The sequence below is a fragment of the Anabaena sp. PCC 7938 genome (assembly GCF_049315035.1).
Taxonomy (GTDB): Bacteria; Cyanobacteriota; Cyanobacteriia; order Cyanobacteriales; family Nostocaceae; genus Anabaena; species Anabaena cylindrica.
Genome location: NZ_CP186034.1, coordinates 172,795 through 229,791, shown reverse-complemented (window position 1 = coordinate 229,791; position 56,997 = coordinate 172,795). Strand labels below are relative to the sequence as shown.

The 56,997-nt window shown below is 39.6% G+C and carries 58 protein-coding genes, 1 tRNA gene, 5 pseudogenes and 1 riboswitch (1 of these 65 only partly in view); of the genes and pseudogenes, 38 read left to right on the top strand and 26 right to left on the bottom strand.

Annotated features, from left to right (window positions below; genetic code table 11):
* Window positions 1-151: 151 nt before the first annotated feature.
* A complete protein-coding gene (locus ACOWPH_RS01145) occupies window positions 152-571 on the bottom strand; it encodes a GxxExxY protein (protein WP_015213589.1) in 420 nt (139 codons plus the stop codon).
* 401 nt (window positions 572-972) lie between these two features.
* On the opposite strand from ACOWPH_RS01145, the gene ACOWPH_RS01140 reads away from it, so the two are divergent.
* The 4 genes from ACOWPH_RS01140 (at window position 973) to thiC (ending at window position 4,646) form a co-directional block, all read left to right on the top strand.
* Complete coding sequence (locus ACOWPH_RS01140) at window positions 973-1,227, top strand: DUF2726 domain-containing protein (protein WP_390845807.1); 255 nt, start codon at window positions 973-975, stop codon at window positions 1,225-1,227.
* 153 nt (window positions 1,228-1,380) lie between these two features.
* Entirely contained in the window at window positions 1,381-2,652 is a 1,272-nt protein-coding gene (locus ACOWPH_RS01135; protein WP_422665659.1) for an IS4 family transposase, read from the top strand.
* A 114-nt stretch (window positions 2,653-2,766) separates the two neighbouring features.
* Window positions 2,767-3,051, top strand: coding sequence for a DUF2726 domain-containing protein (locus ACOWPH_RS01130; RefSeq protein WP_244887740.1), 285 nt, complete (start codon window positions 2,767-2,769; stop codon window positions 3,049-3,051).
* Between the two features lie 116 nt (window positions 3,052-3,167).
* A riboswitch (TPP riboswitch) is annotated at window positions 3,168-3,264 on the top strand.
* 8 nt (window positions 3,265-3,272) lie between these two features.
* Window positions 3,273-4,646, top strand: a complete 1,374-nt coding sequence (thiC, locus tag ACOWPH_RS01125) for a phosphomethylpyrimidine synthase (RefSeq protein WP_015213588.1) — start codon at window positions 3,273-3,275, stop codon at window positions 4,644-4,646.
* Between the two features lie 89 nt (window positions 4,647-4,735).
* On the opposite strand, the gene ACOWPH_RS01120 is transcribed toward thiC, so the two are convergent.
* The 3 genes from ACOWPH_RS01120 to ACOWPH_RS01110 are packed head-to-tail and all read right to left on the bottom strand — an operon-like array spanning window position 4,736 to window position 5,391.
* On the bottom strand, window positions 4,736-4,894 hold the full coding sequence (locus ACOWPH_RS01120) for a putative toxin-antitoxin system toxin component, PIN family (RefSeq protein WP_242043120.1): 159 nt from the start codon (window positions 4,892-4,894) through the stop codon (window positions 4,736-4,738).
* Window positions 4,887-5,153: a putative toxin-antitoxin system toxin component, PIN family gene (locus ACOWPH_RS01115; RefSeq protein ID WP_242043121.1), complete on the bottom strand. Its 267-nt coding sequence runs from the start codon at window positions 5,151-5,153 to the stop codon at window positions 4,887-4,889. The genes ACOWPH_RS01120 and ACOWPH_RS01115 overlap by 8 nt, the downstream gene beginning before the upstream one ends.
* Entirely contained in the window at window positions 5,143-5,391 is a 249-nt protein-coding gene (locus ACOWPH_RS01110) for a hypothetical protein (RefSeq protein WP_015213587.1), read from the bottom strand. Before ACOWPH_RS01110 ends, ACOWPH_RS01115 begins: the two co-directional genes overlap by 11 nt.
* Before the next feature lie 178 nt (window positions 5,392-5,569).
* On the opposite strand from ACOWPH_RS01110, the gene ACOWPH_RS01105 reads away from it, so the two are divergent.
* From ACOWPH_RS01105 to ACOWPH_RS01055, 11 genes are all read left to right on the top strand, one after another.
* A complete protein-coding gene (locus ACOWPH_RS01105) occupies window positions 5,570-6,463 on the top strand; it encodes a hypothetical protein (protein ID WP_015213586.1) in 894 nt (297 codons plus the stop codon).
* A 209-nt stretch (window positions 6,464-6,672) separates the two neighbouring features.
* Window positions 6,673-7,743 carry a phosphoribosyltransferase-like protein gene (locus tag ACOWPH_RS01100; RefSeq protein ID WP_015213585.1) on the top strand — a complete coding sequence of 357 codons (1,071 nt, stop codon included), beginning with the start codon at window positions 6,673-6,675 and terminating at the stop codon, window positions 7,741-7,743.
* A gap of 16 nt (window positions 7,744-7,759) precedes the next feature.
* Complete coding sequence (locus ACOWPH_RS01095; RefSeq protein ID WP_015213584.1) at window positions 7,760-8,731, top strand: NADAR family protein; 972 nt, start codon at window positions 7,760-7,762, stop codon at window positions 8,729-8,731.
* 97 nt (window positions 8,732-8,828) lie between these two features.
* Window positions 8,829-9,020 (top strand): hypothetical protein, encoded by a 192-nt coding sequence (locus ACOWPH_RS01090; RefSeq protein ID WP_015213583.1) that lies wholly within the window; start codon window positions 8,829-8,831, stop codon window positions 9,018-9,020.
* Window positions 9,013-9,357 carry a type II toxin-antitoxin system PemK/MazF family toxin gene (locus ACOWPH_RS01085; protein ID WP_015213582.1) on the top strand — a complete coding sequence of 115 codons (345 nt, stop codon included), beginning with the start codon at window positions 9,013-9,015 and terminating at the stop codon, window positions 9,355-9,357. Before ACOWPH_RS01090 ends, ACOWPH_RS01085 begins: the two co-directional genes overlap by 8 nt.
* Before the next feature lie 334 nt (window positions 9,358-9,691).
* Window positions 9,692-10,675 (top strand): alpha-ketoacid dehydrogenase subunit beta, encoded by a 984-nt coding sequence (locus ACOWPH_RS01080; protein WP_015213581.1) that lies wholly within the window; start codon window positions 9,692-9,694, stop codon window positions 10,673-10,675.
* 183 nt (window positions 10,676-10,858) lie between these two features.
* Window positions 10,859-12,271 carry a protein translocase subunit SecD gene (gene secD / locus ACOWPH_RS01075; RefSeq protein WP_015213580.1) on the top strand — a complete coding sequence of 471 codons (1,413 nt, stop codon included), beginning with the start codon at window positions 10,859-10,861 and terminating at the stop codon, window positions 12,269-12,271.
* A complete protein-coding gene (gene secF, locus ACOWPH_RS01070) occupies window positions 12,268-13,245 on the top strand; it encodes a protein translocase subunit SecF (protein WP_015213579.1) in 978 nt (325 codons plus the stop codon). The genes secD and secF overlap by 4 nt, the downstream gene beginning before the upstream one ends.
* A gap of 76 nt (window positions 13,246-13,321) precedes the next feature.
* Window positions 13,322-13,735, top strand: coding sequence for a hypothetical protein (locus tag ACOWPH_RS01065; protein WP_015213578.1), 414 nt, complete (start codon window positions 13,322-13,324; stop codon window positions 13,733-13,735).
* A gap of 136 nt (window positions 13,736-13,871) precedes the next feature.
* Complete coding sequence (locus tag ACOWPH_RS01060; RefSeq protein WP_015213577.1) at window positions 13,872-14,435, top strand: Uma2 family endonuclease; 564 nt, start codon at window positions 13,872-13,874, stop codon at window positions 14,433-14,435.
* 363 nt (window positions 14,436-14,798) lie between these two features.
* Entirely contained in the window at window positions 14,799-15,266 is a 468-nt protein-coding gene (locus ACOWPH_RS01055; RefSeq protein WP_015213576.1) for a GNAT family N-acetyltransferase, read from the top strand.
* On the opposite strand, the gene ACOWPH_RS01050 is transcribed toward ACOWPH_RS01055, so the two are convergent.
* The 3 genes from ACOWPH_RS01050 to ACOWPH_RS01040 form a co-directional block, all read right to left on the bottom strand.
* The gene (locus tag ACOWPH_RS01050; RefSeq protein ID WP_015213575.1) at window positions 15,208-16,113 is read right to left on the bottom strand and encodes a sensor histidine kinase; all 906 of its coding nucleotides are present in this window, start codon (window positions 16,111-16,113) and stop codon (window positions 15,208-15,210) included. The two genes, ACOWPH_RS01055 and ACOWPH_RS01050, sit on opposite strands and share 59 nt — an antisense overlap.
* 26 nt (window positions 16,114-16,139) lie before the next feature.
* On the bottom strand, window positions 16,140-16,724 hold the full coding sequence (locus ACOWPH_RS01045; protein WP_015213574.1) for an L-threonylcarbamoyladenylate synthase: 585 nt from the start codon (window positions 16,722-16,724) through the stop codon (window positions 16,140-16,142).
* A 494-nt stretch (window positions 16,725-17,218) separates the two neighbouring features.
* Window positions 17,219-18,799: an iron uptake porin gene (locus tag ACOWPH_RS01040; RefSeq protein ID WP_015213573.1), complete on the bottom strand. Its 1,581-nt coding sequence runs from the start codon at window positions 18,797-18,799 to the stop codon at window positions 17,219-17,221.
* Window positions 18,800-19,205: 406 nt separating this feature from the next.
* Between ACOWPH_RS01040 and ACOWPH_RS01035 the strand changes: the two genes are divergently transcribed.
* Both ACOWPH_RS01035 and ACOWPH_RS01030 read left to right on the top strand, forming a co-directional pair.
* Window positions 19,206-20,198, top strand: a complete 993-nt coding sequence (locus ACOWPH_RS01035) for a metal ABC transporter solute-binding protein, Zn/Mn family (protein WP_015213572.1) — start codon at window positions 19,206-19,208, stop codon at window positions 20,196-20,198.
* A 120-nt stretch (window positions 20,199-20,318) separates the two neighbouring features.
* Complete coding sequence (locus ACOWPH_RS01030; protein WP_042465823.1) at window positions 20,319-21,080, top strand: metal ABC transporter ATP-binding protein; 762 nt, start codon at window positions 20,319-20,321, stop codon at window positions 21,078-21,080.
* 197 nt (window positions 21,081-21,277) lie between these two features.
* Here the strand turns inward: ACOWPH_RS01030 and ACOWPH_RS01025 are convergent, their stop codons facing one another.
* On the bottom strand, window positions 21,278-21,541 hold the full coding sequence (locus tag ACOWPH_RS01025) for an ArsR/SmtB family transcription factor (RefSeq protein WP_371834367.1): 264 nt from the start codon (window positions 21,539-21,541) through the stop codon (window positions 21,278-21,280).
* A gap of 235 nt (window positions 21,542-21,776) precedes the next feature.
* On the opposite strand from ACOWPH_RS01025, the gene ACOWPH_RS01020 reads away from it, so the two are divergent.
* The 10 genes from ACOWPH_RS01020 (at window position 21,777) to ACOWPH_RS00975 (ending at window position 28,914) form a co-directional block, all read left to right on the top strand.
* The gene (locus tag ACOWPH_RS01020; protein WP_015213569.1) at window positions 21,777-22,646 is read left to right on the top strand and encodes a metal ABC transporter permease; all 870 of its coding nucleotides are present in this window, start codon (window positions 21,777-21,779) and stop codon (window positions 22,644-22,646) included.
* Window positions 22,647-22,726: 80 nt separating this feature from the next.
* Window positions 22,727-22,799 (top strand) — tRNA-Phe (locus ACOWPH_RS01015).
* A 162-nt stretch (window positions 22,800-22,961) separates the two neighbouring features.
* The gene (locus ACOWPH_RS01010; RefSeq protein WP_015213568.1) at window positions 22,962-23,279 is read left to right on the top strand and encodes a hypothetical protein; all 318 of its coding nucleotides are present in this window, start codon (window positions 22,962-22,964) and stop codon (window positions 23,277-23,279) included.
* Window positions 23,279-23,830 (top strand): hypothetical protein, encoded by a 552-nt coding sequence (locus tag ACOWPH_RS01005; RefSeq protein ID WP_015213567.1) that lies wholly within the window; start codon window positions 23,279-23,281, stop codon window positions 23,828-23,830. The genes ACOWPH_RS01010 and ACOWPH_RS01005 overlap by 1 nt, the downstream gene beginning before the upstream one ends.
* A gap of 5 nt (window positions 23,831-23,835) precedes the next feature.
* Entirely contained in the window at window positions 23,836-24,732 is an 897-nt protein-coding gene (locus ACOWPH_RS01000; protein ID WP_015213566.1) for a collagen-like protein, read from the top strand.
* Between the two features lie 7 nt (window positions 24,733-24,739).
* The gene (locus ACOWPH_RS00995; protein ID WP_015213565.1) at window positions 24,740-26,722 is read left to right on the top strand and encodes a hypothetical protein; all 1,983 of its coding nucleotides are present in this window, start codon (window positions 24,740-24,742) and stop codon (window positions 26,720-26,722) included.
* 5 nt (window positions 26,723-26,727) lie between these two features.
* Window positions 26,728-27,549, top strand: coding sequence for a hypothetical protein (locus ACOWPH_RS00990; protein ID WP_015213564.1), 822 nt, complete (start codon window positions 26,728-26,730; stop codon window positions 27,547-27,549).
* An 88-nt stretch (window positions 27,550-27,637) separates the two neighbouring features.
* Window positions 27,638-28,216, top strand: coding sequence for a hypothetical protein (locus tag ACOWPH_RS00985; protein ID WP_015213563.1), 579 nt, complete (start codon window positions 27,638-27,640; stop codon window positions 28,214-28,216).
* Window positions 28,216-28,443 carry a hypothetical protein gene (locus ACOWPH_RS00980; protein WP_015213562.1) on the top strand — a complete coding sequence of 76 codons (228 nt, stop codon included), beginning with the start codon at window positions 28,216-28,218 and terminating at the stop codon, window positions 28,441-28,443. Before ACOWPH_RS00985 ends, ACOWPH_RS00980 begins: the two co-directional genes overlap by 1 nt.
* Window positions 28,444-28,446: 3 nt before the next feature.
* Entirely contained in the window at window positions 28,447-28,914 is a 468-nt protein-coding gene (locus ACOWPH_RS00975) for a hypothetical protein (protein ID WP_015213561.1), read from the top strand.
* Window positions 28,915-29,501: 587 nt separating this feature from the next.
* Here the strand turns inward: ACOWPH_RS00975 and ACOWPH_RS00970 are convergent.
* From ACOWPH_RS00970 to ACOWPH_RS00960, 3 genes are all read right to left on the bottom strand, one after another.
* Window positions 29,502-29,774 (bottom strand): hypothetical protein, encoded by a 273-nt coding sequence (locus tag ACOWPH_RS00970; protein ID WP_015213558.1) that lies wholly within the window; start codon window positions 29,772-29,774, stop codon window positions 29,502-29,504.
* Window positions 29,771-32,716: a DUF3854 domain-containing protein gene (locus ACOWPH_RS00965; RefSeq protein ID WP_015213557.1), complete on the bottom strand. Its 2,946-nt coding sequence runs from the start codon at window positions 32,714-32,716 to the stop codon at window positions 29,771-29,773. The genes ACOWPH_RS00970 and ACOWPH_RS00965 overlap by 4 nt, the downstream gene beginning before the upstream one ends.
* A 187-nt stretch (window positions 32,717-32,903) precedes the next feature.
* Complete coding sequence (locus ACOWPH_RS00960; protein ID WP_042464714.1) at window positions 32,904-33,206, bottom strand: hypothetical protein; 303 nt, start codon at window positions 33,204-33,206, stop codon at window positions 32,904-32,906.
* Window positions 33,207-33,285: 79 nt separating this feature from the next.
* On the opposite strand from ACOWPH_RS00960, the gene ACOWPH_RS00955 reads away from it, so the two are divergent.
* The gene (locus ACOWPH_RS00955; RefSeq protein ID WP_052334513.1) at window positions 33,286-33,636 is read left to right on the top strand and encodes a KGK domain-containing protein; all 351 of its coding nucleotides are present in this window, start codon (window positions 33,286-33,288) and stop codon (window positions 33,634-33,636) included.
* A gap of 74 nt (window positions 33,637-33,710) precedes the next feature.
* Here ACOWPH_RS00955 and ACOWPH_RS00950 read toward each other — a convergent pair whose 3' ends face one another.
* On the bottom strand, window positions 33,711-34,040 hold the full coding sequence (locus tag ACOWPH_RS00950; protein ID WP_150110994.1) for a hypothetical protein: 330 nt from the start codon (window positions 34,038-34,040) through the stop codon (window positions 33,711-33,713).
* Window positions 34,041-34,504: 464 nt separating this feature from the next.
* Between ACOWPH_RS00950 and ACOWPH_RS00945 the strand changes: the two genes are divergently transcribed.
* The 4 genes from ACOWPH_RS00945 to ACOWPH_RS00930 all read left to right on the top strand — a co-directional run bounded on the left by ACOWPH_RS00945 (window position 34,505) and on the right by ACOWPH_RS00930 (window position 36,721).
* Window positions 34,505-34,708, top strand: a complete 204-nt coding sequence (locus tag ACOWPH_RS00945; RefSeq protein ID WP_015213554.1) for a hypothetical protein — start codon at window positions 34,505-34,507, stop codon at window positions 34,706-34,708.
* A gap of 187 nt (window positions 34,709-34,895) precedes the next feature.
* Window positions 34,896-35,069, top strand: a complete 174-nt coding sequence (locus ACOWPH_RS00940) for a hypothetical protein (protein WP_015213552.1) — start codon at window positions 34,896-34,898, stop codon at window positions 35,067-35,069.
* Window positions 35,070-35,319: 250 nt separating this feature from the next.
* Entirely contained in the window at window positions 35,320-35,649 is a 330-nt protein-coding gene (locus ACOWPH_RS00935; RefSeq protein ID WP_015213550.1) for a hypothetical protein, read from the top strand.
* Window positions 35,642-36,721 (top strand): tyrosine-type recombinase/integrase, encoded by a 1,080-nt coding sequence (locus ACOWPH_RS00930; RefSeq protein ID WP_015213549.1) that lies wholly within the window; start codon window positions 35,642-35,644, stop codon window positions 36,719-36,721. The genes ACOWPH_RS00935 and ACOWPH_RS00930 overlap by 8 nt, the downstream gene beginning before the upstream one ends.
* 239 nt (window positions 36,722-36,960) lie before the next feature.
* On the opposite strand, the gene ACOWPH_RS00925 is transcribed toward ACOWPH_RS00930, so the two are convergent.
* On the bottom strand, window positions 36,961-38,166 hold the full coding sequence (locus tag ACOWPH_RS00925) for a glutathione S-transferase family protein (protein WP_042465815.1): 1,206 nt from the start codon (window positions 38,164-38,166) through the stop codon (window positions 36,961-36,963).
* 171 nt (window positions 38,167-38,337) lie between these two features.
* On the opposite strand from ACOWPH_RS00925, the gene ACOWPH_RS00920 reads away from it, so the two are divergent.
* Window positions 38,338-38,562, top strand: coding sequence for a DUF167 domain-containing protein (locus ACOWPH_RS00920; protein ID WP_015213547.1), 225 nt, complete (start codon window positions 38,338-38,340; stop codon window positions 38,560-38,562).
* A 72-nt stretch (window positions 38,563-38,634) separates the two neighbouring features.
* On the opposite strand, the gene ACOWPH_RS00915 is transcribed toward ACOWPH_RS00920, so the two are convergent.
* A complete protein-coding gene (locus ACOWPH_RS00915; protein WP_015213546.1) occupies window positions 38,635-40,125 on the bottom strand; it encodes a sensor histidine kinase in 1,491 nt (496 codons plus the stop codon).
* Between the two features lie 589 nt (window positions 40,126-40,714).
* Between ACOWPH_RS00915 and ACOWPH_RS00910 the strand changes: the two genes are divergently transcribed.
* Window positions 40,715-41,161 (top strand): BON domain-containing protein, encoded by a 447-nt coding sequence (locus ACOWPH_RS00910; protein ID WP_015213544.1) that lies wholly within the window; start codon window positions 40,715-40,717, stop codon window positions 41,159-41,161.
* Between the two features lie 401 nt (window positions 41,162-41,562).
* Here ACOWPH_RS00910 and ACOWPH_RS00905 read toward each other — a convergent pair whose 3' ends face one another.
* The 4 genes and pseudogenes from ACOWPH_RS00905 to ACOWPH_RS00890 all read right to left on the bottom strand — a co-directional run.
* Entirely contained in the window at window positions 41,563-41,706 is a 144-nt protein-coding gene (locus ACOWPH_RS00905; RefSeq protein WP_422665741.1) for a transposase, read from the bottom strand.
* Complete coding sequence (locus tag ACOWPH_RS00900) at window positions 41,703-42,314, bottom strand: ISL3 family transposase (protein WP_422665658.1); 612 nt, start codon at window positions 42,312-42,314, stop codon at window positions 41,703-41,705. Before ACOWPH_RS00900 ends, ACOWPH_RS00905 begins: the two co-directional genes overlap by 4 nt.
* A gap of 2 nt (window positions 42,315-42,316) precedes the next feature.
* Window positions 42,317-42,370 carry a KxYKxGKxW signal peptide domain-containing protein gene (locus ACOWPH_RS00895; RefSeq protein ID WP_422665740.1) on the bottom strand — a complete coding sequence of 18 codons (54 nt, stop codon included), beginning with the start codon at window positions 42,368-42,370 and terminating at the stop codon, window positions 42,317-42,319.
* Window positions 42,371-42,555: 185 nt separating this feature from the next.
* A pseudogene (locus tag ACOWPH_RS00890) lies at window positions 42,556-42,711 on the bottom strand (transposase family protein); the annotation flags it as partial.
* 651 nt (window positions 42,712-43,362) lie between these two features.
* Here ACOWPH_RS00890 and ACOWPH_RS00885 point away from each other — a divergent pair.
* The gene (locus tag ACOWPH_RS00885) at window positions 43,363-44,664 is read left to right on the top strand and encodes an EndoU domain-containing protein (RefSeq protein WP_015213542.1); all 1,302 of its coding nucleotides are present in this window, start codon (window positions 43,363-43,365) and stop codon (window positions 44,662-44,664) included.
* Between the two features lie 395 nt (window positions 44,665-45,059).
* Window positions 45,060-47,042: an ABC1 kinase family protein gene (locus tag ACOWPH_RS00880; protein ID WP_015213541.1), complete on the top strand. Its 1,983-nt coding sequence runs from the start codon at window positions 45,060-45,062 to the stop codon at window positions 47,040-47,042.
* 134 nt (window positions 47,043-47,176) lie between these two features.
* Here the strand turns inward: ACOWPH_RS00880 and ACOWPH_RS00875 are convergent.
* The 8 genes and pseudogenes from ACOWPH_RS00875 to ACOWPH_RS00840 form a co-directional block, all read right to left on the bottom strand.
* A pseudogene (locus tag ACOWPH_RS00875) lies at window positions 47,177-47,326 on the bottom strand (tyrosine-type recombinase/integrase); the annotation flags it as partial.
* 51 nt (window positions 47,327-47,377) lie between these two features.
* The gene (locus tag ACOWPH_RS00870; RefSeq protein ID WP_015213540.1) at window positions 47,378-47,920 is read right to left on the bottom strand and encodes a DUF2231 domain-containing protein; all 543 of its coding nucleotides are present in this window, start codon (window positions 47,918-47,920) and stop codon (window positions 47,378-47,380) included.
* A gap of 150 nt (window positions 47,921-48,070) precedes the next feature.
* Window positions 48,071-48,172, bottom strand: a pseudogene (locus ACOWPH_RS00865) (PEP-CTERM sorting domain-containing protein); the annotation flags it as partial.
* A gap of 1,050 nt (window positions 48,173-49,222) precedes the next feature.
* Entirely contained in the window at window positions 49,223-50,194 is a 972-nt protein-coding gene (locus ACOWPH_RS00860; protein WP_422665657.1) for an ExeA family protein, read from the bottom strand.
* Window positions 50,184-51,846: pseudogene (locus ACOWPH_RS00855) on the bottom strand (IS481 family transposase). Before ACOWPH_RS00855 ends, ACOWPH_RS00860 begins: the two are co-directional and overlap by 11 nt.
* Window positions 51,836-52,406: pseudogene (locus ACOWPH_RS00850) on the bottom strand (recombinase family protein). Before ACOWPH_RS00850 ends, ACOWPH_RS00855 begins: the two co-directional pseudogenes overlap by 11 nt.
* A 412-nt stretch (window positions 52,407-52,818) precedes the next feature.
* Window positions 52,819-53,268 carry an SRPBCC family protein gene (locus tag ACOWPH_RS00845; RefSeq protein WP_015213535.1) on the bottom strand — a complete coding sequence of 150 codons (450 nt, stop codon included), beginning with the start codon at window positions 53,266-53,268 and terminating at the stop codon, window positions 52,819-52,821.
* Window positions 53,269-53,425: 157 nt separating this feature from the next.
* Window positions 53,426-54,991, bottom strand: a complete 1,566-nt coding sequence (locus tag ACOWPH_RS00840; RefSeq protein ID WP_015213534.1) for a B12-binding domain-containing radical SAM protein — start codon at window positions 54,989-54,991, stop codon at window positions 53,426-53,428.
* Window positions 54,992-55,457: 466 nt separating this feature from the next.
* Between ACOWPH_RS00840 and trpS the strand changes: the two genes are divergently transcribed.
* Complete coding sequence (trpS, locus tag ACOWPH_RS00835; RefSeq protein WP_015213533.1) at window positions 55,458-56,465, top strand: tryptophan--tRNA ligase; 1,008 nt, start codon at window positions 55,458-55,460, stop codon at window positions 56,463-56,465.
* Window positions 56,466-56,524: 59 nt separating this feature from the next.
* Window positions 56,525-56,997, top strand: the 5' portion of a protein-coding gene (locus ACOWPH_RS00830; protein ID WP_015213532.1) for a methylenetetrahydrofolate reductase. 442 nt of this gene lie beyond the right edge of the window; 473 of the gene's 915 nt are visible here — the first part of the coding sequence; it begins with the start codon at window positions 56,525-56,527; its stop codon lies off the right edge, out of view.

Genomic DNA, 56,997 nt, shown 5'->3' with positions numbered 1-56,997 from the left:
TAATTCGTAATTCGTAATTCGTAATTCGTAATTCGTAATTCGTAATTCGTAATTAAAAAGAGCGATATCGCACTCCAGTACAATAATATTTATCTAGAATGTTAACCCCGATGAACAAACCACAGAGGCACGGAGGACACAGAGGGAAGAGTTAAAGGATGATGCGTTTGATGCCGTCTTTGAGAAGGGGAACGTTAAAGTTGATGAGAAGACCTAAAGAAAGGTTAGTGATTTTAAGGTAGGACAAAAGTTGAGCTTCATGAATGGGTGCTAGGTTTTGTACAGCTTTTAATTCCACAACTAAAAAGTCTGCAACTAAAAAATCCAATCTACCTCTACCTACATCATGTCCTTTATATGTCAAACTTATTGATTTTTCAATTTCATGATGTATACCCCGAATCATAAATTCAACAACCAGTGCCTCCTTATACACTTCCTCCAAAAAACCAGGACCCAAAACCCGGTGTACCTCAATTGCAGCCCCAATAACCTCCCCCGTAAGCTCATTCATATCCTGCCCCAAATCTCTTACCTCTGTGTCCTCTGTGCCTCTGTGGTTCGTATTCATCACATAATCCTTGCTTGTTTTCAGGATATTGGTATTCTCGTAACACATTTCATATTTTTTTACAAAAGTCAATAGTTTAATCCATAGATTTTTCGCGTAAAGTCATTCTTTCGGCACAATTTATTCTTATGGATTTGTTTCAATCCCTTATTCCTAATTGCTTTCAGGCGTTGGTAGTTTTTACATGGTTTTTATAAAAACAACGAAATTACGTGGTTTTTTATTGATTTCTGTCACTGGCACGATTTAATTTAATATTGCCTTCAATTAATTATTTTGCTATTTTTTAGTTGTTGATATTAAAAGGAATTTAGAACGAATATTATTTGATGCTTATTTATTCCTCCAAAATACCAAACTTCCGCTAACCATTGTGCAAAAATTATAATGAAGAAAAACTAATGTCTGTAAAACCTAAAAGACTCGTTAACCCTTACGAAGAAAGAATGCTAGAGTTTCTGCAAACCTGTTTAGATGATAATTATAAAATTCATACACAGGTAAGCTTATGCCAATTTTGTGAATTAGGTAGCAGCCTTGATAGTAAGCTCAGAAACTTCTTCTTTAGCTCCAGCGTAGACGCTCTCATCACAAACAAAGACTATAAACCGAATGGCACTAAGAAAAGAGATCAAAAATCTCGAATCACGCTCTAGCAATAGATTTGAAAGAATCAAATAGAGAAGTGCTATTCAGTATATTGAAGAGATAGGTAAAAAGAGATACTAAAAAAATACTGTAGAAAACGTCTCTTAGAGTCTGAGAAACTAAACCAGACCATAAGAGACAACAAAAAGATTAGCTACAGTATGCCAAATCGAGTGAAAATTCTCAAGGAAAAATTTAGTCAAAGTGTGGGATTACCCTTTGCAGAATTACTACCGGAATCGGTAATTAATGAGAGTATTCAAGAATTAAATCTAAAATATCACCAAAGAATATTTTCACCAGTAGTAAGGATATGGGCATTTTTATCGCAAGTGCTGGATGTAGATAAAAGTTGCCAAAATATAGTGAGTAGAGTAATAGCATGGTTGAGTACGACAGGAGCAGAATTGCCATCAACAAATACAAGTGCATATTGTCAAGCCAGAGAAAGATTACCAGAGAAATTATTGTCAAAATTATTTTCTAAAATAGGAATGGGGTTAGAGGAAAAAGTATCGCAGCAACAGTTGTGGTGTGGTAGGTCAGTGAAAATAATTGATGGTTCCACTGTGTCAATGCCAGATACAAAAAGTTTGCAGGAAGAGTATCCACAGCAGAAAAGCCAGAAACAGGGGTGCGGTTTTCCGGTAGCGAAAATATGCGTGTTATTTTCACTGGCTACAGGTGCAGCATGGGAAGTAGTAATAGATAAATTAAATGTACACGATATCAAACTAGGAAGAAATTTATATAAATTTTTGAATCCAGGAGATGTGCTGTTAGGAGATAGAGCCTTTTGCGCTTATGGGGATATCTTTTGTTTAAAAAATCAAGGATGCGATGTAGTTTGTCGGAAGAATCAAAAGCGTAAAAGTCACCCGGTGGAAGGAGAGATTACCAATGCATCAGACAGACAAGTAATTTGGTACAAACCGAAAACTAGACCTGCGGGAATGAGTCTAGAAGACTACAGGAGTTTACCAAAAAGTTTAGTTGTCAGAGAAGTGACATATTCGATAAATATCCCTGGTTTTCGCACAGAAAATGTGACGCTAATTACGACTTTATTAGATACAAATACATATTCTCTAGAAAAACTGGCGGAACTCTATGGTTTACGCTGGCAAGTTGAGTTGGATTTAAGGCATCTTAAAACCACTCTAAATATGGATATTTTGAGATGTAAATCTCCAGCAATGATTCGCAAAGAAATCTATGTATTTTTGTTAGCATACAACCTATTGCGAAGTTTGATGTGGAATGCTGGAAATCTTTATGGAGTTAATCCTCTATCTCTTTCTCTACAACGCTCTCGGCAGATGTTTATTAACTTTATTCCTACATTTTTATTTGGTACAATCCAAATACCTTCGTCACTATTATTTGACTTTACTAAAACTGCTGGTTCATCAGTCCTTACCCTTTCGACCTAATCGCATTGAACCCAGAGTTCAAAAACGCCGTCCTAAAGCTTATCCCTTTATGCAAAAACCTCGGAAATTACTCCGAAGGACACTAATTAAAGACAATTTATCTGTCTTTTCTTAGTGCCATTCGACTATAAACCTTGTTTAGTTGTAGAATTTCAATCTACCTATCATGATTCTCATGACGCACGAGAACGTGATCATAAAAAATTACATTTACTAAAATTAGCAGGAGTTCCCCTACTTTATTCAAGAATTAAAGACTTTGGATTATTACATCTTTACTCACAAAATGAAGACGTAATATTGAATTTATTCACAGGCGAAAAACGAGAAAATGCCAAATCCTTAATTAGAAACTATTGCGAACCAACTAATTTGGCTAATGTTCTTGCCATAGTTTAGTAAATAATACATCTTCTTTGCGCCTTTGCGTCTTTGCGTGAAAAAAATATTTATCTAAATTCCGAAACTACAGATTAAACGCCCCTCCGCCAACCACAACGAAAATGCTACAATCTAGACCATGCTAGGGGTGCTTGAGAAACCAAGCTGAGATCAAACCCTTAACACCTGAGTCTGGGTAATACCAGCGGAGGGAAGCTGTTTATTTGAGGAATTTCATAATGCGTACAGAATGGGTAGCCAAGCGACGTGGACAAGCTAACGTATCGCAAATGCATTACGCCCGTCAGGGTGTGATCACCGAAGAAATGCAATACGTAGCCAAGCGGGAAAACCTGCCGGCTGAACTAATCCGCGCAGAAGTGGCACGGGGAAGAATGATTATCCCTGCGAATATTAATCACACTAACTTAGAACCGATGGCCATCGGTATCGCTTCTAAGTGCAAAGTTAACGCCAATATCGGCGCTTCTCCCAACTCTTCCAACCTGCAAGAAGAAGTTGATAAACTCAACCTGGCGGTAAAATACGGCGCTGATACCGTGATGGACTTGTCTACAGGTGGCGGTAATTTAGATGAAATTCGTACCGCAATTATCAACGCTTCACCTGTTCCCATTGGCACAGTTCCAGTTTATCAAGCTTTAGAAAGCGTTCACGGCACAATTGAAAATCTCACTGCTAACGATTTTCTCCACATCATCGAAAAGCACGCCCAGCAAGGGGTAGACTATCAAACTATCCATGCAGGAATTTTGATAGAACATTTACCTTTAGTCAGAAACCGGATTACAGGTATTGTCTCTCGCGGTGGCGGAATTTTGGCGCGGTGGATGTTGCATCACCACAAACAAAACCCCCTATATACCCATTTCAACGACATCATTGAGATTTTTAAAAGATATGATGTTTCTTTCAGTTTAGGCGACTCCCTGCGCCCAGGATGTACCCATGATGCCTCAGATGAAGCGCAATTAGCGGAACTGAAAACCCTGGGAAATCTCACCCGTAAAGCGTGGGAACATGATGTTCAAGTCATGGTGGAAGGTCCCGGCCATGTTCCTATGGATCAAATTGAGTTCAACGTCCGCAAGCAAATGGAAGAGTGTTCGGAAGCACCTTTCTATGTTCTCGGTCCTTTGGTAACAGATATTGCTCCTGGTTACGACCATATTACCTCAGCGATTGGCGCAGCTATGGCGGGTTGGTATGGAACGGCGATGTTGTGTTATGTAACTCCTAAAGAACATTTAGGTTTACCTAATGCTGAAGATGTGCGTAATGGCTTAATTGCTTATAAAATTGCGGCTCATGCGGCGGATATTGCTAGACATCGTCCAGGTGCTAGAGATAGAGATGATGAACTTTCTAAAGCTCGTTATAATTTCGATTGGAATCGTCAATTTGAGTTGTCTTTAGACCCAGAAAGAGCGAAGGAATATCACGACGAAACTTTACCAGCAGATATCTATAAAACGGCTGAGTTTTGTTCGATGTGTGGGCCTAAGTTCTGTCCAATGCAGACTAAGGTTGATGCTGATGCTTTGACTGAGTTGGAGAAATTTTTGGCAAAAGAACCTGTAGCGCAGGTTTAAGTATTAAACAACAAGATCCCCGGCTTCTTTAAGAAATCGGGGATCTGAGGACATCAATATTAAACTATAAAAATCTATAAGTGAACAAATTAAATTTCATCCAAAAATTTCTGAACCGATAAAATATCAATCTGTTTAAATGGGTGAAGAATCAGCAAATCTTCATCACCCGTAATAATACATTGAGCTTTGCCACTAACAGCTAATTCTAGGTATTTATTATCTTTAGGATCTCGACATTCATTCATTAATTTGTTCAGTAACATTAATAAACTCGATAGTTTCTACTAAATTATCTATTAATTCCCTCCGTCTTTCTAAGGTAATATAACGGTCGAATTTGGGTCTTGATAGAACTTCTTGTAACTCTGAAAAAACAGCAGCACTTAACAAGATAATACCTATGTCTTGAGCTTTCTCTAATGCTTGATGTGGTTTACTTTGACTAAATAAAAATGCACTTACAAAAACATTTGTATCAAATACAAATCGGCGTTTATTTATCATCTTGCAAAATAGATTCTAAAATTTCAGGAGTTAAACCATTAGCTTGAGCTTCTTGACTAGCTTTATCCATTGTGTTTCTAAGTTTCTGAAGTGCTTCTTTGCTATTTTTTAATAAATTTGACTCCATAATTAATGCTAACTTTAGCTGAATTTGTTCCTGTTCTTCCTTGGTGCTGCGGCGATAAGCTGCGGCAATATTTGATGGTACTTTGATGATTATTTCTTCTATCATATTCATATTTTCACCATGTTTAGTCTTTCTATGTGACAATTATAATCTAATTTTTGAATTGCTGCTGATTTTTGTAAATTAGTTTAATTTTTGGGTGTAAACTACTTTCCAAGCTATGCTTTCGGTAGTAACATAATTATTATATAATATTTTTTATGTTTAATGTAATTTTTGATATAATCAAGTGACTCGACAATCTCATGATCAATTCGCTAAAGAATATCTAGAGGAATTATTAACACCTCTAGGAACAATTAAAAAAAGCGAAAAGGTTAAAAGTGAAGTTCAAGAAATTGATGTTTGGTTTGAACCCTCTCCTATTCCACCTCAAGAGAATCTACCTTTAGGTTTATTAGGTAAGATGGCAAAAACTCAATGTTTATTTGAGCCTTTTCGCAACCCACCATCGGAAATAGAATTTCGTAGTTGTTTACTTAAATTATATGCTGTTCATGGCGATGTAGTCAGGAAAGCGAAACGCGAAAACAGAAATATTGCAGAATCAGAATTACCGATTTTATGGATTTTAATACCAACTTTTTCATCTCGGATGATTACCGGATTAGGTGCAACTGAGATTACAGAAGATTGGGTTCAAGGTGTTTATTTTCTGCCGAATATCCTGACAACAGCAATAGTTGTGATTCATCAATTACCAGAAAAGGAGGATACGTTATGGTTGAGAGTTTTGGGGAAAGGAGGAACACAAAAAAGAGCAGTGGAGGAGTTAACTAAACTACCAGAGAACAACCCTTTTCGAGAGAATTTGTTAGAAATTTTAGCGGACTGGCGCAAGAATTTAGAATTGAGAGATAATTTAAGTAGGGAAGAAGAGGAAGTAATTATGAACTTATCACCGGCTTATTTACAACAAATAGAAGACTGGAAGCAAGAAGGACAAGTTTATTTGATAACTTCTCTTCTGGAAGGGCGTTTTGGTAGTTTGGATGCTGAGTTATCTGGTTTGGTGGAAAAGATTGCTAATATTCCTATTTCTGAACGCACTCAGTTACTTCTTTCTTTGGGTAATTTATCCCGTGAGGAATTGTTGCAAAGATTGAGTAATGAGGCAGTTTAGGGTATTATATTTTTTGGCAGTTTGAGGAGATTTCCCAAACTGCTGATTTTTGTTTGATTTAGATAAAGCTTGATGCTGATGCTTTGACTGAGTTGAAGAAGTTTTTGACGAAAGAACCTGTAGTGCCAGGTTAATAGTAATTAACTGGGTATTATCCACCCATTTATCTTAAATTAATAGTAAAGTTGTAAACTCAAAACTTCTATATTATGTCCAACCAGCGTCAAATTCTTCTTAATTCTATAGCAACGACAATTGCCGATTATAGACAAGGTGAAATTGCTGTTATTGATCCAAACCACGTAGACAAATGGGTGAGGCAGTTTGATCAATTTGGCTTTGATGAAAATACTCAGCAGGCTATTCTTGAGCAAATGGATCGTATTCTCAAGAATTACTACATTTCTCATAGTATAGCTCAAGATTTCATTACCAAGGTTTTGACTTCTGAAAAACTTTTTGGATCTAAGCATGCTGATATAATACGCAAGGTTCATTTTTTACAAATTCAAACTAAAGGAAATAGTCAAAATGATCTACTAAATCTCACTGATCAATGTTTACAGAATTTGTATGGTCTTAATCTTGAAGATTGCGGCAAATTACCAGTCATATATATTTATTTAGACGATTGCTTATATTCTGGAAATACAGTAAGGCGTGATATTGAGTCCTGGTTGCCTAATGCTATTGAAGGAACAACATTACATTTAATATTTTTTGGATTTTATACTAGTGGATATGAATATTCAAAAAAAATAATTGAAGAAAAAGGTAAAGTAAAGAATATTACAGTAAAATTTTGGCGACTACATGAATTTCATAATGATCGTTGGAAATCATCAAAGTTTGACTGCTTTTGGACAAAGGAATCTTCTGAAGGTACTAAGGATGAATTAGTGAATAAATTTGTTCAAGAAGTAAATGAAGATCGCAAGAAAACAGGCAAATCACTACCATCTTTATTTCGTCCTAATAATGTACCAAGTGAAGACAACATATTTTCTTCACCTACTGATCGTGAAGTTATTGAGTCTGCGTTTCTAAAAGCTGGTGCGTACATTGTCTCATTGCCAAAAAATCTGAATTCAAGTATGCGACCATTAGGGTATGACTATCTTAAGTCACTGGGATTTGGCGCAATTTTTGTAACATATCGTAATATTGCTAATAACTGCCCGTTGGCATTATGGTGGGGTGATCCTAATAAAGCTTATCCACTAAATGCGTGGTATCCCCTGTTTCCTAGAATAGTTAATGAACATTACTCCAATCCCTGAATAGGAGAAATTTAAAATGGTAGCAGCATTAAAGCTTCCTGAATCAAGAACATATAATAGGCAAGATTGTATTACTTTTCGCAAAACAGCTGAAAGATTTGGTGGATTATCCAACATGGCAGGAGGATACCCATTATTTGTCAACGGTGTTAGGATTCTTACTTCTGAAGCATTGTATCAAGCCTGTCGTTTTCCTCATATACCTGACGTACAGCGTTTAATAATTGCTGAACGAAGTCCCATGACAGCAAAAATGAGGAGTAAGCCTTATCGTGATAATTCCCGTGTTGACTGGGATTTAGTTCGGACAAAAATTATGCGCTGGTGCTTACAGGTAAAGCTCATTCAGAATTGGGAAAAATTTAGTAGTCTCTTACTTGAGACAGAAAATCAACCAATTGTTGAAGACTCGAGAAAAGATGATTTTTGGGGAGCTAAACCAGTAGATGAAGAAATCCTTATTGGAATAAATGTTCTCGGTCGATTACTAATGCAATTAAGAGAACAGGTCAAAACCGGAGAAATTACTTCCCAAACAATTGTAAGACCTCTATCAATTCCAAACTTTCTACTTTATGAGCGAGAAATAAATCCAGTATCAACAGATGGCGAATGTTATCTAGATAGCAACGTAGAAGTTTCAGTTGAAGTTGAGAACGAAGTAGCTAGTCAACTAACTCCAGAAGTAGTTTTACTGAGTGAGGATAAATATGAGATAGTTGGTAACAAAAATGATACTGCAAATAGCATTATTGAAATTAAGAATGATTTTAACAAATACGATGCTTTCCATATAGTGTTACCTCATATTGAGGAGTTGTTGAATACAGAATGTACGGATAAAGAGTTAGCTAAACGTTTAAATATTCCTTTAACTTTAATGCGTACTTGGTTAGAAAGAGCAGTAAAACTAGGTAAGATTTCAAAGCTTCGTAAACCCGTTAGATATGTTTTAGAGTGCCAATTATCTTTACTTAACCAAATGTAGAATTTGTGATTTTGGGAGTGCGATCGCTTGTAATGTGATTTTTGGGAGAGCCATATCAAGCTCATGTTATGATATTTCCATATATAGGAAAAAGGCTATGACTGCTTTAGTACAAGAACTTCTGAATACATTCGACCGCTTGACAGACTCAGAACGGTTAGATTTGGTATTAGAGATTTTAAAGCGGACAGTTGATTTAGATTTTTCACCCTTATCTGATGAAGATTTAGTCATGAATGCAGAGGGACTTTTTCTTGATTTAGATGAAGAAGAAGCGGAGTATGAGTAGTCCTAAACGGGGAGAAGTTTGGCTAGTAGATTTAGGTTATGTGGCGAAAGTCAGACCATGTTTAGTAATTAGTATTCCTGCATTAGATCAAGATCGTGCATTAGCGACTCTTGTTCCACACACAACAAGTTCGCGCGGTTCAAGATTTGAGGTACAAGTCAAAACTAATTTTCTTCGGGAAGGAGTATTTGATGTGCAGAATATCATCACAATTCCTCATGCAAAGCTTTTACGCAAATTGGGAAATATAACACCAGAACAAATGGTGGATTTAGAACAGGTGCTGCTCTTTTGGCTGGGATTTAACGAAAAAAATGCTCAAGATGATAATGGTTAGTCCGTGCAGCAAACTGATAATCTAGTGCTTGTGTGATTTTTGGGAAGTACGATCGCACCCTTGCCGACAGGAATCGCTATAAAATAGAATACGACGAGGTGAAAAGGGCTTGGCTACCGTGGATATAAATTCTCTTCAAAAGTTGGCACGGACGTTTGCAGTTTTAATTGAAGATTGATATGAAGTGGTAGAAGACTAGAGTATAGCAGGTTAATAACCTCTTCCTCTATTCCTAGTCACCAATCACCAGTCCTCAATCTAGTGCGATCGCTGACGGTATTAGGGACGGTGGCGCGATAAAATTCTAAAACAATAAATTGTGATAAAGGTCTAAATGGCAGAAACACTATTTTTTAACGCCCTGCGGGAAGCCATTGATGAAGAAATGGCACGCGATTCTAGCGTATTTGTTCTGGGTGAAGACGTAGGACAGTACGGTGGCTCCTATAAAGTTACCAAAGATCTATACGAAAAGTATGGTGAACTGCGAGTTTTAGATACCCCCATTGCCGAAAATAGCTTTACTGGGATAGCTGTAGGGGCAGCGATGACGGGGCTAAGACCTATTATTGAAGGCATGAACATGGGCTTTTTGCTCTTGGCTTTCAATCAAATCTCTAACAACGCCGGGATGTTGCGCTACACTTCCGGTGGTAACTTCAAAATTCCCATGGTGATTCGTGGCCCTGGTGGTGTGGGTAGACAGTTGGGTGCAGAACATTCTCAGCGACTGGAAGCTTATTTCCAAGCTGTTCCAGGGTTGAAAATTGTGGCCTGTTCCACACCATATAACGCCAAAGGACTGCTCAAAGCAGCAATCCGCGATGATAACCCAGTGTTATTTTTTGAACACGTTTTGCTTTATAACTTAAAAGAAAATCTGCCAGAAACAGAATATGTACTACCACTGGATAAAGCAGAAGTAGTACGTCAAGGCAAAGACGTGACAATTGTTACCTATTCTCGGATGCGGTATCACGTCCTGCAAGCCCTAAAAACTCTTGAAAAAGAAGGATATGATCCAGAAGTTATTGACCTAATATCTCTCAAACCTTTAGATTTTGATACTATTGGTGCATCCGTGCGTAAGACTCACCGTGTAATTATCGTCGAAGAGTGCATGAGAACTGGGGGTATTGGTGCAGAATTAACCGCTTCCATTAATGACAGGTTATTTGATGAATTAGATGCACCTGTATTAAGGCTTTCTTCTCAAGATATTCCCACACCATATAACGGTAATTTGGAGCGATTGACAATTATCCAACCAGAGCAAATCGTGGAAGCAGTCCAAAAAATGGTAGCTTTGCGAGTTTAGGTGACAGGTGACAGGTGACAGTGAAGAGAGAATAGGGCAAAAGATAAAAGTTGATGATTCCCCTAACTCCTGAACTCCTGACTCCTGACTCCTGAACTCCTGACTCCTGACTCCTGTTAAAACTTCTACTCACAGCTGGCTAAAAGAACGCTATTATAGCCTTTGTCAGTTGTGAGTGATGGTATGCAAAGACAGCGATCGCTATTAGCGTTAATTATAGTTTTGGTAATCGCCGCAGTTGCGGTGATTGCTAATATTCCCGTACCCCTGGGACTGGACTTGCGGGGAGGCTCACAGCTTACAATTCAGGTGAAACCAACAGAAGATATCAAGGTAATCACCGACCGCGAATTGGAAGCCGTGAAGAAAGTTGTGGAAGGTCGGATTAATGGACTCGGCGTTTCCGAACCAATAATTCAAACTGTGGGTACAGATAAAATCTTAGTCCAACTGCCGGGGGTAAATGACCCAGAGCAAGCCGAAAGGGTACTAGGAGGTACAGCACAGTTAGAATTTAGGATACAAAAGCCGAATACAGAAACTCAACTATTTGCTCTGCAAGTATCACGAACAGAACAAAAAGCCAAGCAGGAAGAGTTGAGAACTGCCAAAGACCAAGCTGCAATTGCTAAAAATCAGGAACAGTTGCAGAATAATAATCAAGCGATCGCAGAATTATTTGAAAGCACCAAACCACCACTCACTGGTAAATACCTCAAGGATGCCTACGGTGAACCCACTCAAGGTGACAGTTGGAATGTTGCTATTCGCTTCGATGAAAAGGGTGGTGAACTATTTGCTGACTTGACCAAAACATTGGCCGGAACAGGACGCGGTATTGGTATTTTTCTTGACAATGAACTGATTAGTTCTCCCTCAGTGGGAGTAGAATTTGCTGCTACTGGGATTACTGGCGGTTCTGCCGTAATTACAGGTCGCTTTCAAGCTGAAGAAGCCAACAATTTAGGTGTGCAATTACGTGGTGGCGCGTTACCAGTACCTGTAGAAATTGCCGAGAGACGAACAGTAGGGGCAACTTTGGGTAAAGATAGTATTCAAAGCAGCATTTACGCTGGTATCGGTGGACTAATTTTAGTATTAATTTTTATGGTGTTGTACTATAGACTACCAGGAGTTATTGCTGATTTTTCACTAGTCATTTACTCCCTCCTGACCTGGGCTACCTTTTGTTTGTTGGGTATCACTCTCACGTTACCAGGAATTGCCGGCTTTATTCTCAGTATCGGTATGGCTGTAGATGCTAATGTATTGATTTTTGAACGCACAAGGGAAGAATTGCAAGCGGGTAAATCTTTATATCGTTCCGTAGAGTCTGGTTTTTACCGGGCATTTTCCAGCATTTTAGACAGTAATGTCACTACCTGGATTGCTTGTGCTGCCCTATTTTGGTTAGGTTCCGGGTTGGTTAAAGGTTTTGCCTTAACCTTGGCTTTAGGGGTAGGTGTGAGTATGTTTACCGCAATTACCTGTAGTCGCACCTTGATGTTTTTGGCTATTTCCATTCCCTCCTTGCGGAAAACAGAATTTTACTCTCCCAATGTAGGAGCAGCAAATAAGGCAGAGGTTGCTAAATGAAACTAAGTATTAATAAATCGCGGAGTCTTTGGTGGACTATTTCCGCTGCTATCATCCTCAGTGGTATCATCTCAATGGTGATTTCTTGGCAAACACCAAGTATTAAAGCACCCCTACGTCCCAGTTTAGATTTTATTGGTGGGACAAGGTTGCAGCTAGTCAGGGACTGTAGCCTACCTAATAACTGTGACACGCCAATAGATATCAACGCCGTTCGAGAAGTTGCTAAAGAACAGGGACTTGGAGATAGCAGTATTCAATTAATCTCCGAAGATGGTAAAGATAATGGCATTACCATTCGCACAAAAAACTTAGAAACCGACCAGCGTACCAAGCTGCAAAACGCCTTAAGCGAAAAAATTGGTACTTTCGATCCGCAAAAAAATCAAATTGACTCAGTAGGCCCCACACTAGGACGAGAACTATTTACTTCTGGAGTCTTAGCTCTGGTAGTTTCCTTCGTGCTAATTACTGTCTACATGACCTTCCGCTTCCAGTTAGACTATGCACTGTTTGCGATCGTTGCCCTATTTCACGATATCTTAGTCACAGTGGGGGCATTCTCAATTTTAGGCTTGGTTGCAGGTAAAGAAGTAGATAGTCTCTTCATCGTTGCTCTGCTAACTATTACAGGTTTCTCTGTTAACGATACGGTAGTAATTTATGACCGCATTCGGGAAACTCTCAAAATTAATCCTGAAAGACCAATTGCAGAAATTGTTGATGATGCTGTCAACCAAACTTTAACCAGATCTATCAACACTACTTTAACAACGCTGTTGACATTAACCGCTATTTTCCTATTTGGTGGAGAAACACTGCATAATTTTTCTTTGGCTCTAATTATCGGCTTTATTATGGGCGCATATTCCAGTATTTTTATTGCTAGTACACTTCTAACTTGGTGGCGAGAACGCACAGAAAAATCTCCACTTTCAGCAATTGATACTTCTGTGAGTTCCCAGGATAGTTAGGTGAGAGATTAGTCCAAAATGGGATTAAAGCATCTTGTTGAATTGCTTTTCCCATATATTGTAATTTTATTGTCCTATGGCCCAACAGGAAGAACCACCAATTAATGACCCAATCTTTGACAACTCTGATGCTTCTTTTATCCACCAAGTCCAGAGGTTACACCAGTTAACAGTATATGGTAGATGGTTATTTACTGGCTGTTCATGGCTCCTGATTGCGCCTGGTTGTTTGTGGGATTTACGTGCAGAAATTTCTTTGTGGCAACAATACTTTACCTGGTCAGCGGTGCGATATGGACTCTTTTTTCATCCATTAGCTACTCTAGGTTTAGCTTTTTGTATTGGTATGACTGTTTCTGTTTTAGTTTGGCAAAGTCGAAATATTTTGCTAGGGCTACCACAACCGGAAAAGCAACGTTTAGAAAAGCAGGTTTATAGAATACGTCAACAGGGTCCTAGTCATCCTTTATGGAAGTGGGTTTGTAATTAATTCTTAGTCTGAATCAGGATTGTCAGGATTTTTTTGGATGTGTGATGAGACGATTGTTGTTTTTTTGTTTAAATTAGACAAAATTTTCAACACTTTTGTTACACTAAAAACATCTCTTGTGTAGGATTCAGGAACAATGACAACGGCAATTACTCAATCCCTGACCCTAGAAGAATTTCTCAAACTACCAGAAACAAAACCTGTCAGTGAATATATTAATGGTGAAATTATTACCAAGCCAATGCCAAAAGGGAAGCATAGCCGATTACAGTTAAGACTATGTAATAGCATTAATGATATCACGGAAAGCGAAAAAATAGCTTATGCTTTTCCTGAGTTGCGTTGTAGTTTTGGTATCCGTTCAGTAGTACCTGATATAGCGGTTTTTAATTGGTCACATATTCCCTTTACTGCTGATGAAGAAGTCTGTAATGATTTCTTTCTTCCTCCAGATTGGACAATTGAAATTCTTTCTCCAGAACAAAGTTCAATTCGAGTGATAGATAATATTTTATATTGCTTAAATCACGGTTGTTTATTAGGTTGGTTAATAGACCCAGATGACCGTTCTATTTTGATTTTTCGTCCCCATCAGCAACCGGAACTTTTACGAGGTGATCAGCAGTTACCAGTGTTAGAGGGTATAAATTTGCAATTAACGGTTACTCAAGTATTTGGTTGGTTGAAAATGAGTGGTTAGAGAATGTATAAATTTTGTCTGAATCAGGATTTACAGGATTTAATGATTTGCAGGATGTTGCTGATGAATATTGATAATTTGTCGTTTCACTTATTAGACATCGACCGAATTTAAATATGCGTATCCTAGAACCCTTGTAGAGATGTTCTATGGGTAGGGATTCTCGTCTCTACATTCTTTTTCACCAGATGTCTATTAATGATATGAATAATTACAAAAAAATCTTGTTAATCCTCTAATCCTGTAAATCCTGATTCAGACATTTAATTTTTAAATATTTAGTTGCATATATATATACAGTTAAGGTAATTTCTAGCAAAATATGGCATAACAGAAGCGAAGATACTGCGACAATTGGTGTCTATGAACTATTCTCATATTCATTTTAGGGAAGGCCATGGGGAAGTTGATCTTTATGAACTTCAGAATCTATTTAATATTTCCGCTTTTTGGGCGCAAGGACGTAGTATAAAAGATTTAGGCATAGCCATTGCTAATAGTGAACCCGTGGTTTCTGTTTGGGATGGAGAGCGATTGATTGGCTTTGCTAGAGCCAATTCTGATGGTATCTATCGCGCTACGATTTGGGATGTTGTCATTCACCCAGAGTATCAAGGTAACGGACTGGGAATTAAGTTGGTAGAAACTGTTTTAAGCCATCCACGAATGCATGTAGAACGTGTTTACTTGATGACTACTAACCAACAAGCGTTTTATGAAAAGATTGGTTTTCAAGTTAATAGCACAATGACGATGGTTTTATATAATCAATCTAATCTGGGTTCACTTGGGGTTGGAGAAATTCAACTTCAGGAATCGCTAGGGGCATAGAGATTTGTAATCTGGTGGCATCTGTGGTGGGAGAGGGTAAAATCTCTAGCTTTCCTCCCATTACTGCTAATAACTTTTGATTAAGTAATAATTTCATTCCTGGTGATAGATCGGTATTTTCTTGATTTGTTATCTGTTCCGATGCAATCAAGTCTACTGGTTCACTGGATATGACAGCATGAGTGGGGACATCTAGCCAGATATAAACAGCATTATTTGTAGATACAATACTAGTGGCAATACAAATACTGCCTTCTTCCATTTGAGAGATTGTGGTATCTACTAAATTTACCAATACTTGGCGGAACCAGTGTATATCTGCAAGAACATAAATTTCTGCTTTGGGAAGTGAGACGGTAAAGGGATAATTTCGATTTGCCGCTAACATATAAGTTAATTTATGAACTTCGTGTAAAACTTGGGTTAGCTGTATGGGTTGAAGAGATAATTTATTTGTCCCGTGTTCTGTTCGGGAAACGCTGAGAATTTCATCTATCATTTTTAGCAATTTAAGCGATCGCTCATATGCTTGCTCTACAAATTCCCTCTCTTCTGCTGGATTTTCACATAAATCGTTCAAAATTAACTGATGTAGCCCTATTAAACCATTTAGGGGCGATCGCAATTCGTGGGTGATTCGCGCCAAAAAACCCGCTTTAAACTGGCCCATTTCCTGCGCCATTTGGTAGGCCAGTTGGCTTTGCTTGACCTGTTCTTGTAAAAGTAGGGGGATATCTTGTATCTGGGCTTCTGGGCTTGTAGGCGTTAATAACCGCGCTGATAACCAGCCTCCAAGTAATCCTATTCCTGTTCCTATTCCCAAATATAGCCAGTTATCTAAATTCATATTTCGGCAGTTTTTAACCTGTACAGTTATCTGCCTGAATTATCTAACTTAATGCCACCTTGTCGCAAAATTTGCCAATCCATCCCTGTCCATTTAGCAACGGTAGAAGGTACACTCAGCCCTTGATATGTAGTCGATTCTAGAGTTATCACCCCTGGAAAGGCGGTTTGAATTGCGGCTACTGTTTCTAATGGTGGCTGACCTGATAAATTGGCGCTAGTAGTAGCTAGTGGTCCGGTTTGTGCCAAAATATTTTGAGCGATCGCATTATTTGGTACTCTAATGCCAATGGTGGTAGGGTCAACAGGATTCATAACTGTAGGAACTTTGTCACTGGCTGGTAATACTAAAGTCAACCCACCAGGCCAATATTTATCAACCACCTCTTGCCAGATTTGATATTCTATCTCGCTACCTTGCACATAAGTCCACAAATCCTCAGGCCTAGCAGCCATCAAAATTAAAGGTTTATCTAAACTACGTTGTTTAGCAGCATAAATCAACTCTGCTTTTTCTGGGATAGTAGCTAATGCGGGAACTGTATCTGTCGGAAAACTCACTAAACTCCCACCTCTAGCACCATTTATCAAGATTTCTAGACAAACATTCATACACTTATAATCTCTTATTCTTCCCTAAAAAACCTGAAAAGTGTTGTTTTTCCCCATTTTTCCTGGATAATAAGTCTTTAGCTAAACATGATCTGACATGAACGCGAATATAGTTATAAATTTAGCTGGATAGCTTCTGCTTTGTGTCTTCTCTCTTCTGACTTCTACCTTAGAGCATAAAAATCTACCCACCTGCGGACAGATATTTTTTGATATATTTTCATGAAAAAACTGTACTGGCTGTTACAATCTTGTTAAGAAAAGTTGCCCGTTACAATTTGGGAACGCGCAATTTGGTTTTGACTCTATTGAGAAGACAACGCGAACAACATTTTTTTTGAGCAAGACTAGCTGTGGGAGGCTAGTCTTTTTCTGTAAATGGTCACATTTGGGAACTCAGGGAATTCTTGGAAATAAATTATCCAATCTTGTGGGATGGGCTTACTATGCCTACCCCACTAGAATTAATTGAATATTTTTTATTTGGAAGTCCCTTAGAAACTGAAGGTGGTTCTCAGCGCCCCAATGACCACATCATCATTATTATTGTTATGATTCGGTGCTGTTAGCCAGATCACACCGGGGGTAATGGTGATATTGTCGCTAATTTTGTATTGATAAAATGCCTCAATATGATATGAGGTATCGTTGTCTTCAGCTACTCCAGCAAAATTGGAACTTGTAACTTTCGGTTCCATACCAACTATTACACCAGCTAAGTTACCTTTTTTGCCCAAATCTGGGAAACCGAGAGTAACAGCATAGTTCCAAATATCAACGTCTCCCTTTGCACCTGTCAAAACTTTGCTGTTGGTATATCCAGCCCAACCACCTAAAACAAATTTTTCACTAATACCTACAGATGCTTGCACACCATAAGAATTACTGGAAAATGCTTCATTGGTAATATCAGACGTGGCTGCATTACTACCTGTGAGTAATGGCTGTTTGTAGGAATTGATGTATGTTAGACCCAGGGAAATGCGATCGCTTGGTTTGAGTGTTAACTGTGCCAAAGCACCATAAGGTCCATCAAATAAACCATTCCCCGCACTGGGGTTATTAGCATTACTACTCAAATAGGCTAAACTTAGTCCGGCTTTATTACTAAACTGGTGATTTACTCCCAGTCCTTTACTACCTAGTTGTCCATAAATTGGGTTGCGTGTACCAAAAGTGGACAAAGCACCAAACGCCCCATCACCATCGAAGATGTTAACTGTACTAGTAACATCATCGGCTGCACCACCTTCAGCAATAGCTATGACCTGTGTTTTTTCACCTATAGGGAACTTGTACCAAAGTGTACCTAAGTAAGCGTTGGTATTACCATTAGGACCAGCAAAAAATAAATTGCCTTCTTGGGGACTCTTGATAGGGCTGTTGATATTATTGCTCTCAATTCTGGTAAACAATGTATCTCGACCTGTAAAACTAGACACAAACTCTATCCGCGCCCTCGCCCCCAGAGTTGTATTTTTATTGCCATCGTTGTCACCAGCCAAAACATCGCTAATAACTCCTACAACTTGCCCCTGCAATTTACTAGTAGTAGAAAATTGATTTGCTTCTAACTCACTAGCCCTTGCTTCTAGCGCATCTACACGACCCCGTAAGGTTGCTAATTCAGCAGCAAAATCTTCTTGCAGTTTTTGAATTGTCGCTAAATCTTGTTTTGTCGCCCCATCAGCAGTTGCAGTAGCAATTAGTTCATTCACCCGATCTAAACAAGCATTCAACCCGGCTGCAAATTCATACCTCGTCATGGCACGATTACCACGATAAGTACCGTTGGGATAGCCAGCTATACAACCATAACGTTCTACCAAAGACTGTAAAGCTTGAAATGCCCAATCTGTGGGTTGCACGTCCGATAGCTGGGATACGGAGGTAACTTGGGAAATTAAATCTTGTTGAGAGGACTTATTGACTTCTTTTTCTAAACTAGAAACTGCTAAAGGTTCACTAGGTTCTGTTTTTGCTGGTGCTTCTCCTGCCCAAACAGATGTATTCACACATAGAATAACACCGCAAATTGCTGGACTAGCAAGATTATTCCACATTTTATTATGCATTTTTCCTCACACCCATATACATTTCACAACCGTACCACGAACCGTCTGAGCTTTGCTTTTTAACAAAGCTTAATCAAAAATTATTCTTGATATACTAACAACAGGTAAATTTTTTGACAATGTAGTTAAAAAATTTCCAACACTTAAACAACGTAATTTAGAGTAGTATCTCAAAAAAAAATGTATTTTAGATTACTTAAATAAAAGCAAATTGCAAATATTGCATCATATTTGTTGTCACCTGCAAGTGATAATGATAATTATTCTAATAATAAGGTATAATTCTGAGTATGATTTTTAATCAAAATTAGGACTTACGCAAGATTGAACTCAAAACCTGATTCTTGCGTAAGTCCTGAAAATATTGATACAAATGCAGCAACTATCCTTAATAATGGAAAGCAAAATGACTAGTACTGGTATAAAACTTAGAAGAAATAGTCCAAAAAGGCAAATCCTGCTTGTCATGACGCTATTTATATTATCAATTGCGTCTGGTTGTAGCCAATCACGAAATAATACAGATAAACGTGCTGAAGAGCCATCAGTAAAACAGTTAGAAAAAACTAAAGTGGTGACAACATTTTTACCTGTGTATTTATTTACTAAAGCAATTGCCGGGGATGTAGCAGATGTAGCAATTTTAGTGCCGCCAGGTATTGATATACATGATTATCAGGCCACACCGGATAATGTAAAAGCGATCGCAACTGCTAATGTGTTGGTAAAAAATGGCTTAGGGTTGGAGACATTTCTCACAGATACGGTTAAAAATGCCCAAAATCCTCAATTAGTTGAAATTGATGCTAGTAAAAGTATTAAAGTTATAAATGATATTTCTCCAGTAGAGGAAATAAAAGACCATGACCACGATCACAAACATGAACACGAAAAAGGTAATCCTCATGTTTGGTTAGATCCAGTTTTTGCTAAACAGCAGGTAATTAATATTCGAGATGGATTAATTACTGCTGATCCTGTAAATAAAGAAGCTTACCAGACCAATGCTGCGGCTTATATTCAGGAATTAGACAACTTAAATAATGAATTTCAGCAGACTCTACAACAAACTCCTAATTGCACCTTTATCACCTTTCATGATGCCTTTCCCTACTTAGCAACACGTTATAATCTTAAGCAAGTAGCAGTTGTAGAAATTCCTGAAGACCAACTTTCACCAGCGGATGTGCAGAAAGCCATCAATGCAGTGAAAAAATATAAGGTTAAAGCCTTATTTAGTGAACCAGGGGTAGATAACAAACTACTGACTAGCCTTTCTCAAGATTTAAAATTAACTTTGTATCCTCTCAATTCTTTAGAAAATGGTGACACCAATCCGCAGTATTATTTTCAGGCAATGAAAACTAATTTACAAAATTTGTCAACAGGGTGTAGATAATTCGTAATAGTGCAACCGTACCAACGTAATTTAAGAATTAGACATCTGTGTATTTGGGTTAAAAATCAGTGTGAGCAATTTCTCATAATTTAAAATTCGATGATTGACGACCAGCAAGCAATGACATTGCCGATATTAAGAGTAGAAGGATTAACTGTCTATCAAGGAAACTTTCTCGCTGTACGGGATGTTTCCTTTGAATTATTTCCAGGAACAGATACAGCTATAGTGGGGCCAAATGGTGCGGGTAAAAGTACTTTAGTTAAAGCTATTTTAGATTTGATTTCCCGCAGTGCAGGGAATATTGAAATTTTTGGTCGCCCAATTTCTAGGTTAGGAAGTTTACGTCATCTAGTGGGATATATGCCACAAAACTTTATTTTTGATCGTAGTTTTCCTATTTCTGTAAGTGAGTTAGTCGGACTAGGAATAGATGACAGTAAGCATTCCTTATTTGCAAATTTTTGGCAAAATCACCGAGAAAAAACAGCAACAATAGCAACAGCTTTACACAGAACAGATATTTATCGTTTGAGAAATCAAGCTATTGGGACTCTGAGTGGTGGTCAACTGAAACGGGTATTACTAGCTTATTGTTTGGTAACACCACGAAAATTGTTGGTACTTGATGAAGCTTTTGCTGGGGTAGATATGCAGGGTGCTGCTGATTTTTATGTTTTGCTAAATGAATTAAAGCGAGAAGAGGGTTGGACTGTCTTACAGGTTTCCCATGATATTGATATGGTAAACCGTCATTGCGATCGCGTCCTTTGTCTTAACCAAACTCTTGTTTGTACTGGAAAGCCAGAAATTGCTCTTTCACCGCAAAACCTTTTAGCAACCTACGGGCCAGGTTTTAGTCGTTACCAACACCATCACTAATTACAGCAGGAGTCAGGAGTCAGGATTCAGGAGTTCGGAGTTCGGAGTTCGGAGTTCGGAGTTCGGAGTTCGGAGTCAGGATTCAGGAGTCAGGATTCAGGAGTTCGGAGTCAGGAGTCAGGAGTCAGGAGTAAAACTGGTTTGGTGTCTAGGTTTCAATTTTGATTCTGTACCTCATTTTACCAATTACCAATTACCTAATCTTTTTCATCTAAATGTTCAGCCACAGACTGATAAAGATGGAAAACATGACTATCATGAAGACGATAAAATACATTACGTCCTTGTTTGCGGTAACTGACCAAACGCATGACGCGTAAGTTTCTTAGTTGATGTGAAACAGCGGATTCACTCATTTCTAGTAATGCAGCTAAATCGCTCACACAAAATTCTTTATTAGCTAATAAAGAGAGAACCCGCAAGCGATTAGCATCTCCTAGAAAACTAAAAAATTCTGCCATGCGTTGAGCTTTTTCAGTACTCAGAATTTCATCTGGTAAGGCTTGAAGAATATTACTATCTAAGGTACTTTGTGAATTAGATTGAATCATGGGGTGTTGTCAAATCAATTTATTTATAGAAAAATATGATTTTTAACTATTCATATAGTTATTATGAACTAGAATGGAATATTTATTGATGAAACAAAAATAATTTATTTACGCCGCAGCTAAAAGAATCATAAAAAGCACAGATATGAATTTATTTGCTAATGTTCAAAGCATCTTATTAGCTATTACGAATAGTGACGATTTCGTGAACTTATTACAGTTTCCCTTTATGCAACGTGCCATGATCGGTGCTGTATTAATGGGAATACTAGGGGGATTGCTGGGTTGTTTTGTCACTTTGCGCCAATTATCCTTTTTCAGTCATGCTGTGGGTCATGCAGCATTAGTAGGTGTAGCATTAGGCGTGTTGTTAAATACAAATCCTACTTGGATGTTATTGCCATTTACCTTAGTTTTTGGTGTAATTGTCCTCTACTTAATTGACAAAACAGATTTAGCTAGTGATAGCGTTCTTAGTATAGTCCTGTCAGGGGCATTAGCAATCGGTGTCATCCTTACTAGCATGATTAAGGGGTATCGCGGTAACTTGATGGCTGTACTGTTTGGTGATATTTTAGCGATTGATACCACAGATTTAATTTTGACACTGGTGATACTGCTAGGTAGCGGTATTTTTATCTTATCAACATTGCGATCGCAAATTTTGTTAACCCTTAACCCCAATGTCGCTCAAGTACAGGGCGTTCCTGTTCAATTGTATCGTTATGGGTTTGTCGTTTTACTATCTTTAGCTGTCGCAGTAGCAATTAAAGCCGTTGGTGTTTTACTCGTGAACGCCTTTTTAGTAATTCCCGCTTCCACCGCTAAACTAATGAGTCACCATTTTAGTCGCTTTCTCATCCTGTCAGTCATTGTCGGTTCTAGCAGTAGCATTGTGGGAATTATGGTTTCTGGCGTATTTAACCTAGCTTCCGGCCCCAGTATCGTTCTCGTTCAGTTCCTGGTATTCGTCATAGTTTTCTCCTGGGTAAAGTTAGGGATAAAAACAGCCTAAAACTTTCTTCTATAAACCACTTGACAAATTTTTAATCCTTTGCTATTGTTAGTAATCGTGGCGAACATAAAAAAGCCCGCGCCGGGATAGCTCAGTTGGTAGAGCAGAGGACTGAAAATCCTCGTGTCACGAGTTCAAGTCTCGTTCCTGGCATACGTTTTAGCGAATCAAATTTTAAAATTGCCTAGATTTTGACTATTTACTCTCAAAATCTAGGCAATTTTTATGCGATCGCTCTAACTTCACCAGCGAATCTTTTTGCTACTCAATTACTACTAGCGTAATATTGTTATATAGCAATACAGGTATATAGTTATGGCTGAATTAACAGTACAGAGCGCACTGGGAACAGGTACGACTCAAGACGCGACAACAATTACATTTTTGAAGTCTGACTTGGGACTAACATCTGCAACTTGCACAGCCGATCAGGTTATCGCCGCTTTAGTAATTAAAGCTAAAGCAACTATGACTCAAACCGTATTTGATGCGGAAATTGACCAGAATATTTACGTATCAGATGGATTTTCGAGCTTCACCACTAGAGGGGAAACACCTTATGAGGTAAGGCAGATAGTGGTAAATCTCGCCAAGGAAGATGAAGGGGCAACGTTGAATCCAAATAATTACTAATGGCTCAATATTGCAATACAGGTGATACAGCGCGTATCACCTTTCCTGATTCTTCAACAGAAGAATTCACTGATACCCCAGTGAATATAACCGCCGAACCAGATACTAGTACTTGTGCAAGTTTTACAGCTTCCTTTAATGCCAGCTATATCCAGTCCGGCGTTAATTTTAGCAACAGAACTTTAGGTTTCATTGGTAGGTATCCCTACAACGGGTGGAGGTTTACTGGTTCCTCAATTGAAGTAAATAACGCACTTTATCTTTGCCCTCCCGGTACGAGTACGCAGTGGGACGACATTAGTGGTGGAATAAATAGATATGTTTACGAAGGTAGCTTAATTAGTATTACTCCAGCTAATTACAAAATATTTGTTACTGGTGCGAGTGGGGAACTATTATATGAGGGAATTTTCCCTACAGATAATTATTCTGTGGAATGTATCGAAGGATGTCCGCCCGGTACTCTTGATTGTGGGGATTGCTGTTTACCTTGCGATGAAATTTTCAATTCTATTTCTGATATTAGAGCATTAGTTTCTAGATTGAGGTGATTTTTATGCCCACCAGTTGTAACTCAATAGCAGATGAAATTGCTGCACTCAGGGCTGATATTGCAGCGTTAGATGGCAGATTCGCGCTGAAATCTGACCTCAATAATTACATTCCCAAATCAGATAGGAATGCAATTATCAGCGAAGCGGTCGGTAAGGCTTATACCCAAATTTACAACGCAATTCTTGCTTATATCGAAGGGCTATTTAATCCCTCTGATGATTTAGCCAGAAGAGTTTCTCAATTAGAAAATCAAGTAGGGATAATTTTATCTCAGTTAACAGGAGTTAAAGATACCGCCAATCAAGCCTTGAATCTTGCTAAACAAGCATTCAGCAAACCAGGAATAAAAGGTGATAAAGGTGACAGAGGAGAAAGGGGATTGCAAGGTATTCCTGGTATTAACGGATTGAGGGGCGATCGCGGTTTGAGGGGTGAACGTGGGCTAAAAGGTGACAAAGGTGATCGCGGTTTGAGGGGTGAACGTGGGCTAAAAGGTGACAAAGGTGATCGCGGTTTGAGGGGTGAACGTGGGCTAAAAGGTGACATGGGGCTTAGAGGCTTACCAGGACTAACGGGGGAACGTGGTATAGAAGGTATTCCCGGCAAGCCTGGAATGGATGGACAAAGGGGTATCCAAGGGCAACGGGGGGAACGTGGTTATGAGGGACTTCCCGGTAGACCAGGACTGAAGGGAGAGAGGGGAGAGAGGGGAGAGAGGGGGCTTGATGCCAGAGAGGATGCAACCTTAAAGAGACGGCTGACCGCAATCGAGAATTATATAAATCAACTTGATGCGGCTGGGTCAAAAATAGTTGCGGCTATTAACAGGAACAATGAGTCATTAAGGGGTGTCAAAAACTTTGCTCTGGGCTTTCTTCGTATTTTCAATATTTTTTGAATAACCTATGATACCAACAATTCCCTCATTTAATTACATCGCGTCAAGCCTTAATCAAACATCTAACACATTGGCTTTTCTACCTGCTGGTCAAAGTGGCTTCATAGACAGGATTAGAGACGGATTAAAAAGATTGCTTGGTGAACAAAATACGGACAAGAATACTGGCGAATTAAACAGAAAAATAAGTGACCTAGAAAAGCGGTTAAACCAAAACTACAAAGATGATAGAAGACAAGATACGGATATTAATAACAGGTATGGACAATTAAATGGAGAGATCTGGAGTTTGCGCCGTGATTTTAATACCGAAAAACTAGCAAATGCTAGTGAACACAAACTACTTTGGGGAGCTATTGGCTCGACACAAAAACTTGTGTCAGGGATATTCTTGGGATTACCAGCGTTAGTTAAGTCAATCGTGCTTTCAATTATTGGTAGTATCCTGCTTTCCAAATTAATTGATTTAGGTATGGGACTATTTATAAAGAATGGAAAGATAGATTTATCCGGCATATTTGCTCAAATACAAGCAGCTAAGGATGATGCTAGAGCCGCAGCTACTATTGCGGTAAAAGCTGAGGGTAAAGCAGATAAGGCTCTAACTAGGTCACAAGCTGCATTAGAAAATATTAAATTCTTAGAGAAATCTGCTTTAAATGCTTTCAAAAGATTGGAATCATTTACTAGAAGTGAATTGGCTTTCCTAACCAAATCTACACTAAACGCCTTGCTGCGATTGCAGGATAGGTTGGCTACTACCGAAATATCTCTAAATACTTTAAAGAATACCGTCGCAGGCATCCAGAAAGGCATTACCAGCCAGCTAGATGCTTTAAAATTGGGTATTGAAAAGATTAAGGCTGATTTACTAAACCAGATATCCAATATCAAGATTGATGTAGGTAAGCTATTCGGTCAAGCGGCTTCGTTAGCTGCTCAAATAGCCGGGCTTGCTCTTACAATCGCTGGTATTAATGCTTTAATCAGAAGATTTAATCCGGGAGTTCCAGGTGTGGTGAATGTAACGAATATTAGTAATAATTTCGATAACAGGATTACTAATAATTATGTGAACAATTCAAGGCCTAACTACATAACTAATACAACTAATACAGCCAACCCAGTAGATAGCGCTTTACTAAAAAAAGTTGATGCAACCACAACAGCTAACTTGGCGTTATCTGCAAACGTTGATGCAACCACAAAAGCTAACTTGGCGTTATCTACTCAGATACAATCTGGTGTTGCTTTTGTTTCCACTAAATTAATCAATGGTTTTAAATGGTTGCAGCTAGATAGGGTTATGAATCTTTTAACCTTCGCGGTCACTGTTCATAATGCAGGGATGTTGAGCCAAAATATATTAGTAACCCTTACCCAAGCCATGCAAAACGTGATTGACTTAATTGGGGTGAAAGATGATGCAAATAACCCAGTACAATTATCCACTTTAATTAATAGCTCAATCAGTGATTTTGTTAAGAATGTAGTGGGTAAAGAAAATTACGATAATGTAATCAAGCAATGGAATTATTACAACAGGATTTATCAAGCATCTGCCAATATTTTTAGCAGCTTGTTGAATATGGGTGACAGTATCACTCAGGGGCTGCAAGTAATAGGCGGGCAAACGGGGAAGATTGGAAATGCTTTGAGGGCATGGGGAGCCGTATCAGAGAAAGCCTATGGATGGTTCAACCCGTCCCCGAATTTCAGTAATCCTCTTTTAATCAAATTAAATAATTTAGAAGAAACTGCGTCGGTAGTAGAAAATGTATCACAGCAGCCGCTAACAATTAAAGCATCGAAAGAAGAGGTAGAAGAATCTTCTAAGGCTTTGGCTGATAGTTTGGCCCAAGAAGAAGGGAAGCCACAAGGGAAAGAATTCCCCGAAGCTAAATTAGTTAAGGCAGAGCAAGAAGAGACGAAAATCAATTCAGCAGGGAAAGATTTAAGCACACCCGATTTAGAACCAGATGAGGACTAAAAAAAATGTCACTTCCAGAGAAATTTAGCGAGTGGGAACACTTGCAAGATCAGGTACTAAGAATTCATAACCCCAGGGTGAAAGCATTTTTTAAAAATCAAGCCGATAATGATATTTCAACACCAAAATCGTCCCTGAAACACGCTTGTGTGATGAAAGATGAAGACACCGCAATAATGACTCTTATCAGATATATTTTATTTGAGTTTGATGCGGGACACGCGCAAAGTTTGCAAGCTCCAGTTTATGGAATTCCTGTTGCAGATTTTCAGGGGGAGACAAAATTCAAACCACAAGTACATTTACATTTTCAAGAGAGATATCCATACATAGCTGATAGGATTCGGGCTGTTAAAGGGGAAATTAGCTTTCGCCTTATGAATGAGGATGCAGCCACATACACTAGAGCGAAGGCTGAACAGTTAGCCAAAGATATCAAAAGGGAATTTGGAACACCGATTTTTGTGTGGAATAAGGGGAAGTATGTCTACTACTACGAAGACATAGAGCATGGGTATAGATTGAGGTTATATGTAATTTCAAAAGCAGAAGGCGAAAGAGTTACCAAGAATGTTTTAGCTATTCGAGGTCATGCCTTTAATGATGATTATTCAGATTATGTAGAAAATACTAGATCGTACCCTAACAACCCAGGCAATCAAACAATTTATGGGCAGTCTGTCCCAAAACCAGTAAAACGTCCTACTGCGGATGTAAGATTCCGGTACGCTCAACTTCATCTGCATGGCAGGACAAAAGTGATAAATCTGGTTGCGACTCCAGAGGTGGCGTTAAGGCAAGTAATTGAGAAATTAAACTCCGTCTAACATTTTTGCCTACACCTAGGTTTCGGTACGAGATTCCAGCCTATTTTTTAGTGCTATACCGGAATGAGAACTAAAAAAAGGTGCTGGTATGGCGAAACGATTTAACAACTTACAGGCGGCTCTAACTTTTCTCCGCACACCTGGAGCAGCAGAAGGGGCTGAAATACCGGACGCTCCTGCCGGGACAGTTTTAAAGAAGTTTCAGGATTATAAGGCGGGGAAAGTAGATCTTGATTACCCCAGATCTACTGGCAGTTTGCCGGGTGAAACCATAATTATTGCTATCAAGCCTTTTGGACTTCCCGCAGCAGACACTGACGCTTACAAATCATCTGTGTCTACCAGAAGCAGCGGCGAATATGCCACATTCGGACTATCAGAAACCGTTCTTGGAATTGATGCCACACCTCAAGCAGGCGATATAGATGCAACCGGATATGTCCCGGCAAAAGCTATATGCAGAAACATTACCGGAACTACTGCGAGTACAAAAACCAGTAAGCTGACGGGACTGCCTTACAAATCAAAATCGAATGCTAGTTACACATTCCCTGTAGGTAGGACAAGTACTAATCCTAGCTGGAGTGAGCAAAAAGCAGCAATTCTTACCGCCGTCAACGCTGCGACTGGAAATAAATCGGCAAGCTTCAAATCCGAAAAGTTCTAATGATTGAACAAATTCTTGAAACTCAAATTATCATTTGTCATTCGCTGAGTGAAGACGAGATTCAAGATTTAATCATGAGGGAGGAAATTTCATCTCTAGCAACCCAGCGGTTTATTAAAGGTGAAATTTCTTTCAGAGATTTTCTTGAATTTATGGAGATAGCAGGGATAAATATTGATGATTACCTACAACTTGCTAATGACAACGCTCAATCTATAGGGTTTTAAAATATGGGGAGAGTAGTTAACTTTAACGCTGCTAACTGGGAAAGTATTTTGAATTTTTCGGCGACGGCGGGACAAGTCGGGGAGAGTGCTTACATCCCTATTCCCCCAACTGAATCCCCTATATTTTTAGAGAGTGATATTATCGCTGTTTATGTTGATACAACAGTTCCTAATGGGCGAAATTGGCGATGGGGGGGGTACGTTGAACAACGATTTCAATCAGGTCTTACAGTCGGGGGGACTAATGACTCTGCGGGGGAGCCTAAAAGCATCTATATTTCCAGAATTACCACTATTTTCTTCCCACCAATAACGGCTCAATATTCCCTGAAATTTTATTTCCCCAGATGGTTTAAGGATGTTAATTTGACCTGTTGGCAGTATACAGGTGTTGATGATGTCGTAACTGATATTACATTGGCTCAAGAGTTCAGTAATATTAATTTCAAATTAGATCAATTACTGGGGTAGCACATGAAATTTGATGTAGCGATAACTATAAGTTTGATTAGTTTCTTGTTGTTGATCGGCTCGAATTTTATTTGGCTGCTCAAATCATACGGAAATAGTGAGAGAAAGAGGTATGCAGCAGAAAAAGACTTTGAGGAATTGAGGAAGAATCAAGAAAAAATAATCTCGAATACTTCTTTACTATTTCGGGACATTGACCATAACCACGACTTGATATTTATGATTTTGCAGGAAATAAATTACAAGGTTGGTGGGGGAAAAATTGAGAAAAATAATAATGAAAGTCACTGAACGGGACGAACAGGACAGACCTGACAGACCTGACAAGCTAGTCCCATACTGGGCTGTTTCTTGTTCTAAAAAAAAATATATGTAGTTACAATGATTTCAATAAATGATTGCCCATATTCTTACGATGAAATCCTAGCGATAATCGACCTTGCGGTGGGACTTGAAAGGCATACAAGGTTAGAACCTGAAGCGGCACATATTAGAATTTTGGGGATAAATCAAACTCAGCGGATACTGGGAATGACTCACCCCGAAAGGATTGTACTTATTAAAGAAGTAATTGCATTTTTGTAGTACTAATCAAAAAGGCTCATTTGACCGGGGGAAGTGCGATCGCGCCCCTCATTCCTCCTCCCACCTTTATCCGGCGGTTTCTGGAGTATGCCCAATTGATAAAAGTATTTTTTTCGCTCAGAAAGCCACACTTTATAAGGAAAACATTCCCGCCGGTGAAACGGATAAGCCGCATCGATCGCTTTTTTGATTTTGACCAAATCTTTACTATCCTCTACAGAGGCGATCGCACTTTCAATCGCCTTTCTCGCTGCCAATCGCCACTTGCTAGTCATTTCATCACCACAAATTCACCAATAGAAGCGTTGAACCTGGTTCCATCCGGTGCATCAAGGTAGAAGAAATGTTGATGCTCATGTGGGACTGAAACCAATGTGCAATTTTCCACCCAGATATCCGGCTCGTTCAAAGTGCCACGCTTCAGAACTCTGAAAGTATGTTTTTTCGCTTTCTCCTGCCATTTCTTAGCTACTGCTAACTGCAAGGCTTTCAGCTTATCGGATTTTTTAGCAAGCCGTTCAACATCTTTCTTTCCCAGTACACACTTCACCTGGTCAACCGCTCGTCCAAAATCCATCTCATAGAGAAGATGTACAACTGATTGACCCGTTGACTTGATTTTCTTGAATGGTGTGGCCGTTACCTTGCAATCTCCAAAGTTCGTACCAATCATGAACTCTAGGGGGTTTACTTTCATCAGTTGGTAGTGTTCATCCAGCAGGGGAACTGCAAATTTATCTACGGGTGTTGTTTCTACTGGTTGTACTGGTTCTGTACTGGTTTTCTCTTCAATTTCTAAACCCTTTTTCTCTTCTAAAATTTCTAACAAATTTGGGCTATAGCCGTCACAGCCGTCACTTTCCTTTACTGGTAGGGGTTTCAAGCCGTCACTAGAGCCGTCACTAGAGCCGTCACTGGCCGTCACTTTGTCCGTCACTGGATTAGAAAGACGACTAGAAAGCCAAACATCATAGGTTGGAATATTGTCATGCACTCCTGGGATACGTAATTTTATACCCTTAACAAACTTGCCTGTGTTGCTGTGTCCTTTCTCAATGGGCCAGTTGAGAACTGACTTGCATAGCTCCAATAGGTCAGGGGAGAAATTATTGTGACTCTTGGGAGTGTTGCCAAGGTTAAGGCAGTGACGGCTGTAACTCCCAAACAAAGTTCTAATTTCTTCCCCATTGCTACCTTCATGCTTGTTAAACCCTATTGGAGTAGATGCTTCAGCGTCATAAATTACGTGTTGGTTAATCCATGCGGCAATAGAATCAACACGCATTCTGTTCTCCCAAAATTCGAGGGTACATTCTGGTATTTCCTGCACTCCCAGTAGAACGGCTGTCACATGATCATCTGAAATAGATAAGACGTGATTGGTGAATGCTGGCAATTCTTCCTCAAAGTCAGCCTCTAAATTACGGCGCTTGCCAATTTCGACAACATTGTTACAGGGGACGGTGAGTACACGACGCTTAACACGGCTGGCCGCTTCACCTCCAAAGATGGGTAAGTTACTCAAAACCATTACCATGCCGTCGTATTTGAACTTAAAAGCAGTTTTATGTTTTTCTTCGGCTCTCAGGTAATCTTCCCCAGTCAGACTGAGGAATTTACCAATTTTACCGCCCTGCCTGTCTTCGTCTGGGAATATTACCAGCCGTTTACGGTAAGCGTTGGCAGGCTCAAATTTATCTCTACACCATTCCTCTAGGCTTGTGGTGTGAATGTTTTCACTCCCGATCAAGCTGGTGATGAGTCTAGCGAAACTACCTTTACCAGTCCCACCCAAGCCAATCAGATGGAGGAATCTTTGTAAATCAGCGCGTCCTTTAATTACGGCGTTGCAATAACAAATGAGCAAATCTTTGATTGCTTCATTGCCTGCTGACAGATGGTCAAGGAATTGATTAATCTTGTCCCACTTACCACCTGCTACGTGATTTCGTGGTAATTGCCAAGTCAATCGGTATCCTGGCGCGTGTTCCAAAACTTTACCCGTTTTTACCTCTAAAACTCCATTCTTGAACGGTAAAAATTCGGTAGGTGGCTTTTCATTCCACACCCTTTCTATTAGTTCATGGCGCAATAATTTGACTACGCTTGACACAAATGAACTACTAAAATAGTCGTGTCCTTCTGATAGAATAATTTGGTAAACAACTGCTTCTATATATTCGTCGGTTTCTCTAGACCACATCCCTATATTGTCCGCAGCGTAACGCATCCAGCATCCAATCTCATTATTAAATGCTATAATATTCCTATACTTTTCAGCTATTTCTCGTGCCACCATTATTTGACTTGGTGGCTTTTGCTTGTCGTCATCATCGGATGAGAATGTGCCAGCTTTAAACTGTTTTTCTAACCGTGACATAGCCTTAGAGTAGGCTATATCAAAAGCACCTGTACCTTTGTTTACAATCAAATCGTCTATTCCTTTACCGTCTTCACAGTTCCAGAATATATCCTCTACATAACATTTATTTAACTGATTCAAGTGCTTGGTTATTCGGTTTTTCCCCATTGTCACAGAACGCTTGGCTGACTGCTTTTCATCTCTATCAAAGCCAAAAAGCCAGATTCTACCCTCTTTATGAAAGCGCTCCAAGTCTGGGATTAATTTCTCTTTTCCCCCACAGGTACAGCCGTACAAGCTTAATGAAATATGCCCTTGAGACAGGGCCGCTAGGGATTTTTTACCACCTTCAGTAATAATGATTGGCAGGTTACAGGTTTCGATCCATTCCCAGAAACTACCGTCCAAGGGAACTTCTACACCATGTCTAGATGCAATCTTTTTTCTGATGCTGATCGGCACTGGTGGCAGGAATGCTCTATCACCGTTCTCACTGGGAGCGAGATATTTATACGGCCGTTGCCTTTCTTCGTCCCAATCAGAAATTATTGCTTGCCAGACTGAACCATCTTCATTTTTAAGGATTGCGGCGTACTGAGGTTCACGAGCTTGATGTCCGAAACGGGTAACTTTCCAGCCTAAAGCCTCATGAATTGGATAGTTTGCCTCGTGACCGTCGTCTACTTCTACATCGCAGTGAAATTCTACTGATTCAGCGTAAAGTTCTGGAGCTATGCAGCTGCCATTGATGAAAGCTTCTTTTACAAAATCCTTGAAATCCTGAAAACTGCTGAACCGATTACGTGGTTCTTTTGGGGTGTCGTGTTGAACTGTTGTGGCTGTTTTAGTGGTCATTGTTTTAAGTTCTAGTGAAAGTGACGGCTAGTGACGGCTGTAGTGACGGCTGTAGTGACGGCTTGAAAGCATTGCTGTGTAAAGAAAGTGACGGCTGTGACGGCTAAACATGAAATTTGTTATTTTTTTTTGGAGAAAATTAGGTGCTTGAATTAGAAGGGAATATCATCCGGGTCAGGTTCACTGCTTAAAAGTTTTCCGGAGTCATCTGGGACTGGTTCGACTCCTCCGACTTTTTTGTTGTTTCACCTCCTCTCCTCGTGTACTCCAAGCACTGTTCAGCAAGGACTCTGCGAGCATGGTGAGGGCATCTCTTGGTAAGCATTTTTAGAAAGAGTTCTACTTCTTCTATCCACAGAGAAGGAATGTCTACTTCATCTAAAACAGCAAGGATGCCGTAAACGATAACTGTTATCTCGTGGTGAGTTAATTTGCTATCCTTTCTCGCTATTCTTTCTAGTTGGGAATTTATGGCTGATTTGCTAATCATTGGATATTGGTGATGGGGAATTATAGGTAAGGCAGGGGAAGTTGGCGCTTGCCCTGCTTTGTTGTGAATCGAAAATGGAATGGCTGAAATGTATATATTTGGTTCGGGCGATGAAAATAAACTGGGGTTAAAAGACGATGATGTTGTGTCCGTAGAGAAACAAAGCATCGTTAAATTAGGTTTGCTCACGCAATCTGTTTATAACTGGGCTATGAACATCGGAGGCAAATGGCCTAATCCTTCGGGGGAATGGTTTCTTGAGAAAGGGATTTCGTGTGAAATCTTACGTACTAAGGGCGGCGGCTGGCAGAAAGGGAGACTTAGATTCAAATTGGAATTCATCCCCGACGAACCGAAAGCTTTTATAGATGAGACTGATTTCGCTAACCCATCTCCTTTAGATGACCTTCGATCCGACCTAAAAATTTAATATTCCGGTTGCACTACCGTCACATTAAATAAGCACAAAAAAAAGACGGGTTTACCAACATTGGTAAATTCGTCTTAGTCCACTCCGTTGTGATGTCCGTTCCCGTTAGATTCTGCTTCTGTCGCTAGATTGTAAATTTCTTGGCGAAGTTCGTTTATTGCCTGGTTAAATACTTGTTCTAACTGTTCGCTCTCGTCGAGACGCGCCTTTAATCTCGTTTGATGGGCGCGGACATATTCTATATGAGATTTTTCAACTAGTTCAAGGCGCTGGAGGATTTTCCCAGAAGGCGTATCTCCGTGGATGCAATTTGTCCTAACGGTATTTCTCCCTGTGCAATTTTGCGGATCAGTTCCGACCTCGTAGTGTTCATCCCCTTCGCCAAGTTGTCGAAAGATTCCCAATCTGTTGGGCTGATCCGAACCGTGGCTCTTATGGTCTCTTCTGGTAATGTCTTCGGTCGTGCCATTGATAATACTCACAGAACTACCTTACCTATTGTACGAACAAAATAACTTAACGGACGAACAAAAACCTTGACAGTTATGTTCGTCCACTATTATATTCTAATTATGGATGGACAAAACTAAATTTTACAATCTTCCTCTAGAAACTTGAGAAAACATCAACCTTGGAGAGATGGCAGCCTTCAGACCAACGACCTGCCAGATGTTCCCAGTAATAAAGGAGTAGTGAGAGATAGTAAACCGGGGAGAGGTGGCAGCCTCCCAGCCACTGAGGCAATTGAAACGAACTACCAGCGGTCTACCAGTGAACCACAAAAATAATTAGGAGGAATAGACGACGATCACCTAATAAATTGGCTGATTGATAGCACACAAAAAATAACAAATGGCGCTGGCTATAGATGGTAGCCAGCTTTACTTACCAATTACCAATTACCAATTACCAATTACCAATTACCAAAATGACGGTAGAAGAAATAATTCAACAGCTTAAAAGACTACCAGATGATGCAGAAGTGAGGGTCAAGTTAGACAGTGATTCGGCTTCAAAATCTATCGACGAAATTCTTTACATAGACCATGAAACAATTTTTATAATCATCTAAGAGTAATTAACATGACAGTAAAAGAATTGATTGCACAATTAACCAATCTTGACCAAGAATTGAAAGTCCTGATGGAGGACACAGACGAGTTCTTACTGGAAATTCAGGATATTCACGTATGGTATTTTGAAATAAATTCCAGGGTAATTCTTTCTTGTTTATCTAGAAAATAGTAACACCAAAAATTATGGCAGTAGTAGAATCAACTGGCACTTATGACAAGTGCGAATGTAGCTTAACCCTCAACGAGAGAGTTGTAACACTGAAAATTACTTGCAGCCTTTTTGAGACGGCATTGGAGATTTTTAAATCTTTAAATAACCAAATTGGTTCACTTAATGAAAACCAGAAAAATGATTAGACATTGGATAGTAGTAGCTTGCTCTAAAATCGATGGATACCGTTATCCGTCACCGGATAGGCTCAAATTCAACACTGAAGCCGAAGCTAAAATGGAATCTCAGCGCCTCAACAAAATATCATCAGGTATGAGATGGGAAGTGGTATTTGACAATAAAGCTAAACTGGTCGCGTGACGGTTTAGCAATACTTACAGCATATCTGCATTTAATTTTTATGAATGCAGATATAATTTATTGGAGATAGCAGAGATGATTTATGTAGTAAAAATTCCTGTAATCAGTGGGTTCCAAGATAAAGCGATTAATTATGAAATAGTTCTGCTTAACTCAAGCGATTTTGTGGGGGAAGGTATTACCCTTCCGCTTGATATGAATGAGCTAGTCGAAGTAATCCAGAGGGATGATGAGTCTTGGATGCTAAATGATTTTGAGTTCGTGGGAGACTACATAGAAAATTACTCAGAAGCTCAATGGCGTGGCTCTCAAAAATTACGAATTGGTCAGATTAAATTAGGTGATATTTATCCAAAAGAGCAATGGGACTATTTCTGTAGCGGATTGGAACTAACTGATGATTGACCAACGAATTAAGGAAGCAAACGGTCGATTAAAAAATAATTACTGTGGGGTTAGGATTGAACAGATAAGCAAAAAGCTTTATATCCGGGGGATATTTCCCCCAAAATCTACCTCTGATAAATTTGAACCACACCAGCAGAGAATATCAATATCTTCTGCTAATTCTGAAGGGTTAAAATTAGCTGAAAAATTAGCAAAAAAGATTTCTATCCAGTTAGATGCTGGTACTTTTAATTGGGCTGATTGGGTAGAAGTACCCAACAGTCCCAGCAACATTGGGGATTGGATCATTGAGTTCGAGAAACATTACATCCAGAATAAAGGGGATGATTTGTCGGCTAGAGATACCTGGAGGACTGAGTACGTACAGGTACTGAAACACTTACCGCTAGATGAAATTTTATCAAGAGAAATTATAAAAAAAATAATCCTTAGAACTTTACCTAATACCAGAACTCGCAAGCGTTACTGTCAAAGCCTAAAGGTATTTTGTGACTTCGTTGGTTTGGACTTTGACTTCAAATCCTACCGGGGTAACTACTCATCATCCAAACGCAAACCGAGAACTTTACCCGACGATCAGTTAATAGAGGAATGGTACTCAAAAATTAATAATCCCTCATGGCGGTGGACTTATGGGATGTTAGCGGCTTACGGGCTACGCGGTCATGAAGTATTTTTCTTAAATCTAGATGGTTTGAAGTCTGGACTGTTTTACATAGAAGTGTTGCAGGGTAAGACGGGGTATCGACTTGTTTACCCATTCCGCCTTGACTGGGTAGAGAAATTTAAATTAGCTGATGACATCTTGCCGGAGATAAATTGCGATCGCTCTCACGCTGCCATCGGCAATACCGTAACCCAGTATTTTAGACGTGCTGGTTTACCATTCAAACCTTATGACCTGAGACACGCCTGGGCAGTTCGCACCTTGAATTTAGGATTAGATATTTCGCTGGCCGCCCAACAGATGGGGCATAGCTTAAAAATTCACTCAGAGATTTACCACACATGGATATCAGCCAGAGTACATCGTGACGCGTTTAATAAAATTCTTAGTCAAAACTCGTGACATAATATCTGAAAATCCTCGTGTCACGAGTTCAAGTCTCGTTCCTGGCATACTGTAAAATAGTACAATTATCGATCATTTCGGATGTAGGGTTTAAACAGTTCCGATAGGTGTTGATAATTGACATTATTCTCTCTCAAAAATGGAACGTCATAATTAACCTTTGAGGATGCTAAAAATTGAAATTTTTGGTTACACCAACGGTATTGTGAGTGGTCTAACCGCAAAGTTCATAAATCCTACTTTCTGACAAAGTTAGATGGATCTTGATCTCGTCGATGCTTGGTGGGAAGGGGTTCTGGCTGTCCATCACCTGCCAGGGCTGCGGTCTTCTCTAAGGATTCCCTCAATCGCTTGGCTGCATAGATAGACATATCTCTAGGTACATTAATGCGATCGCGCAAATACCGTAAAGCGACATCAGATCCCGGTGGAGGTACACAGTCTTTACCTGTCATCATCTGTGTTAAGGCACAACGTAAGGCTTGATCAAACAACTGATCATCTAAGGGATTGACTCGGATAATATTGGTGCGATGCTCGATAGTTCTTTGCAGAGCTTCCATACGAGAGTTTTCGGGTTCTGGATAAGTAACATCTGGTAGCCCGAACCAAGGCCCATTATCCACTCGCGCTTTATTGATTAACATTTGGGGTTCGCCGTTTTCCCAACAGCCCCCCATCTGAGGCGGCAAATCATGTGCGTGGGTATGAAAGTCGCTCTGAGTACCGCAGTAGGTAGGTCGGCTTTCCATGGCTGCAAACCATGCTTTCAGGTGAGGGTTTTCCTCCCGCAGAGAATAGCCTTTGTAATAGTAAAGGCTTGCATTCATCCGTTCGACATAGGGCGTAAAGATGACATCGACAGTGCCGAAGCTATCTAGAAAGTAAGGACTGGGAGTGCGACTCAGCGCCTCCTCAACCAGAGATACCACTTCAGTAAATTTTTCTCTATTGCGTTGTTCTTGTTGAGAGGAACTTGCTGGATAGCATAGCCAAGTACACCAGGCTCTAAATAAAAGTCGTTCTAATTGACGTAGAGGAAGCACTGTGCGATCTTCCATACCTTGATTCAATGAACCAAAAACTTTTTCCAAAGCGATCAAAATATCATCGCTTTCCTTAATAATCCGCCCATCTAGTGCGATCGCAGGGAGCATTCCTGATGGTACTTTACGTTTGTACCAACTTTCTTTCTCTCCATAACAGAACATTGTCACTTTTTCGATGCGGTAGGGAATTTGTTTTTCCTCTAGCCATAACCAAACTTTTTGACAGTAAGGACACCAAGCATGGTTATCACGGTACAGCGTTACCCGCACATCAGATTCGGGATGCCCAAACAAGCGTAACCGGGCTTTAGCATTAGTGAGACCATTAACAGTATCTATTTGATAGTTCGTCAGGGTTTCTAGTTCTTGCCAACTGAGGGGTGCGGTAGTCATGGCGTGAGTTAACATGGGCTATTGCAGGAATTTTTTAATCTGGTTTGCTAAGTGGTTAGGTAACTCACTTGAAATAATCATAAAACATTACACAGATATAATCAGGCAGGCTTAAATACCTTAATTTTAACAGTACTAATTATTTTTTCAGCCATTAGCTAACTTGGTGTTATGCAAAAAAAAGTCAAAGTTAAACCGAACTCTAAACAACAAAAAATTGCCGAACAGGAAGATGGTAGTTTAACTGTACATTTAAAATCACCACCAGTAGATGGTAAAGCCAATGAAGAGTTAATTAAGCTTTTGGCAGAAAAATTTGATGTTCCTAAATCCTCTATTAGAATCAAATCCGGTTTAACATCTCGGCAAAAACTTGTAGAAATTGATGATTCCTGACTCCGAACTCCGAACTCCGAACTCCGAACTCCTGACTCCTGTTCAATAAAATGTTTTCTGAGCAAAGTAAACTTATTTAAATCCCACTTTAGCTTTACTAACTTCCAACGGTAAGAAAATTGTCAATACTTCACCATAGTCAGGACTTTGACGCACAATCAACTTGCCACCAATTGCTTGAAAAAGATGCTTAGTAGCCGCAATATTTAAACTAATTGTTCCTGTTTCCGGTTGGAACATTAATAATTGACCTAGAGATTTACGAATTGGTAATGTTGTAATTCTCGTTGCGTCTTGACAATCCAATTGAGGTGTTAATTGCAATTTGAGTTGATCGCCAGCGGGGATAACTTGAACCTGAATAGAACTACCAGGGGGTAGACTACGGGTAAAATTCTCCATTAAACCCGTGAGTACTCGATCTAGCATAGCGGGATTACTGACCACCGTTGGCAGTTGCTGGGGTAAAGCTACATCTAAAGTTAAATTCCGTCGATGGGCTGCTTGTTGCCAACGAGGTATACTTTGCTGCAATACTTGATCCAAAGACATTGGTGTTAGTTGGGTATTTGCAGATTTCGCGGCTGTACAAGTTTCCAATTCGGCTGCTTTAAATAGCAACTCCATACGGTCAATTTGCTCAGTACATTCGTGGTCAATAACTTCTAAGCGATTAGTTACAGTAGTAGGCAAATCTCGCCGTTTTAGTAGCAGACGAGTCAGAGTGCGAATAGTAGTCAGTGGGGTGCGGACTTCGTGAGCAAAGGCTTGTAGTAATTCCACATCAGGACGGGAAGATGGTTTTGGTGATGGGGAAACAGGAATATGGGGATGTGGGTAAATAGGAGGAGTATATGCTGCTTTATCGGTTTCTGGCTCTGCTAATTCCTGAAGCAACAACTGGCTAAATTGAATTATAGTATGGTAACTTGGTGCGATAGGGGAATATGTTTCGACTAACATATCCAACTCAGCGAATAATTCTGGATTAGTCAAAATTACTCTAGCACCAAGCGATCGCCAAGCTTGCTGCACTACTTCCGGCTCAAAGGAAAATAAAAATTCTTTTTTACCGCTTCTATCGGCTGATAAAACCAGAACTAATCTAAATTTTTCTGTGAACACCAAGCAAAACTGCTCTGAACCTAGAGGATCGGCTGGTAATAAAGGTAAAATAGTTTCTGCATCTGCATGGGCATGGCCTGTGATTAGCGCAGTGTCTCGGAAAGCAGACATTGCTTCTTTTTCATCACTTTCTGCACTTGTCACTGGTGCAACATGGAACGGCATCAGTGCCAATGGGTTAAAGGGTTTGGCAGTGAAAGTTACCGTCTGTAAACTTTGAGTTAGTTTTGGCTGACTAAATAAAGGTGCTGGTGCAGTTAAAACTAAACCTTGGGTGATTTCAGGTGAAACTGTTGCTAAATTATTGAGTAGTAGATGTTCTGTTGCTGCCAGGCTAATACGCCATTGCTGCTCTGCTTTGGCAGATGAACACCCAGCCATACTTGATTGGCTTTGGGCTAAAACTTCTCTCAAACTTGGCAAGATCCATTCGTACACAGGTTTTCACCCCTTGATTCAAGATCGTCTAACAGCAGCTAAAGTAGACATTGCACCATATACTTACGAGGTTATAGTCTTTCCTGTACTAGCGACAGTCGTAGAACCGAACAATTGAGGCGCAATTTCCCCTGTAATTACAATTTTAAAGGTCTTGGGGACTGGGAATTGGAGACAACTGGGGGGATATTTATCTTTCTCATGCCTCATGTTTCCTTTCTCCTATAAAATTATCATTCAGGTTGTGTCAAACTTCTCCAAATCTGATAATATCGAGTGATCAATGTGGGACAGCAGCATTTACCCTTAAGAAGGCTGTTAGGACTCTAGATAAGATTCAGTAAAGAGTCCTTATACCACATACCAGGGACTACACGTCTGTAGCCATCATGAAAATTGAATTGGTACTTTTGTTAGAACTGACTTATGGATTTGAGTCAGAGAAGTTATCCAAGCATCAATTTTCAGCAACTTAGGTGCTTGAACAAGCATTTATGCTTCCGTCTGTTTAATTTGTTTTTTAAGATTCGCTCCTCAGAATCACACACATTCAGTACATCGCTTCACTTAATTTGATTTGGAGATAAACATGAAAAAGCTAATTCCCTTTCTTGTTAGCGGTATTTTAGTAGCTGGTGTTTTTGGTTGCCAAGAAGCTCCTAAAACTGGTTCAGAAACTCCTGGTACAACTAATGAAGCTACTACAGTACCAGCAAAACCTGCGTCTCAAACTACACAAACTACAGAAAAAACTGCTCAACCTATCACAGCAGCTACCACTACACCAGTTAGCACAACCACAAAAATTACTCCTGAAACTACTAAAAGCGACCTCAAAACCGAAGTTAGCAAAAAGTTAAAGGAAGGTTTACCCAACAATAAGTTGGAAGTAGAGAATAAAGAAGGTGAGATTCTTCTCAAAGGTACAGCTGCTTCTCAAAACGAACTCAAAAAAGCGGAAACCTTGACTAAAGAAGTTAAAGGCGTAAAAAGTGTCAAAGTGGAAGCAAAAGTTGCACCTTTGCAAAAGCCATAGGGACGGATAAACCGCACATTCTAGCAATATTTATGTAGGGTAGGTATCTTGATTCCTAAAATGCAAGATGCCTATTTTACAGAATGATTTATTTTACTATCAGGACTTATGCAAACAGTAAGTCCTGTTTTTTTGTTTGTGTAATATTATTAGGTAAAATTGACATTGACACACAAGTAATCGGCGTATTCTTGCACGAAAATCTTGCTCTGCCTGCGGATCATTATCACCAGGAATAGACTTACCACTACTAAAGCTAAAGCGAGAATGGTAGTTTTTGATTGAGAATTTAAAGTCCCAACTTCCTCAGCAGCAACGTCTACCTGAGCCGTAGCTAATTGGACTTTTCCTGCTGATAATCTAAATTGTATTGGCTCTTCGGTACTTTTTATGCTAAACTATTAAACATAATGCCAACTTAATAAGCATCTAATTCGGAAATTTTCAAAGTTTTTAAATCCATATCCCGAACGTTTTATTAGTTTAAGCTTGTTATTAATTCCTTCCACAGTACCACTGGTTGTCCTATTATCAAAGTAGGCTATAATTTCCTGATACCAACGAATAATAGTATTGTTGCTATTTGGGAAGTATTTTTAGCTCTCGATAACCACATACCTAATTTGAAAACTCCCGTATACCAATCTTGTGTAGTATTAAAAATTTGCCTAATCTTTTCTTTAAATTCGTGCATTTCCTTCAAAATAGGCGAGACATTTTTAACTTGAATCAGTTTCTCTAATTGCTCTTGGGTTAACTTATCTTCATTTTTAAGTAAGGGATATTTACTATTCTTCAATCCAGCTAATATTTCTTCATATTTAGATTTTTCTGTTGTATTTGCTTTCTTGATTAAATCTTCAACTTTCCGTTTTTCCCTTTTTCTTTGTGTATCTAATTCTTTGTTAATCTGTGTCATTACATGAAATCTATCAGCTACTACTTGAGCATTTGGCATTAATTCTGTTACTAAAGTTTTATAGCCACTCCACAAATCTATACTGACTTCTTCTATATTTTCTAGAATCTCTGTCCCCCATCCCATAAGGGTTTTCCTGATTATTTCTTGTGTTCGTCCGCTTAAAATCGCAATTAGTTTGCTCTGATCTAAATCTACTAATACTGCACAGTAATTCCCATGTCCTTTCTTCAAAGCTATTTCATCAATTCCCAGTCTTTTTTAGATTTATAGGTTTTAAATCTGGTAATTCTGATGATGCGTCTTTTAACATTCTTTCTATTTCGTCTTTTGTTACTATACCTTTTGCTGCTACACTATGAATGTCGTTTTCTAAAACTTCTTGTATTGTCTTATTTGCAAGGCGATTTGTAAAAGTTCTTTTCTTTTTAACAAAATCTAAATCTTCACTAAATGGTTTTTTACATTGTTCACATTTAAACTGTCGGCGATTAATTTCTAAAAATATTTCTTTTTCTCCAAAAGGGAGGTCTTTAATAATATGTCTATGATTTTGATGTAATTTATGGCTGGTTGTGCCACAATATGGGCAGGTAGCAAATGAATTTTCTTGTTCAATTTGTAAAATCATTCCAATTCCGGTATGAAGGCGATGTGATACAACTTTTACACCGCTTAAATCCAGAATTTCTGTTAGAATTTTAATACCTTTTTTGCCAGTCATAACTTTAAGTTTATCTAAAAATAATTTGGATTGCATTTATAGTTAATAATAAATGCTCTTTGTATGTCAACCCCTACAATACCTTTAGTCATTTATTGATACATTTTTTAATATTATTTAGTGAGTGTAGCTAATAGTTTGGCATAACAACTACCGAAGAACCATTGTATTTTACCCCTTTAGTTTTTTCTACTTGAATTTTGATATTATTTCTACATTCAATCACCTTTTTTATACAATGCTATTGCCAATTTTTCCAAATATGTCTGAAACCCAATAAAATCGTGACGATATCAATATCAATAGGGTTTCAGGGTTTTGTCCATGGTATTGTTATAGCTTCATTAATCAGATTTCCTAGTATTTTTTAACTTAGTACTAGTAACTATTGAGGATAAGAAAAGTTTAAGGAAGATAAGGAAAGTTTAAGCCTATAAACTAACTTAAGAAAATGGTGAAAATATTGACTTTATCTCAAACAATATAGTAAAAACAATGGCCGAGGGAAATCAATTTATTGACATCTTGAGATAATACCATTGAGAGAATTAGAACATTATGTTGCATATATCAACTAAATCTAAATTGGCCTCTTCTTTAAAGATAGTAGGTGGAGCAGTTTTTTTACTTGCCATTTTTACCTTTAAGTCCAGCGCAGCAACAATTACTGAAGGATTTGAAACCGGCAATAAAGGAGCTTATGCTGTAGGTGATGTCACTCTCAGTACGGGAATTTGGACATTAAATGATGCCTTAATTGCCAATGGTAGCGATGCAAAAGATAGAAAAAGCGGCGCTCAATCTTCCAGAGTTCGCAGTAGTGGTGCGATCGCAATGAAATTTGATCGGACTACAGGTGCTGGTATAGTTACTGTTAAACACGCCGTATATGGAACTGATGCCAGTAGCACTTGGCAGTTACAATGTTCAACCAATGGTGGTAGTTCCTGGACACAAGTTGGTTCAACAGTTACGACCAGTTCACCCACACTGTCTACAGCCACATTCACACCTAATATTTCTGGAACAGTCCGCTGTCAAGTCAAAAAAACCAGTGGTGATACTAGCAACAGAATCAATATTGATGATATTTCCATCACCGATTATGGTTCTTCTGGTGGTACTCCTACTTTACCTTCGGGTTCAGTCCCATTCTTTGATAGTACTAACAACCCCGTATCTGGACTAGCTTACGGTAGTCCTGCTGATGTGACACCCGTAGCACCCACTCTCAACAGTTTTGATAACGCGGTCAATGCCCTTTGTGGCGCACCAGGCACGGTAGTTAGTCGTTCTAGCTTCCAAACATTAATGAATAGTAATCCCACTGTTTTAGCTAGTGTTAAGTCTTACGTGGGAGGATTTCTAGTAGTTGGACGTACCACAGATTCCCAATTTTTAAGCGATTTAGCTGATGTTTGGTTTAATGTTGCCGGGTTTGATCATGTATTCTGTGGTGAACCTGTATCGGGTGGTGCTATTGGTGGACTACATTTTGTTGGTCGCTACGTGCAACTACAAAATGATGGTTTAGCTGGTAGAAAAGCTAATAACTCATCCAATGAAGAGGTTGATCCTGGTGCTATTTACACAATAGGTGCGATCATTAAGGTAGGTTCTGGGATTTCTCAGTCTAATATTAAAGGCTATGGTTACACCCTCAATGCCGAAGACATTTTGAAAATGGGTGCGAAGGCTTACAAGCAGAATCCTAATATCACCGGTACTAACACGGCTTGTCATTGGACTATCACAGATGACGGTGAAACCTTTAAATCAGTATTTGTGAGAAGAAGTGGTGGTATTCGCACTTTCTATCCAGATGCTACTCCTAGCGGTAATCCTGACTGTACACCGTAAATTGCTAGTCAGGAGTCAGGAGTCAGGATAAAGAATCAATTTTGATAGGACTTACGCATCATGTAAGCGAAAACCTTATTCTTGCGTAGAGGTAATTCATGAATTACCCCTACTTTTGTGAATTTTTGCGTAAGTCCTGTTTGAGTTATTTTCTCCACAAACTAGCCCTTTCCAGGTAACTAACCATACCTTGTTTCATTGATTCAATTTTGGGCGTTGCATAAATGTGAGATGAATTTAGAAGCTAAAACCATCTAAAAACTTCGTGCCAAATTACACGAAATCATCCCATGATTCGGTAATGACCAAATTTCTATATTTTGGACAGATGCTAAAATGACAACGTATTGTTACAATACTTAACAGCGTTCATCAAACCGGTGGCTTTTTTCATAATGGTTAAGACATTTCCCCCTAGTTTCCAATCAACTCCGGAGGACAATCACGGAGGCAACTTGTCCGTGGTTGAAGTAGTACCAGCAAATGGGACAACAGCCTTGGTTCTACATTCACCAAGACTCTCAACAGAGCAAGAACAGTCAGTACCAGCTAGAGCTGAATCTGAAACACTGGGTTACGATCCTGAAGAGATCCGCGCACATTACGCAAACAAACCTATGCAAGTTTTGCGGCGGATTTTAGCGGTTTTACGACCAACGTTATCCTATGTTTTGGGAATGTGGTCGGATAAACAAAGGGGAATTGTTGTTAAAAATGATCGCCGTCGAGCGATTCAATTGCGAGAATTGCTCACAAAATTGGGGCCTGCTTACATCAAAATTGGCCAGGCTTTGTCTACTAGACCGGATTTGGTGCCTCCGGTGTACCTGGAAGAATTAACTAAATTACAAGATCAATTACCGCCTTTTGCAAATGAAATAGCTTACCAGTTTATTGAAGAAGAGCTAGGAAGTCCACCAGAGGAGATCTACGCGGAAATTTCCGCAGAACCAATTGCGGCAGCTTCTTTGGGACAAGTTTACAAGGGTAAGCTGAAAACTGGGGAAGAAGTGGCGATTAAAGTCCAGCGTCCAGATTTGCGAGAAAGAATCACCATTGACTTGTATATTTTGCGCTACTTGGCAGGATGGGTGCAAAGAAAAGTCAAGCGGGTACGCAGTGATTTAGTTGGGATTTTGGATGAATTGGGCGATCGCATTTTTGAAGAAATGGACTATATCCACGAAGGCGAAAATGCCGAGCGATTCTTTGAATTATACGGTCATATGCAAGATGTATATGTACCAAAAATTTATTGGGAATACACCAATCGTCGCGTATTGACGATGGAGTGGATCAACGGAATTAAATTAACCCAAGCGCAAGAACTTCAAGATCTGGGTATAAATGCTCGTTATCTCATTGAAGTAGGTGTACAGTGTTCCCTACGTCAATTATTAGAACATGGGTTTTTCCATGCTGACCCCCACCCCGGTAATTTGTTAGCTACCTTTGATGGTAAATTGGCTTATCTTGACTTTGGGATGATGAGTGAGATTAAGCCACCACAGCGTTATGGTTTAATTGAAGCGATTGTTCACGTCGTTAACCGTGACTTTGACTCATTAGCAAAAGACTACGTTAAATTAGAATTTCTCACCCCAGAAACCGACTTAACACCAATTATTCCCGCATTTTCCAGAGTATTTGCTAATGCCCAGGGTGCAAGTGTTGCCGAACTTAACATTAAAAGCATCACCGATGATTTATCGGCTTTAATGTATGAATATCCTTTCCGCGTGCCTCCTTATTACGCTTTAATTATTCGTTCTTTGGTGACATTGGAAGGTATTGCTATTTATATAGATCCCGATTTTAAAGTTCTTAGTGAAGCTTATCCTTACGTTTCTAAACGCCTATTAACTGACCCAGCAGACGAATTAAGAACATCATTGAAAGAGTTGCTATTTAAAGATGGTAAATTCCGCTGGAACCGCTTAGAAAACCTGTTAACAAATGCGCGGAATAGTCAAGATTATGACTTGAGCTTAGTACTTAATCAGGGAGTAGAATTTCTATCTTCCGAACGAGGTGAATTTATTCGTGACAGATTAGTAGATGAATTTGTTAACGGAATTGACGCTGTCAGTAAAAATGTCTTGCACAACTTTACTTACTTACTGAGAGAAAGAGTAGGATTAACAACAGTTAATGAAACACCTGGTGCAACAGTTGAACAACAACAAAACTTAGAACATATCAAACGAATTTTAGGTATTCTCCGAGAAACAAAAGGTTTTGATGTTGCCCAAATTGCCCCCCAATTAGCACAGATACTTGTTAATCCTAAAGTGCATCATCTAGGTCAGCAAATTGCTAGTCGTTTTACACAAAAGGCTCTAACAAAGTTAATTCGGCAATTGTTAGCAGCAGAATAAAATAGGTGATTGGTGATGGAGATAGGGGGGTAGGGATTTGTCAAAGTTTCTCCATCTCCCATAACACCCATTCAGTACTCAAAATAAAGATGGTTATTTTCAGTTTACAGAAGTATTGTTATCACCCCCTCAACTCAATCTGTCCAAAAAGATTCAAATCTTTGGGGGAATATCTGTATGTAGCGAATTGTATGATGAGTATTCTTCTGTCCTAAGTAGTCCTGAATCGCTCTACTATCATGCCCTGGTGAAGCAAGATAATAGCCACAAGTATGACGCAGTTGATGAGGATGAACAGATTATGACTTGATCTAAGTAGGGCAAAGATATTGTTACTAGGGATATCTTTTACTTCCAGCACCTACTACACCGATTTTATGGCGATAAGAAAGTTCTGCCCCAAACCAACCAGTCATACTCGTTAATGTCCCTACCAGCAGCGAGAGAGCTAAACCCCAAGGGAGTATACGCAACTCAGCATCTCCGAATCGCAAAATAAAGTTGATGGCTGTGAAGATAAGAATAGAAAGGTTGAGAATCAAATGCGCCCAGCCTGCGGAGCGTTTGCGGACTCGTTCAATTTGCAAAAAATCGCTCATGCCAATTATTGAGGCAATGATACCAGTAACTAACCCCGAACCGATTAACCACAGAGAAGCCCTAGCCCAAAAGAAATCACGAGTTAACCAGTAGCCAAAATCGCTACCCAAAGCGGCTGCTAGAAAGGCGATAGGAAATATTATACTTAAGGGGTGTAGGGGATGTCCTGCGATCGCTACTGTACTGGGTACTCCACTATCTTGATATTCTCTATCATCACTTTCAATAATTGGTGGAACATTCGGAAATGGTGTAGAAGTCGGTTCCGTAGTTTCCATGAATTTAGCTCCTTTTATTTCCCTATTTGAGGAAACTAAACATCAGATTTTATCTATCTAGCGGAGGAATTGGGTATCGCTAGTATTAAATCAAAAATGCCATGTCCAGAATGAACACGGCAAGAATTGAATTATATTTTAGTGATAAACCTATGCTTTAACTGCTGCGGTTTGCTTGCGTTTGCGGAGTGAGGTAACACCAAAAGCACCTAACCCTAAGATACCCATTACAGAAGCAGGTTCTGGAACTGAAGCTGATCCGATCGTAATATTTCCTAAGCCATTAATGTTATTAGAAAATTCACCCTGATCACTATTTCCAAAGCCTGATGTCACAAGAAAGTAGTTAAGTCCAGCTGTTAGTGAAATGTTATTAAAGCCTGCTAGACCGATGCTGGGGTTGTCATCATTACCAATGATGACATTCGTAAACGGTGTAGTTGGGTCGAAGCTCGTTTGGTAGAGGAAGAGATAGTTATCCCATTCCACTGGGGATGTTGCTGTGCTTTGAAAGTTATAAAAGCCAGTGGTATCAACGTTAAACTCTTGAACACTGTAGGCAACATTTGTGCCAACACCGCTTGTCGGTGGGGTAGGAGGATTACCCGATACAGGGCGATTCCAGGTAGCTCCACTTACTGTCGTTCCAGTATAATTTAGAGTTCCAGCCAGAGATGAAGCAACAGCAGACACAGTTACTACTCCTACTGTAACGCAAGCAGTGGTCAATCTTACCAAAACAGTTTTCAGTTTCATTCTCAATGATTCTCCAAATTTGAAAGTATTTGCTTGATTCGTTGTGTTGCCTTCGATGCCACTGACACTAATACGGGTTTCTCATGCCTGTAAAGCCTTTTTTAGCAACTTCACAGAAAATTCACTGAGAGAAAAAACACTACTATTTTCAGTAGTCTAGTCAAAATACTTACACGGCAAGGTTTATGAAGACATTTAGTGTATTTGACTGATACTAGTATTTAAAGTTATTGTGAAGCCAGTAAAAATACTATTTTGTATGCAATGGAGTATTAACAACTGCTCTCGTTACTTGGTGCGATCACGTATACAGAGTTTATGCTTCTATTAATATTGGGAGCTAGATGTAGCGACCTGCAATACTAATCAGTCAAACCTGCAATCAAGGGATTTTCAAACCAGGATTAAATGCAACTATAAATACGGTTGAGCCAGAATTAATTGCAACTGAACCAGGATTAAATGCAACCAACCTGCAATCATCCGTTTCAACCAGGATTAATTGCAACTATAAATACTAACATTTTTATCGCAGTTTCAATCCGCTCAAAGTGGCAGTCCTGCCGCCAGCATTTGCTCGTGTAATTCACGAGAGCGGGCTGGATCAAGTTGTCCGCGAAACAGCAATTTAATTTCCGACGGTTTGGCATTGAACTGTTCCGCCAAGCCCCTTACATCGTAGCCATGCCGGGTTAAGGTGGGTTCCAAATCGTCAATTTGCTTAGATAAAATAGACTCAATAATCGCTGTGGTAACAGTTTTCTCTCCAAAAAGGTATGCAGCCTCGAAAGCTAGTGTCAAATGTTGCTCAATTTGCAATGGTGTCCTCAACCGCATGGCAAGTAATTCAATAGCATCCGGCTCCAATATCTCACTTATTTGAGTATCTTCAGTAGTACATTTAGATACCAACCATTCAATATATTCTTTTTGACTACCAACAATACCCTCCAAAGAAAAAACAGTTGCCCGATAGCCAATTTCTTCCATAGTTGGACGGCGTAAATCATTTTTCAGCTTAGGATGACCAGCTAACACAACTGAGAGCGTACCACCACCGTCTTCAACTACCTCAATTAAACGTTTGAGTCCTGTGAGCGTACTGTAATGTAAGTCGTGAGCCTCATCTACAAACAACGCCACAGGCTTTTTACCTTTTCTAATCAAGTCACGCAGTTCCCGTTCTCGTTTTTCCCCAAGTGCAGGAATTTTAATTTCCTTATCTGTTGCTAAATCGTAAAATAAGGCAGCAATCAGTGTTGGTAGCGTCGCTCGGTTTTTATCAACAGAAAGCGATTTCGAGACTAAAATCTTGCCTTCTTTCTCCAAAACCTCAAACAAACGTCGTAAAGTCGTCGTCTTGCCACACCCGATAATTCCCGTGATGGCAACCAGCTTTCCTGAATGGATTGCGACTTTAATATCCTTAAACAATTGTTTTTGGTGTTCTGTTTCGTAGTAGCCAGCCTTGCGGAACTCTCTGAGCAATCGAAAGTGTTCCATGACTTCAGTGAGCATTTTGTTCCTCTCCTTGATTTGAGCGGAAATATTGCCGCACTCGTTCAATAATCGCTTTTTTATTCAGAGTCTCAGCCAGCAGGGCATCAATGAATGCCAACTGTTCGGGAGACAATTTAGCCAAAGGTTTGGCCAGTTGTTCAGAAATCGCCCTCTTAGCAAACAATACAGTCGGATAAGTAAATTCTTGGTATGGGTCAGGGTCGTTAAAAGGTGTAACAGTTGGCTCCAATTCCTTATACTTATCCACCAGAAATTGTAAATCCGTGTTTTTGTCCAAGGCAGTTCGTGGCAAACCCAACTTTTTAGCTAAATTGGCAATTTTATCTGCCCGTTCTTCGGTTTTAGTTTTCTTAAATTTACGGTAGCGGTGTAAGGGGATAGGGATACCGTCAACTGGGTAAAATGGTCCGTAGCGACGGTCTTCTTTTTCTACGTACAGTTCGTTGTCAAACAAGCCCCACCATAGCACGACAGTTTCTCCTGCTAAGTCCGGTTCTACCTCATAAGCCACACCCTCTACCGATACCCTAGCATCCGTTCCCACTTTTCTGCGCTGTGGTTCACGGGCAAAGGTACAGAATCGCTCCCAACTACACATCGAACGCAAGCCAGACTTAGGTATATTTCGCAACCAATCTTCCAGCCGGGAATGCGGCTCTATGCGGTGTGGTTTGTCGTTGTAATGCAACAAATATTGGCGCAACCATAAGTTAGCTTCAATGTCGCTTTCCGGTTCATGAAAGTGATACAGAGTCTCATGGGCTTCTTTGACTGTCCGAAAAGGTCTTTCTACTTTGCCTTTGGAGCGGGCTGTTACCCGACGACCATCTTTACCCGCAGGCATATGGGTAACAAGATTGATTCTCAGGCAATCCATCACATTTTGGAATACGTGGCTTTTCGCAATGGGTCGTTATCCGTATAAATCATCTCTGGAATCCCCTGAAAGGCAAAGCCGTCGGTTGTTTTCGCTGTCATCGCATTAAATAAGAAACGTAATGCAGCTTCTACATCCTCCCCATAAACACAGTGGTATTCTTGATAACATAAACCACTACGGTCATCAACAATACTATAAAGCATCAGTAATGGATTACCTCTACCCGGTTCTACCCATGATGGCTGTTTTACGTGTTTTAAATCAGATGGGCTGAGGTCGAAATGCCAACATTCGTTGCTGTACTCTGCTTGAAAACGCACCGCAGGCGGTTGCCTGGTCATGCGTTCTTGATCATACCCCCATGTTTTTAAGTAATAATTGACAGTGCTTCTAGTTAACGCACCTTTATCTGGTTGGACAAAACCATCGGGTGTTTCCATCCCAAACTCCTCCAACAGTTCAATTGCCCGGACTGTGGAGATATGTCGCCCTTTCTTGTTACTAGTGCGGATTTTCATGGCCGCGATGACCTCGCAGTAGCGTTCCATTTCCGCGAGTGAAAGTTTTCTAAAATCCCGCTATCTGAGCGATTTATGGATTTGGGGCGTGATGAGTTACGCAAGGCGCGATATAGTGTATCTGTTGACACTCCATATAATGCTGCTGTCTCTTCGATGAGAATTCGCCGCTCTTGACAACGGCTAGGCAATCCGTCGAGGCGGTGGCGTAAATTAATAAGTGCCTCTACAGAGATTTGCTTATGTACCATGTTCAGTTTTTATCTCTGCAATATAGTTGTAGAGCGTTGGTTTGGAAATTCCCATCAAATTACATATTTCAATAATTGTGTATTGTTTTTCGGTATAAAGTCTTACTGCTAATTGACGTTTAGTTGGATCTAGGGCTTTTGGTCTACCTCCTCTATGACCACGCCCTCGTGCCGCTACAAGTCCAGCCGTAGTGCGTTCACGGATGAGGTTACGCTCAAATTCAGCCAATGCACCAAACAAATGGAAAATTAATCTACCACTGTTATTCGTGGTGGTGATGGATTCTTGCAAGCTAGAAAGCCCAATTCCTCGCTTATCTAAGGGTTTCCATCATTTCAATCAAATCTTTGAGCGATCTTCCTAAGCGGTCTAGCCGCCATACCACCAGAACATCACCAGTCCGTGCTACTTCCAATGCTAAGGAAAGTCCAGGTCGTTCTGCTTTTGCACCGCTTGTGCGGTCGGAGTAAATTTTCTCGCAACCAGCAAGCTGTAAAGCATCCATTTGCAGGTTCAGATTTTGGTCATCTGTTGAAATTCGGGCATAGCCTATCAACATACTTGGAACCCCAACAAGTAAATAAACTCGTTACCTCACAGTATATGTTGCCTTTGATTTAATTACCGAGTTTCTTTACTAAATTTGATTCTGGTTCTGCTTGATGGTAATAATGGGAGTAAAAAAACGGTCGTTTCTTTTACTCTCAGTTGCAATTAATCCTGGCTGAAGTTCAAATACTTTTGTTGATAAGTTGGAGCGTTTTTGAGTAAACTGCTCAACAACGATTTAATAGGACTTTCGGTCAGTTGCAAATAATCCTGGTTGAAACGGATGATTGCAGGTTGGTTGCATTTAATCCTGGTTCAGTTGCAATTAATTCTGGCTGAAGTGTATTTATAGTTGCATTTAATCCTGGTTTGAAAATCCCTTGATTGCAGGTTTGACCGATTAGTATTGCAGGTCGCTACAATTACGAATTAGCAAGTTGTTCTGCAACTCGTTTGAGACGACGCAGTTGAGCTTGCATATCTGCTTTTGTCCAAGATGCAGCAAAGGTGTTAAAACCCCAACTAACTAAAGGGTTGGGAATCTGAAACTCAAAGCGATTAATGAGAAGTGTGCCTTTTGATACAGGTTGACATTCCCAGCGATCGCTCCCTTGGAAAAATCCTTTAAATCCCCAGATTACCAAACCCGGTTGCCGTTCGATCACAATTGTGTTCAATGTGGGTTTAATTACGGGAATTTGAATTATAAACCGACTACGACTGCCAATATCTGTACTCCACACTTTTCCCACAGGTTCGCAACGGAGAACGGGGTTAAGCCAGCGGTGCATTAGTGTTAAATCGGTGACACATTGCTCTACTACTGTAGCAGCGGCTTGAATTTTAATTGATTGTTCTAAAACCTGGGACATTTTTTGGTGGTGATGCTATTGCTGTTTTTATAGTAAGCTATAGGCTAACTCTCTGCCAGATGCTATGTTTTGGCGATAGAGGGAGGCAATAGGAAGGATAAGCGGTAAGATTGGTACGGTATTTTGAAGGGGTAGAACACAGATCAAAAGTATGAATTTAACGCACAGTTTCTAACTGTAGGCTTGTTTTTTCTTGCTGTTGTAAAGTTTCTAGTTGTTCCTCTAGTTGTGCTTTGACCTCATGACGGAAAGTGAAAAAGTGTTCACCTACACCTAAAGCAATTAAGTAATCATACAATAAATTTGGTTTACGAAGTGCGATCGCTATCAATTGCCCCCAAAACAGAAAACGAGTAGAACGCATCATACCTTGTCTCCAGCAGACAGCAAGGAAAAAACGCAACTCTGGCACAGTCAAAACACGATTGTTGTGGGGTCGCCAACCTTCCATAATGATAAAATGGCGAAAAGTACGTTTCAGGTAAGGCAAGGGTTGATATATATTCCAGAAAGTCTCAATAAACTCGTTGACAATTTCAGACATGGGACGAGTGGGGGCAAAATTCATCAAAGATTTCTGAGTAGTAAAGAATTCACCGACCCCTTCCTGTAACCGTCCTTCGTGTTCCAGACGAGTCCACATTGTTGTATTGGGTAAAGCTTGCAGTAAACTGAGGTGAGCTTGAGGAATGCCAGTTTCTTCGATAAACTCCTGAATGCGCTTACCAGCACCAACACTTTCATTATCAAAACCTAAGATAAAACCAGACATTATTTGCAATCCTGCACGGGTAATTTTGTCGCATGATTCCTGCAAAGATCGACGTGTATTTTGTTCTTTATTAATCCCTACTAAGCTGTTAACATCTGGGGTTTCAATTCCCATAAATACAGTTGTGAAATCTGCTTTCACCATCAAATTTATCAGTTCATCGTCTTCTGCTAGATTCAGGGAAGCCTCTGTAATAAAAGTAAATGGATATTTGCGTTCTTCCATCCAAGGAATTAAAGCGCGTAAAAATATCTTAGCGTTACGTTTATTGCCAATAAAATTATCATCTACCAAAAATATATAACGATGCCAACCCATCTGATAAAGGACTTCCAGTTCAGCTAACATCTGTTCAGGGGTTTTAGTGCGTGGCTTGCGACCAAATAAATTGATAATATCGCAAAATTCACACTGAAAAGGACAACCCCTAGAAAACTGCACTGTGATTGCATAGTAAGCATTTAAGTCAAGCAAATCAAACCGAGGAATAGGAGTTTGAGTGATATCCGGTTTTTCTAAAGAACGGAAAGTACCTTGTTCTTCTCCTCTTTCTAAAGCTTCTAAAAACATGGGGATAGTGCATTCCCCTTCATCTAGAATTAAGTAATTAGCTCCTGCTGCTAAAGCAAATTCTGGGACTGATGTGGGAAAAGGTCCACCCACGGCCACTTTTTTACCCAATGCAATTCCTTTTTGAATTAATTCACCAAAATCTTGTTTTTGGATAATCATTGCAGAGATGATAATGATATCGCACCATTGCCAATCTGCATCTGTTTCAAGACGGACATTGCGATCGCACAATCTAATTTCCCAGTCACTCGGTAACATCGCTGCAACCGTCACTAAACCCAATGGGGGACTTGTGGCACTTAAACCAGCCAAATCAAGGGTTTCCTGATAAGACCAGAAGGAATTGGGCATGATCGGCCAGAGTAGTAAAGCTTTCATCAACCATATCCCCCAGATTTGCTTTCTTGTCAAAACCCATTCAGTTTTGAATTGTAAAATCTGGGTAACTTAGTTTTTATCCACCTGGAGATACAGATTTTTCAATTAATATCTAGACAAGATATAGCCTTTCCCACTCTAGATTAGATACAAAATTACCCCTCCCCAACTTACCAAGGGGAGGGTACGCGACAGCGCGGGTGGGGTGTATTTCATGAGCTTGGGAATTGCTATATCTAGTTGAATAATATCTCAGTATGAAGCTAAAGTAAACAGTATCGCTATTGTCCAAGATTTGCAACACCGTTTCCAGCGAACTCCTGAGAAAGAAAATAGAGAGGATGGGGAAATGATGAGATGGGGGAATTTTACCAATGGCTAATGACTAATGACTAATGACTACTAAAATTAGTCTTGTAAACACCTCATTTACAAAGCGGTGATTGGAGATAACTAACTAATAATTATGGGTAAGCAGCGCGTCCTGTCGGGAGTTCAACCAACTGGTAATTTACATTTAGGTAACTACTTAGGTGCGATTCGTAACTGGGTAGAAATTCAAGACCAGTATGAAAATTTCTTTTGTGTGGTAGATTTACACGCAATCACTGTACCGCATAATCCCGCCACTTTAGCGGCTGATACTTACAATATTGCTGCTTTATATTTAGCCTGTGGTATTGATTTAAGTCATTCTCACATTTTTGTCCAATCTCACGTTTCCGCGCACAGTGAACTTACCTGGTTGCTAAACTGCATTACACCGCTTAACTGGTTACAAGACATGATCCAGTTTAAGGAGAAAGCGGTTAAACAAGGTGAAAATGTCGGTGTTGGTTTGTTAGATTATCCCGTGCTAATGGCTGCGGATATTCTGCTTTATCAAGCGGATAAAGTGCCGGTGGGTGAAGATCAAAAACAACACTTGGAACTAACAAGGGATATCGTCAACAGGTTTAATCACCAATTTGCGAAAGATGCACCTGTGCTAAAGTTGCCAGATCCTTTGATTAGAAAAGAAGGTGCAAGGGTGATGAGTTTGACAGATGGAACACGGAAAATGTCAAAATCAGATCCTTCAGAATTGAGTCGAATTAATGTTTTAGATCCACCAGATCAAATTACGAAAAAGATTAAACGCTGTAAAACTGATTTGGTGCGGGGTTTAACTTTTGATGACTCAGAACGCCCAGAATGTCATAACCTGTTAACGTTGTATACTCTGCTGGCTGGAAAAACTAAGGAAGAAGTGGCTATTGAATGTGCAGATATGGGTTGGGGACAGTTTAAACCATTGTTGACGGAAACAGCCATTAATGCTTTGCAACCAATTCAAGAAAAATATGCGGAGGTAATGAAAGATAAAGGTTATTTGGAGTCAGTGTTGCGAGATGGTAGGGAGAAAGCGGAGGCTATAGCTTGCTCTACTTTAGCAGATGTCAAAGCTGCTTTGGGTTTCTCTGTTCCTCTCTAAGGTTTGCGCTTTTGGGTGTGATTTGTTTTACCCTTTAAGGAAACCGAACTGATAACATTATGCCGGATACCCAGAGCTTTAGCGTTTTAAATAACTTCCGAAAAGCGGTAGCAGCAGGTGAGTTTCTCGTTACTGCTGAAGTCGCACCTCCCAAAGGAGGAGATCCCACACAGATGCTGAAAATGGCGGCGACTCTTAAGGGAAGGGTTCATGCTGTCAACATTACCGATGGTAGCAGAGCCGTGATGCGGATGTCTTCGTTGGTTGCGTCAGCTATTTTGTTGCAAAATGGAATTGAGCCGATTTGCCAAGTTGCTTGCCGCGATCGCAATCGGATAGGATTACAAGCAGATTTAATGGGCGCTCATGCTTTGGGTATCCGCAACATTTTAGCCCTTACTGGCGACCCTGTAAAAGCAGGTGATCATCCTGAAGCAAAGGCTGTATTTGATTTAGAAGCTGTGCGGCTGTTGCAATTAATTAGGAAGATGAATCAAGGTATTGATTTTAATGAAAAAATTCTCAATGATGG

Excerpts from the sequence above, each read along its gene's own strand:
- ACOWPH_RS01145 (WP_015213589.1), bottom strand. The coding sequence starts at position 571 with ATGAATACGAACCACAGAGGCACAGAGGACACAGAGGTAAGAGATTTG.
- ACOWPH_RS01140 (WP_390845807.1), top strand. The coding sequence starts at position 973 with ATGTCTGTAAAACCTAAAAGACTCGTTAACCCTTACGAAGAAAGAATG.
- ACOWPH_RS01135 (WP_422665659.1), top strand. The coding sequence starts at position 1,381 with ATGCCAAATCGAGTGAAAATTCTCAAGGAAAAATTTAGTCAAAGTGTG.
- thiC (WP_015213588.1), top strand. The coding sequence starts at position 3,273 with ATGCGTACAGAATGGGTAGCCAAGCGACGTGGACAAGCTAACGTATCG.
- ACOWPH_RS01120 (WP_242043120.1), bottom strand. The coding sequence starts at position 4,894 with ATGAATGAATGTCGAGATCCTAAAGATAATAAATACCTAGAATTAGCT.
- ACOWPH_RS01115 (WP_242043121.1), bottom strand. The coding sequence starts at position 5,153 with ATGATAAATAAACGCCGATTTGTATTTGATACAAATGTTTTTGTAAGT.
- ACOWPH_RS01110 (WP_015213587.1), bottom strand. The coding sequence starts at position 5,391 with ATGAATATGATAGAAGAAATAATCATCAAAGTACCATCAAATATTGCC.
- ACOWPH_RS01100 (WP_015213585.1), top strand. The coding sequence starts at position 6,673 with ATGTCCAACCAGCGTCAAATTCTTCTTAATTCTATAGCAACGACAATT.
- ACOWPH_RS01095 (WP_015213584.1), top strand. The coding sequence starts at position 7,760 with ATGGTAGCAGCATTAAAGCTTCCTGAATCAAGAACATATAATAGGCAA.
- ACOWPH_RS01090 (WP_015213583.1), top strand. The coding sequence starts at position 8,829 with ATGACTGCTTTAGTACAAGAACTTCTGAATACATTCGACCGCTTGACA.
- ACOWPH_RS01085 (WP_015213582.1), top strand. The coding sequence starts at position 9,013 with ATGAGTAGTCCTAAACGGGGAGAAGTTTGGCTAGTAGATTTAGGTTAT.
- ACOWPH_RS01080 (WP_015213581.1), top strand. The coding sequence starts at position 9,692 with ATGGCAGAAACACTATTTTTTAACGCCCTGCGGGAAGCCATTGATGAA.
- secD (WP_015213580.1), top strand. The coding sequence starts at position 10,859 with ATGCAAAGACAGCGATCGCTATTAGCGTTAATTATAGTTTTGGTAATC.
- secF (WP_015213579.1), top strand. The coding sequence starts at position 12,268 with ATGAAACTAAGTATTAATAAATCGCGGAGTCTTTGGTGGACTATTTCC.
- ACOWPH_RS01065 (WP_015213578.1), top strand. The coding sequence starts at position 13,322 with ATGGCCCAACAGGAAGAACCACCAATTAATGACCCAATCTTTGACAAC.
- ACOWPH_RS01060 (WP_015213577.1), top strand. The coding sequence starts at position 13,872 with ATGACAACGGCAATTACTCAATCCCTGACCCTAGAAGAATTTCTCAAA.
- ACOWPH_RS01055 (WP_015213576.1), top strand. The coding sequence starts at position 14,799 with ATGAACTATTCTCATATTCATTTTAGGGAAGGCCATGGGGAAGTTGAT.
- ACOWPH_RS01050 (WP_015213575.1), bottom strand. The coding sequence starts at position 16,113 with ATGAATTTAGATAACTGGCTATATTTGGGAATAGGAACAGGAATAGGA.
- ACOWPH_RS01045 (WP_015213574.1), bottom strand. The coding sequence starts at position 16,724 with ATGAATGTTTGTCTAGAAATCTTGATAAATGGTGCTAGAGGTGGGAGT.
- ACOWPH_RS01040 (WP_015213573.1), bottom strand. The coding sequence starts at position 18,799 with ATGCATAATAAAATGTGGAATAATCTTGCTAGTCCAGCAATTTGCGGT.
- ACOWPH_RS01035 (WP_015213572.1), top strand. The coding sequence starts at position 19,206 with ATGACTAGTACTGGTATAAAACTTAGAAGAAATAGTCCAAAAAGGCAA.
- ACOWPH_RS01030 (WP_042465823.1), top strand. The coding sequence starts at position 20,319 with ATGACATTGCCGATATTAAGAGTAGAAGGATTAACTGTCTATCAAGGA.
- ACOWPH_RS01025 (WP_371834367.1), bottom strand. The coding sequence starts at position 21,541 with ATGGCAGAATTTTTTAGTTTTCTAGGAGATGCTAATCGCTTGCGGGTT.
- ACOWPH_RS01020 (WP_015213569.1), top strand. The coding sequence starts at position 21,777 with ATGAATTTATTTGCTAATGTTCAAAGCATCTTATTAGCTATTACGAAT.
- ACOWPH_RS01010 (WP_015213568.1), top strand. The coding sequence starts at position 22,962 with ATGGCTGAATTAACAGTACAGAGCGCACTGGGAACAGGTACGACTCAA.
- ACOWPH_RS01005 (WP_015213567.1), top strand. The coding sequence starts at position 23,279 with ATGGCTCAATATTGCAATACAGGTGATACAGCGCGTATCACCTTTCCT.
- ACOWPH_RS01000 (WP_015213566.1), top strand. The coding sequence starts at position 23,836 with ATGCCCACCAGTTGTAACTCAATAGCAGATGAAATTGCTGCACTCAGG.
- ACOWPH_RS00995 (WP_015213565.1), top strand. The coding sequence starts at position 24,740 with ATGATACCAACAATTCCCTCATTTAATTACATCGCGTCAAGCCTTAAT.
- ACOWPH_RS00990 (WP_015213564.1), top strand. The coding sequence starts at position 26,728 with ATGTCACTTCCAGAGAAATTTAGCGAGTGGGAACACTTGCAAGATCAG.
- ACOWPH_RS00985 (WP_015213563.1), top strand. The coding sequence starts at position 27,638 with ATGGCGAAACGATTTAACAACTTACAGGCGGCTCTAACTTTTCTCCGC.
- ACOWPH_RS00980 (WP_015213562.1), top strand. The coding sequence starts at position 28,216 with ATGATTGAACAAATTCTTGAAACTCAAATTATCATTTGTCATTCGCTG.
- ACOWPH_RS00975 (WP_015213561.1), top strand. The coding sequence starts at position 28,447 with ATGGGGAGAGTAGTTAACTTTAACGCTGCTAACTGGGAAAGTATTTTG.
- ACOWPH_RS00970 (WP_015213558.1), bottom strand. The coding sequence starts at position 29,774 with ATGACTAGCAAGTGGCGATTGGCAGCGAGAAAGGCGATTGAAAGTGCG.
- ACOWPH_RS00965 (WP_015213557.1), bottom strand. The coding sequence starts at position 32,716 with ATGACCACTAAAACAGCCACAACAGTTCAACACGACACCCCAAAAGAA.
- ACOWPH_RS00960 (WP_042464714.1), bottom strand. The coding sequence starts at position 33,206 with ATGATTAGCAAATCAGCCATAAATTCCCAACTAGAAAGAATAGCGAGA.
- ACOWPH_RS00955 (WP_052334513.1), top strand. The coding sequence starts at position 33,286 with ATGGCTGAAATGTATATATTTGGTTCGGGCGATGAAAATAAACTGGGG.
- ACOWPH_RS00945 (WP_015213554.1), top strand. The coding sequence starts at position 34,505 with ATGGTAGCCAGCTTTACTTACCAATTACCAATTACCAATTACCAATTA.
- ACOWPH_RS00940 (WP_015213552.1), top strand. The coding sequence starts at position 34,896 with ATGGCAGTAGTAGAATCAACTGGCACTTATGACAAGTGCGAATGTAGC.
- ACOWPH_RS00935 (WP_015213550.1), top strand. The coding sequence starts at position 35,320 with ATGATTTATGTAGTAAAAATTCCTGTAATCAGTGGGTTCCAAGATAAA.
- ACOWPH_RS00930 (WP_015213549.1), top strand. The coding sequence starts at position 35,642 with ATGATTGACCAACGAATTAAGGAAGCAAACGGTCGATTAAAAAATAAT.
- ACOWPH_RS00925 (WP_042465815.1), bottom strand. The coding sequence starts at position 38,166 with ATGACTACCGCACCCCTCAGTTGGCAAGAACTAGAAACCCTGACGAAC.
- ACOWPH_RS00920 (WP_015213547.1), top strand. The coding sequence starts at position 38,338 with ATGCAAAAAAAAGTCAAAGTTAAACCGAACTCTAAACAACAAAAAATT.
- ACOWPH_RS00910 (WP_015213544.1), top strand. The coding sequence starts at position 40,715 with ATGAAAAAGCTAATTCCCTTTCTTGTTAGCGGTATTTTAGTAGCTGGT.
- ACOWPH_RS00885 (WP_015213542.1), top strand. The coding sequence starts at position 43,363 with ATGTTGCATATATCAACTAAATCTAAATTGGCCTCTTCTTTAAAGATA.
- ACOWPH_RS00880 (WP_015213541.1), top strand. The coding sequence starts at position 45,060 with ATGGTTAAGACATTTCCCCCTAGTTTCCAATCAACTCCGGAGGACAAT.
- ACOWPH_RS00870 (WP_015213540.1), bottom strand. The coding sequence starts at position 47,920 with ATGGAAACTACGGAACCGACTTCTACACCATTTCCGAATGTTCCACCA.
- ACOWPH_RS00860 (WP_422665657.1), bottom strand. The coding sequence starts at position 50,194 with ATGCTCACTGAAGTCATGGAACACTTTCGATTGCTCAGAGAGTTCCGC.
- ACOWPH_RS00845 (WP_015213535.1), bottom strand. The coding sequence starts at position 53,268 with ATGTCCCAGGTTTTAGAACAATCAATTAAAATTCAAGCCGCTGCTACA.
- ACOWPH_RS00840 (WP_015213534.1), bottom strand. The coding sequence starts at position 54,991 with ATGAAAGCTTTACTACTCTGGCCGATCATGCCCAATTCCTTCTGGTCT.
- trpS (WP_015213533.1), top strand. The coding sequence starts at position 55,458 with ATGGGTAAGCAGCGCGTCCTGTCGGGAGTTCAACCAACTGGTAATTTA.